Below are 51,347 nucleotides of genomic sequence, written 5' to 3' on the forward strand. Positions count from 1 at the left end.
AAAAATGAATTTTATATGAAAAAAAGAGATAAATAAGCTATTAAGTGTTTGAAATAAGAATGGCCTTATGAATAAAGGCCATAATGAACTGCATTTAAAGTATTATTTTGCGTGATTGGCTTTGACAATCTGGTCAAACACACCGCCATTGTCAAAATGCTGTTTCTGAACTTTGGTCCAGCCACCAAACTCTTTATCAATGGTTACCAGCTTCAATGGTTTGAATACATTGTTGTGCTGCTTCAGGACATTCGCATTACGTGGACGGTAAAAGTTTTTCGCCGCCACAGTTTGCCCAGCAGGTGAATAGAGGTAATTTAAATAGGCTCTAGCGAGGTTTTCATTACCATCTTTTTTGGCATTTTTTTCTACAATCGCCACCGGTGGTTCGGCCAGAATAGACAGAGAAGGGGTAATAATCTCAAATTTACCCGGTTGTTCACGGACAGCTAAATGCGCTTCGTTTTCCCAGGCCAGTAATACATCCCCAATTCCACGTTCAGCAAAAGTCGTTGTGGCACCGCGTGCTCCAGAATCCAGTACTTTGGTCTGTTTATAGATTTGACGAACAAAGTCTTGTGCTTTGGCATCATTGCCACCTTTTTGATGGTTGGCCCACGCCCAGGCAGCCAGATAATTCCAGCGTGCACCACCTGAAGTTTTTGGGTTCGGGGTAATAATGTCTACGCCCGGTTTAACCAGATCTCCCCAGTCTTTGATCCCTTTTGGATTGCCTTTATGTACAAGGAAAACGATAGTTGAAGTATAGGGTGTCGAATTCTGCGGGAATTTCTTTTGCCAGTCTTTAGGCAGCAAACCTCGTTCTGCAATTTCATCAATATCTGCTGCCAGTGCCAATGTCACAACATCGGCATCCAGTCCGTCAATCACGGCACGTGCCTGTTTGCCTGAACCACCATGTGACTGTTTATAGTTAATATCCTGACCGGTGGTTTTTTTCCAGTATGCGCTGAATTCCTTATTGAAATTATCATATAATTCACGAGTCGGGTCATATGAAACGTTTAGGAAATCTTTTGCAGAGACACTAAAAGCGCTTGCTGATACCAGTGCTGCCAATACCCCAATTTTTAATTTACGAATGCTCATTTTTGCCTCAAGTTTTTTAGCTTTTGTTAGATGAGGCAAGAATAGCTTGAGTTTTTTTGCATAAAAAATAATTAAAAAAGAATTGGATGTGAGTAAAAGAGATATATAGGTGAAGCCTGGATATTACTGCCCAATTTATATTTTAGAGACCGTAAAAATATGCTGTATTTAAAAAATGCCCAACGTGTCAGTCATATAGAGGTGCTGGATCGTGGCTTTCATTATGGTGATGGTTGTTTTACTACGGCCCGGATTCGACATAACCGGATTGAATTGTATGATCGTCATTTGACACGTTTGCAAAACAGCAATCAGAGCTTAAGCCTGAATGCCAATCTCGATCTGATCACGGAAAGTTTACAGCTTCTCGGGGAATCAGAGGGTAAGCTGAACGGGACATTAAAGATTGTGCTCAGTCGTGGAGTGGGTCAGCGCGGTTATAGTTTGCCGGATCATCCAGCAGATCTCTGGCTGTTTTATTATCCTCAAGACATACAGGATTTTAAGTTTGAACAGATTCAAAGTGGCGTATTGCAGCGGGCAGTGGGATTGACCATGCCCAGTCTGGTTGGACTGAAAACCCTGAACCGCCTGGAGCAGGTTTTACTGAAACAGGAAGCAGATCAACGCGGCTGGCCTGAGGCAATAGTGACAGATGTACAAGGTGGCATTGTCGAAGGGGTGAGCAGTAATTGTTTCATTCTTATAAAGAATACATGGATTACGCCGGAACTCCGTTATAATGGCGTCTTCGGTGTCATGCGTGCAGAAATTCTACAACGTATGCAAGATCAGGGTATTGTCTGTGAACAACGATATATGGGTATGGATGAAATTTCCCATATTCGGAGTCTGTTTTTCTGCAATGCACTCAGCCCGATGAAAATTGTCACACAATTTGAGCAGCGCGCCTTGGATGGCAATGCTTGTATTGAACTTTTTAACCGTCTTCGATTAAACCAGATGTCTTAATATGTCAGCTTCCAAACCTAAAGCCAAAAAGAACAATAAGGTGAGATCTTCCTCATCTTTCAAAGGAATTGTTTTAGTACTGATTGGTATTGCTTTGATCCTGGGGTTAATCCTAAAGAGCAGTTTGTGGAAAGATTATCCTGTTGAAGGAAAAAAACAGCTGCTCGCGATTGAATCTGGTCAAACCTATTCCGGTTTCATTGATCGCCTGGCCAAAGAAGATCAGGTGAGTTTTCCGATCATCCTTAAACTGTATCAGCGCATCATGATTCATGACACCATGAAAGCGGGCGTGTATGAAGTACGTCAAGGCATGAGTATTCGTCAGGTATTGGAAATGATTTCCAATGCAGACAATGCCCAGATGAGCCGGATTCTGGTGATTGAAGGCACAACATTTAAACAGCTGGTCGATATCCTGAAAAAAAATGATCTGGTTACCAAGGAAGTGCTGCATCTGCCTACTGCGCAATTACTGAAAGAACTCAATATTACGTATTCACATCCCGAAGGGTTGTTTGCACCGGATACTTACTTCTTTGCCAAAGGTGAAACAGACCGCAAGATTCTGACCAATCTGTATCAGCGACAGATGAAAATACTGGATGAAGCGTGGGCAAAACGCGCGGCTGATCTACCGTATCAGAATAAATATGACGCGCTGATTATGGCATCAATTATTGAAAAAGAGACCAGTATTGACCGTGAGCTGGAACAGGTTTCCGGGGTGTTTATACGGCGTTTAAAAAACGGTATGCGTTTACAGACTGATCCAACGGTAATTTACGGAATGGGTGACAGCTATAACGGTAATATTACCCGCAAGGATTTACGCACACCGACGCCGTATAATACCTATACCATTTCAGGTTTGCCGCCAACACCAATTGCCTTGCCAAGCAAGAAAGCCATTGAAGCAGCCATGCATCCGGATAATTCTGAGAATCTGTACTTTGTAGCGACCGGCGATGGTGGACATAAATTCACCACCAATCTGAATGATCACAATAAAGCAGTGCAGGAATATCTGACGATTTTACGTTCGAAAAGTAAGGAATGAGTATGTTTATTAGCTTTGAAGGCACAGAAGGTGTGGGTAAAACTACGCTCATTCGTTCGATCTATGCAGATTTTATCGCGCAGGGCAAGGACGTTATTCTCACTCGCGAACCGGGCGGAACACCAATGGCCGAGCAGATTCGTTCGCTATTGCTGACAGTGAATCATGAAGAAACCATGGCGCATGATACCGAGTTGCTGTTGATGTATGCAGCGCGTGCCCAGCATCTGGCACAAGTGATTCTGCCTGCATTAGAAGCCGGAAAGATTGTGCTGTGTGACCGTTTTAGCGATGCCAGCTTTGCCTATCAATGCGCGGGTAGGGGCCTGAGTGAAACCAAGTTGCAGGTACTGAATACCCACTTTGTTGCACGTATGCCAGACATTACCTTCTGGTTAGAAGCCCCTATTGAGCTGGGAATGAACCGTGCACGTGAACGTGGGGCACTGGATCGTTTTGAACAGGAGAAAGTCACTTTCTTTGAGAAAGTGAGGGCAGGTTATGAAAGCTTGTGGCAACGTTATCCAGAACGCATCAAACGTCTGGATGCGACCCAAACCCCTGAACAGGTATTTGAGCAGGCCTTAAGTTATCTAAAATAAGCTGAGTCTTAAAATACTTTTTTTATTTGAGTTTTCTCTAGGGTGATTCGTGAAAAATCTTCTATATTAAGATGAATATAGAAGATTTTTTATAATATGAGAACGACTAAAACTGAAATAGAACAATTTTTACAACAAGAGTTTCCACAAAGCCTGGAGAAGTGCCGGATTGAGGAAATTTCTCCGCGTGGAGCTACTTTGCTGTATCAGGTGAGATCAGAGGAATTGCGTCCAGGCGGCACCGTTTCTGGTCCAACCATGATGACCTTGGCAGATTTTGCTCTTTATGTTGCGATTCTGGGTGAAATTGGATTGGTCGGTTTGGCCGTGACCACTAACTTGAATATCAATTTCTTACGTAAGCCTTCAGGTGGAACCGATATACGCGGAGAATGTAAGCTGATCAAGGTCGGTAAGGCGCTAATTGTGGGAGAAGTCTGGATTTATTCGATAGATCATGAAGAACCTGTGGCGCATGTGACCGGAACATATTCAATTCCACCAAAACGTTAAATATTTGAAAGTTAGAAGACTAGCTATAAATAAAATAGCCTAAGCTAAATTGAAGCAAATAAAAATTTAAAAATAATAGGAGATATGCTGCCGATCAGCATATCTTCCCAGATTATTTAAATATTGACCAGTGGGGTTTCTACTTCAAAATTTGGTGGGGTGAGTACAGTTTTGCGTAGTTCAGGCAGTAGCGCTGGATAATCGAGCGTGAAATGCAGACCACGAGATTCTTTGCGGTGCATGGCACAGCGTACAATCATCTCGGAAACCAGTACCAGATTACGAAGCTCGATCAGGTTTTTACTGACCTGATAATCCTGGTAGTACTCGGTGATTTCTTTTTTTAGCATTTCAATACGATGCAAGGCACGTTCCAGACGCTTCGTGGTACGTACAATCCCGACATAATTCCACATGGTTTGCCGTAACTCATCCCAGTTTTGCAGAATTACCACATCTTCATCTGGATTAGTGACCTGGGAATCATCCCAAGCTGGTACTGCAGGAAAGCTATAGGCAGGATTGAAATGAGTTTGGATATGTTCGGCCGCACTCATACCATAAACAAAGCATTCTAAAAGTGAGTTACTGGCCATACGGTTAGCACCATGTAGACCGGTATAAGAGGTTTCCCCAATTGCATAGAGTCCGGCAATATCAGTCTGACTGTTTTCATCAACTACGACACCACCGCAGGTGTAATGGGCTGCCGGAACAACTGGAATCATGTCCTTGGTAATGTCGATCCCTAGTTCAAGTAAACGGGCGTACAGGGTAGGGAAATGTTCTTTGACAAAGCTTTCATCTTTATGGGTAATGTCCAGCCAGACATGCCGAATACCAAGACGCTTGATTTCATAGTCGATGGCACGTGCCACAATATCACGCGGTGCGAGTTCGGCGCGTTCGTCAAAACGCAGCATAAAGCGTTCGCCATCAGGCAGGCGTAGATAAGCGCCTTCGCCGCGCATTGCTTCAGTAATCAGGAAAGAACGTGCTTGCGGATGATAAAGGCAGGTCGGATGAAACTGGTTAAATTCCATATTGGCGACCCGGCAGCCGGCACGATAAGCCATCGCAATACCATCACCCGTAGCAATATCCGGATTTGAAGTATATAAATAAGCTTTCATGGCACCGCCACAGGCTAGGGCGGTAAATGGGGCCAAGAAGGTATGCACTTTTTCAGTTTGTTCATCCAGGGCATATAAACCCAGAGCACGATTATTACCGTCTAACCCCAGCTTTTGTGAACAGATCAGGTCAATCGCAATATAATTTTCAAAGATTTTAATATTCTGTTTTTCTTGAGCCCGTTGTACCAGGGTAGTGGAAATCGCCCGACCCGTGGCATCGGCAGCATGAATAATTCGGCGCTGTGAATGACCACCTTCACGGGTAAGATGTAACTGTTCCTGTTCGTCGAGGGTAAATTGCACGCCGTGTTTCAGCAAAAAATCAACTGACGGTTTCCCACCTTCTACTGTCTGTTTTACCGCTTCCATTTCACACAGCTGCGCACCTGCAATCATGGTGTCATCAATATGCTGTTCAATTGAGTCCATTTCATCCAGGACTGCGGCTACCCCGCCTTGCGCATAAAAGGTACTGGCATCTGTTAGGGTAGATTTCGCTAAGACTGCAATATTAAAATGGTCTGGGAGCGATAAGGCTAAACTTAAACCGGCACCGCCGCTGCCCACAATAATGACGTCAAATTGATGGGTAAGAGATGAATGAGACATGTCCATCAGCTAATTTTAAAAAAGTTTGGTAATAACAGCGCTTTTTTGTGCAAAAGGCAAGCATTGAAGTGCTCATTTATTGATGAAAAAAATTAATCAAAGTCTTAACTTAGGGTTTTGATAATGAGATATTGTCCAGAGCGACGTTTTGAAACATTTTATTACTTAAACTTTACAGTGTTTGTGATAAAACCTATTTACATAAATTTATCAACAATTTGAGTGAATAATTTATATGAAAATTCTAGACTTAAAAAAAGGATTATTTGCAGCGACCCTCACCATGAGTGCTGCACAGTTGCAGGCGGTCACGCCGGTTGATTTTTCAAATCTGGTGGAGCAGGTTAGTCCTGCTGTAGTTAGTGTCAATGTCGTTAAGAAAATGAGCGAAGAAGAGCTCTTACAACAACAAGTTCCGGAAATTCTGCGCCGCTTTTTTGGCAATCAGGTGATTATTCCGCAGCAGCGTATGCCACAGGAAAAGACAGGCTATGGCAGTGCATTCTTTATCAGCAAGGATGGTTATCTGCTGACCAATCATCATGTGGTTGAGGATGCTTCCAAAGTCACCATTACCCTGAATGACCGTCGTGAAATTGATGCCACTGTTGTCGGTAGTGATGCACGAACTGACGTAGCTTTGCTTAAAGTTAATGGCTCGAATTTTCCAGAATTACGCACAGGAGATGTCGGACGCTTACGTGTTGGTGAGCCTGTTCTTGCCATTGGTTCGCCATTTGGCTTTGATTATTCCGCTTCTGCTGGAATTGTCAGTGCCAAAATGCGCAACATGATGGGTGAAACTGCAGTCCCTTTTATCCAGACCGATGTAGCTCTAAACCCAGGTAATTCCGGTGGCCCTCTGTTTAACCAGCGTGGTGAAGTAGTTGGTGTTAACTCACGGATCTTTAGTGGAACCGGTGGGTATATGGGTTTGTCCTTCTCGATCCCGATTGATGTGGCGATGGAAGTTGCGGATCAATTGAAGAAGAACGGCAAAGTGACGCGTTCATATCTGGGGGTGAGTTTGCAGGATATCGACCGTAATCTGGCTGAGTCTTATAACCTGCCTAAGCCTGAAGGTTCTCTGGTGACTCAGGTTGCGCCAAATTCACCGGCTGCACGTGCAGGTCTGCGTGCCAGTGATGTCATTTTAAAATACAACGGTACCCCAATTTCACGTACCAGTGAATTGTTGAACTATCTGAACCGTACTGCACCCCAGCAGCAGGTACAGCTTGAAATTTTACGTGATGATAAACGTCGTAGTCTTTCAGCGACTTTAAGTGCGGCACCAGATGATACGCCAGCAAAAGCAGGCACGCAGACTCAGCCGAACAAAGGGCCAGTAATCGGAGTTTCAATTCGTGATCTTAGTCCGGCAGAGCTGGCGCAGTTAGAAATTAAAGGTGGGGTTGTGATTCAGGATGTACGACCAGGTGGTATTGCGGCACAGGCACGAATTATGCCGAATGATGTGATCACGCAAATTAATAACCAGAAAGTACTGAATTCCAATCAGTTTGTACAAGAGGTGTCTGAACTGAAAAAGGGTAGCATCGCGCGCGTGACCTTGATCCGTCAGGGTCAGCTTGCTGTGGTTGGCATGCGTATCTCATAAAATTGCTAGATTTTCATGAAAGACCGCTTGTATAAGCGGTTTTTTATTTTTTGCAATTTACCCCAGCGATAAATTCGGTAGACTCTATAACCTTAAAATCATGGAAAGGATAACAGCGAAGTGAGCGGTATTTTTGATCTTGATTTAAAGGTTCAAGCCAAACATATTGATGGATTAGGTCATGTGAACAATGTGATCTATGTGCAATGGATGCAGGATGTCGCATCAGCTCATATTGAAAAACTGGGCTTGGGATTAAAGCAATATGTGGAACTGAAACATGCCATGGTCGCGGTTGAGCATCAGGTGCAATACCGTAAGGCGGCTTTTGAAGGCGATGAGATTATTCTGCGCACCTGGCTGAATGATCTTAATGCCCTGTATTCCTTTAGACAATACGCATTTTATCGGCTCCAGGATCAGACCCTGTTGTTTACCGGCAGTACCCAGTGGGCCTGTATTGAAATGGCCACAGGGCGCCCAAAACGCATGTCACCGACATTTACCCAGGCATATCAGCCACTTTCAGAACATATAAATCCTTTTGATTTTTCCACTTTATATCTGGATTGAAAAGATTAAGCTCTCTAGCCTGATCAGGGTATCGGTCTAGCATTGAGGAGTAAATGGAGGTGGCAGTGATCTTCTACGTGTCGTGTTGATTGAGATTTCGCTTGACTGTGGCGTACATAAGGTGAGGGATAAAGGAAAAAATATAATTCTTTTTCTAGATCACCATTCTGCTATAATCCTTCGCAATTTCTATTCGGCTTTTGTTATGTAATATTTTTAAATTACATAGCGCGTTTTTTCTCAAGGTAACCCATGGCGCAAGCTAAAAAATCTGTTGATATTAAAAACATTCGTAACTTCTCGATTATTGCGCACATTGACCATGGTAAATCGACCCTAGCGGATCGCTTTATTCAAACTTGTGGCGGCTTGCAAGATCGTGAAATGCAGGCTCAAGTCCTTGACTCAATGGAGCTTGAGCGCGAACGTGGGATTACCATTAAAGCCACTTCGGTAACCTTGTACTATACTCATCCCAACGGTCAAGAGTATCAGTTGAACTTTATTGATACACCGGGACACGTTGACTTCTCGTATGAAGTATCACGCTCGCTCGCTGCCTGTGAAGGTGCATTGCTGGTGGTAGATGCAGCGCAGGGCGTAGAAGCACAGTCGGTTGCCAACTGCTATACCGCAATTGAACAAGGTCTGGAAGTACTTCCGGTACTGAACAAGATCGACTTGCCGCAAGCTGAGCCTGAACGTGTGATTCAGGAAATTGAAGATATTATCGGAATTGAAGCCACAGAAGCGCCGACCTGTTCTGCAAAAACAGGTTTGGGTATTGAGGGTGTGCTTGAAACATTGGTCAATGTAATTCCTGCACCTGAAGGTGATCGCGAAGCGCCGTTACAAGCACTGATTGTAGATTCATGGTTTGATAACTACCTGGGCGTCGTTTCTCTGGTACGTGTCAAGCAGGGTCGTGTGCGTAAAGGCGACAAGATGTTGATTAAATCAACAGGTCAAACGCACATCATTACTTCTGTGGGGATCTTTAACCCGAAACATACTGAAACAGGTATGTTGGAAGCGGGTGAAGTTGGTTTTGTCATTGCCGGTATTAAAGATATTTTCGGTGCGCCTGTCGGTGATACGATTACCTTGGCAACCACACCTGAAGTGGCAACATTGCCAGGCTTTAAAAAGGTGAAACCGCAGGTTTATGCTGGTCTATTCCCGATTGATGCCAGCGATTTTGAACCTTTCCGTGAAGCTTTGCATAAGCTACAAATCAATGACTCGGCCTTGTTCTTTGAACCTGAAAGTTCAGATGCACTGGGTTTCGGTTTCCGTTGTGGCTTCTTGGGTATGTTGCACATGGAGATCGTACAGGAACGTCTGGAACGTGAGTACGATCTTGACCTAATTTCTTCTGCGCCAACCGTAATTTATGAAGCGGTGATGAAGAATGGCCAGACAATTTATATCGACAGCCCATCCAAAATGCCAGATGGTTCAACGGTTGAAGATTTACGTGAACCGATTGCTGAATGTCATATCCTTGTGCCGCAAGAATACCTAGGTAACGTCATGACATTGTGTGTTGAGCGCCGTGGTGTGCAAAAAGACATGAAGTTTATGGCGAATCAGGTTTCCATTACTTTCGAAATTCCAATGGCCGAAGTGGTCATGGACTTCTTTGATAAATTGAAGTCATGTTCACGTGGTTTTGCCTCACTCGACTATAACTTTGTCCGTTTTGAAAGCTCATCTTTAGTCAAAGTAGATGTCTTGATCAATGGTGAAAAAGTCGATGCCTTGGCGATGATCTGTCACCGTAACGATGCACGCCATCGTGGTATTGCATTGGTTGAAAAGATGAAAGACTTGATTCCACGTCAAATGTTTGATGTGGCGATTCAGGCGGCAATTGGGGCGCAAATCATTGCCCGTTCTACTGTAAAAGCCATGCGTAAAAACGTATTGGCGAAATGTTATGGTGGTGACGTGTCACGTAAGAAAAAACTTCTGTCTAAACAGAAAGAAGGTAAGAAGCGCATGAAACAGGTGGGTAGTGTAGAAATCCCGCAAGAAGCGTTCTTAGCCGTATTAAAAGTCGAACGCTAAAATAATAAGGATATAAGCCCATGGATTTTGATTTTAATTTGATTCTTGTGCCTGCGACTCTGTTTTTTGTCGCAGTATGGTTGCTAGACAAGTTTGTCTTGAAACAAAGGCAAACCCGGGGCAAGGGTAACGAGAATTTCATTATCACTTGGGCTTATGATTTTTGGCCGGTACTTGCCATTGTGCTAATCCTGCGTTCATTTTTATATGAGCCTTTTAATATTCCATCCGATTCGATGGTGCCGACCCTGGAAACTGGCGACTTTATTCTGGTGAACAAGTTCGACTATGGCATCAAACTGCCTATTGTGAATACCAAAATTATTGATACTGGTAGTCCAGAACGTGGTGATGTCGCGGTGTTCCGTTATCCGCCTCAACCTTCCATCAGCTATATCAAACGAATTGTCGGCTTGCCAGGTGATCATATTGTTTATGATCATGGTCAGCTGAGTATTAATGGAAAAAAAGTAGCAAAAGTTCCGGTTGAGTTTAGCCGCGAAAAAGACCGTTTAGATACACCGACAGCTATTTATCATAAAGAAACCCTGGGTGAACATACTTTTACCATGCGTGAGCTGGAAGGGGTTAATGTTGCTCGTCAGGCACCTTATATTAACTATCTGGAAAATGGTAAATATTCAGGTGAAAATGGTTTATATTGGGAAGTAACAGTGCCAGAAGGTCACTACTTCGCGATGGGGGATAATCGCGATCAGAGTGCTGACAGTCGTTTCTGGGGGCTTGTTCCGGAAGAAAACTTAACAGGTCGTGCATTCTATATCTGGATGCATAAAGAACCTGGCTTTAAATTGCCATCGTTTAGTCGAAACGGAACAATTGATTAATTGTTTCAAGCAGGAAAATAAAAAATGAGACATCAACAAGGTGCTTCTTATATTGGGGTTTTAATTGCAATCGTGGGCTTTGCATTTCTTGCAAAAGTGGCGATTGCGGTGTGGGGGCCATACTTTGATGATCGTATGGTCGATGGTGAGATTGAGGCGCTGTTAAAAAGTGCTCCTGCAAATATCACGCCGGAGAAATTTAATTCTGATCTGTCTAAGCGTTTAGAGATGAATAATATTCGTAATTTTGACATTAAACAGAATGTTATTCTCGATAATGCGCAAGCGATGGTCGTAAGAAAGAATTATGAAGTTCGTAAGAATTTCCTAATGAATATCGATTTAGTGATGAAGTTTGAGAAAGAGTTTGATCAAAGCACAGTCAAAGCTAAATGATGAACGTCTTGCCAAACGAATCGGCTATCAGTTTAAACAGGCTGATTTGCTGAAACTGGCATTGACTCATCGTTCAGTCAGTCATAAACACAACTACGAACGCCTGGAATTTCTGGGCGATTCGCTTTTAGGGATGATCATTGCGAATTATCTTTTTAATGCCTATCCAAGCGAAAATGAAGGCCGGTTGACGCGTATGCGTGCCACCTTGGTTCGTCAGGAAGCATTAGGGAAAATCGCCAATGATTTAAAGCTGAGCCAGAATTTAATTCTGAGTACCGGTGAATTGAAATCTGGTGGTCATCATCGTGAGTCTATACTGGCAGATACGGTAGAAGCTATTATTGGCGCGATCTATGTCGACTGCGGTGATCTCACCGTGCTAGAACCGATTGTGTTAAAATGGTACGAACCCTATTTAGACCATATTGAGCCGACAGACCAGCTTAAAGACCCTAAATCCCGCTTACAAGAGTATTTACAAGCACGTAAGAAACCTCTCCCGGTTTACGAGGTTGTGGATATTCAAGGTGATGCACCCAATCAGCATTTTAAAGTGGAATGCCAGATTGCGGGATTACCGACTATGCAAGGCGAAGGTGCGAGCCGGCGTTTTGCTGAACAAGCCGTTGCGGCGGATATTTTGAAACTTTTGGAGAATAAGTCTTAATGACTACTCATTCCGATCACATTGATGCTGATCACGAGTCGCAAAGCGACAGTCACGACCTGGTAAATCAATTTTTTAGCGCACAAGGCACCGAAATCCCATCGGACTATCGCAGTGGTTTTGTTGCCATTGTAGGTCGCCCGAATGTGGGTAAATCTACCTTAATGAACCATATACTGGGTCAGAAACTTTCGATTACCTCACGTAAACCACAAACTACACGTCATAAAATCGTGGGGATTGATTCACGTGAAAAATCTCAGGCGGTATTTGTCGATACGCCAGGGATGCATAAAAAAGAAGTCCGTGCCATCAATAAAATGATGAACCGCGCAGCGCACTCTGCACTGCGTGATGTTAATCTGGTGCTATTTGTAGTAGATGCCCAGAAATGGACACCAAATGATGAGCTGGTTCTGGAAAAGCTAAAAAACGCTGAAATGCCAGTGATTCTGGTGATCAACAAGCTGGACACCTTTGAAAACAAGAACGAAGCTTTGCCGCTTATTCGTGAACGCGAAAAGCTGATGAACTTTGCGGAAATCGTGCCGGTATCTGCGCTTCGTGGTGCCAATCTTGAACATTTACGTGACACGATTGCCAAGTATCTTCCATTCCAGCCACCACTGTATTCGCTGGATCAACTGACCGATCGTTCAGAGCGTTTCCTGGCATCTGAAATTATCCGTGAAAAGATCATGCGTCAGCTGGGTGAAGAGCTTCCATACGATTTGACCGTTCAGATCGAATCATTTAAAACTGAAGAACCGGTCTTGAATGAAAAAACCGGTCGTATGAAAGCCGCCTGTACCTATATTGATGCTACGATTTTTGTCGATCGTCCGAGCCAGAAAGCGATTGTGATTGGTGAGAAAGGTGTCAAACTGAAAAAAATCGGTATGGATGCGCGTCTCGATATGGAAAAAATGTTCGAACAGAAAATCATGCTGACGCTTTGGGTGAAAGTTAAAGGTGGCTGGTCTGATGATGAGCGTGCATTAAAAAGTTTAGGTTATAGTGATATCTAAGCGATAAAAATTTGTAAGACCCTTTAAGGAATGCCGTGATGATAAAAGTGTTAGCAGTCGTTACATGTATTGTATTTCTGCAAGGCTGCATTCATAAAGTAGTCACGGTTCCTGTCAAAGTGGCTTATAAAACCACAAAAGTCGCAGTCAAAGGCACTGCGGCTGTTGTGGGTGCCGTCATTCCTGATGGGGATGACGAAGAAGATGAGAAAAAATCAAAAAAGAATAAAGATTAAAGAAGTAATCTATGCGTAATGAAGTACTGCATGGATATTTAATTCATCATCGCAAATATCGCGATCGCAGCCATATCGTACATTTATTTACCCAGGAATATGGCCGTATCGACGGGATTTTAAGGCAGACACCGCCGCCGCAATATCAGCCCATTCGTTTGCAAGCCTCAGGTAAGTCAGAACTCAAAAATTTTACGAAGCTGGAAATTGTTAATCAGCCCATTTTCTTTTTCGGGGATGCATTCTTTTCAGGATTTTATCTGAATGAGATTCTGCTGCGACTGTGCCCACTTGAAGTCGAAATGCCGCAAACTTTTGCCAAATATGGCGAAACTCTAGTGGCCTTGCAGCAGCTTTCTACGCAAATTGATCCGAATACTTATCTCAAGCAGATCTTGCGTCAATTTGAACATATCTTGTTGGAAGAACTTGGCTATGGTCTGGATTTTTCAGTCGATGCCAATCAGGCGCAGATTAATCCTGAGCAACATTACTATTTTCAGCTTAATGATGGTTTCATGCCCTCTGCCAAAGTTTCACGTTCGACCATGTCTGGACAGCAGATTTTAACTATGCTGAGCCATGAAAATGGTAGGGATTTTAATCCAGAACAGTTACAATTATTGACGAAGCTTTATCGACAGGTCATCACTGCCTTACTCGGTGATCGACCACTCAAAAGTCGGCAATTGTGGATCCAAAATTCTCAATCTCAATCGTAGTTAGGAAAATATTATGGCTGCATTACTTGGTGTCAATATTGACCATGTCGCAACTTTAAGACAAGCACGTGGTACGACGTACCCAGACCCAGTCAATGCTGCATTGATCTGCGAACAGGCGGGGGCAGAGGGCATTACCCTGCATTTGCGCGAAGACCGTCGTCATATTCAGGATGATGATGTACGTCGTATGCGTCCGGTATTGACCACGCATATGAATCTGGAAATGGCGGTGACGGATGAAATGGTCACTTTTGCTAAAGAAATTCAACCGCAGCATGTCTGTTTCGTGCCTGAAAAGCGCCAGGAAGTGACTACTGAAGGTGGTCTGGATGTGGTTGGCCATTTTGAAGATGTGAAAAAAGCCACTCAAGAACTGACTGCGATTGGCTGTGATGTGTCGTTATTTATTGATGCAGACATTGCCCAGATTGATGCTGCAGTTGCTTGCGGTGCACCGACGATTGAAATCCATACTGGTGCCTATGCCGATGCAGAAACTCCAGAAGCGCAACAAGCGGAACTTGAACGCATTGTGAAAGGTGCTGAATATGCTGCATCTAAAGGTCTGGTGGTGAATGCAGGTCATGGTCTGAATCTGGAAAATGTCACTCCGATTGCTGCGATTCCGCAAATTCATGAATTAAATATTGGTCACTCAATTATTGCAGATGCAGTTTTTGTTGGTCTGGCGCAAGCTGTACAACAAATGAAGGCTGCAATTAAAGCTGCGCGTTAAGATTTCAAGAAACATATGTCAAATAATGATTACGATGAACTCATGAAGCCTGTGATTGGTTTCCTGGGTTGTGAAACTCCTAAAGCCTGGGTGGATGAAGCATTAAAAAATTTAGATATTTTGATGCAAGACCATGCCAACTGTGAAAAGAAAGCCGCCAGTACCGCGATGAACCTGATGTTCCGTTACAGTTTCTTTGTGGATTTGCAGGTCAAGCTGGCACAGCTGGTCCGTGAAGAAATGCTGCATTATGAGCAGGTACTTGAACTAATGGCAAAACGTGGTCAGCAGTGGACTGGTCTCAGTGCAGGACGTTATGCCGGTGGCTTGCGTAAAGAAATCCGTACTTATGAGCCAGAAGCACTGATTGATGTGTTGGTGATTGGTTCATTTGTAGAAGCACGCTCCTGTGAACGTTTCTATGCACTTGCACCGCATGTTGATGAAGAGCTGGGGCGTTATTACCGTTACTTGCTCAAGTCTGAATTGCGTCATTTTGAGGACTATTTGGCCTTGGCGATAGATGTGGCAAGAGAGGCGAAGCTGAAAAATCCAAAAGAGGATATTCAGGCACGGATTGAGCATATCAGAGAAGTGGAAAAGAATCTGATTTTAAGCCCTGATGATATGTTCCGCTTCCATAGTGGCGTGCCAGTGAAAGCTGCTTAAAACTTCCTTTAAAAAAATCCTCCAAATTGGGGGATTTTTTACGATTCTAGAAAACTTAATTAGATATCTTTCAAACTTTAAAATAGCCTAAGCAGTTTATATGTATCTCATAATATTTTACCGATTAAAAGCAAACACTATTTAGGAATAAGTTAATTATTAATAATCAGAAAATCGGTATTGGTTAAATATGAAGATACGCAAATCTGATTAAGAGCCGGCTTATGAATCGCGAACATTCTAGTTTTATAAAGGAGCGAGAGTGGGGTAAATGATGAAAATCTTTTATTTGAGTAAAATATTAAAGCAATAAAAAAGCCCAAGTCTTAATTGCTTGGGCTTTCTTGAATTTGGCTCTCCCACCTGGGCTCGAACCAGGGACCTGCGGATTAACAGTCCGTCGCTCTACCGACTGAGCTATGGGAGAATCTGAATGCGATTATAGAGAGATTTCAGCAGGGGTCAAGCAAAAACTGTCATATTTCTAACAAATTCAATTTATATGATTTTAATTTAAACAATCATATAAAATTCATAAAAAAAGCTTGTCAGAATAAATATCACTTGCTAGATTAAAAATATAAAGTCGTTTGACCAGATGGTCAAACAGTGTGGATTTAAACCTACTTGCCAGCACAAAAATGGCTAAACCGGAGAAAGCGAATGAATACGCTCACCATCCCTCAAATTTTCTCGCAGCTATCTTTTTATCAAGATCATTATCTCGAAATCATTCAAGATTCTACCCAATATTTTACTCCTGTTACTGGTGCTGAAATCCGTTTATGGCCCTTAGCTGCAAAACAGTTGTATTTGGGTGACTTGCTACAATTGTGGTTTGCAGAAAAATGGCTGGTTGAAAAAGAACGCCAATTCAGCTTTGAAGTATTCCTTAATGTGCCTGAAACACAACCAAAAGAGCTCTTTATTTATGCTATTTCAGGCAATTTACTAACTGGTACAAATCAGTCTAAAGTTTGGCAGGCCTCTTCTGCGCAGACCCAGAAACTGAGTGTGGCAAATGTCTCCAAACATTATTTTGAGTATTGTGCTCTGTCCCGCCCCAAACCTGCCAAAGTGCCGCAGAAAGGATGGTGGATACTGTAAATCCCTGATTAGGGAAGCTGACTCGTTTAACGTGTAATTACACAGGCGGCGGTTGCGTAAGCATAAAGCTCGCCATTTTCATCGATGATTTTTCCTTCTGAGATTCCTAGTTTTTCGCTAAGGTTAATGACCTTACCAATGGCATTTAACGGTTTATTTTGCGGGATGGGACGACACATTTTAATATTGAGATCAACAGTGCCGTATTTGGCGCCTGCTTCTAAAAGTGTATGAATTGCACAGCCTGTTACGGTATCCAGTACAGTCGCAGCAAAACCCACGTGTACATTACCCAGCGGGTCTAAATGGTGTTGATCTGCTTGTACCTCGAACGTGATCTCACCACTTTCAATTAAGGTAGGGCGCATTGGAATGGTTTGGCTCATGGTTGGCGGGGGAATTTTCCATCCATCATCGCTTGTATCATTTCAAAACCTGAAAGATTCTTAATATCCATTGCTTGTCCTTATTATTTTAATTTCTAGATTGGAGCTTAAATTCTAGGGAGGTGTAGATTGGATTCGCAATTGAAATTTGTATAAGGAAATGTACAAAGATTTTAAGTTATACCTAATACGTTAAAATGATTAAAAATAATAATACCGATGAGAAATAGCCATGAAAGCAAAATATTTATGCGATGCTACTCAATTTGAAGTAGAGCTTAAAAACCACGAAGTGGTAGCATGTCATTATTCGAGGTGTCGCCGCTAGACCTGATGAAACTTTAATGTCTGTTGATATAAAAAATATTCATTTTATTGACTAGCAGCATTTATCAGTCATCAATATTTTCGAATGGGTGGAATAATCCCAGGAAAAAATGACAGAAGCTGAAGTTATTGTTATGTTTCAGCAGCCTGATTCCTGAAAATAATACGATTGAGATAAGTAAAGAATGAATCTGTTGTATCTGGTGAAAATATTCAATATGAAGCTAAAGCTCTCTCTAAATCATTACAAACCCGCAAGTAAAAAATACGATTCCTGTCAAAGGGTCAAACTTTATTTTCGTAGAGCGATTAAAAACTCAAAAGAATAAATTGCAATTTCTAAACTAATCGAATTATTCTTCTTCAGAAGAAAATTGAAGGCGGTTGCATAAATATTTTCTATAAAATTAATAAATTTAAAGAGTTATGGCACAAAAATAGTATACATTTTTACTGATATATCTCAGATCTAGATAATCTGCCAAAAAACGAAAATTTATAAAAAAATTAAAAATCGAGTGCTAGGGTAATGAAACAGTTTTTGCATCTTTGGGTGCCTATTTTTCTCAGTAATGCCATTATTATGCTAAGTGGTTTATTCGATGTGATTTTCCTGTCACATTTTTCACCTCAGCATGTTGCTGCTATGGCTGTGTGTCTTTCAATTTATTCATTGTGTTTTGTTTCAGGGATTGGAATTCTGCAAGGCATGATGCAAGAACTGGCTGAGGCCAAGGGGAGACAGGCTTTTTCTGATATACAGCGGATTGTGAAACAAGGTATTTTGATCGTACTTATCGTGTCTGTTTTGGCGGCTTGGCTATTTACCCATGCCACACCCTTACTCAATCTTTTAAAAGCCGATGATGAACTGCAAGCCCTGATTACACCATGTTTGTTGTTAATGGCATGGATAATTCCAGGACATCTTTTATTGCGTATTTTATATATTCTGACGCAAACTTGTGGACAGGCTAAACGGGTATTTTATGCCAACATTTTATATTTGATCTTCAAGGTTTTATTAGGATATTGCTTGATTTTTGGTATTGAAGGCTACATTGCTGCTTACGGTGTGCAAGGTGCTTTCATTTCAAGCTTGATCATACAATGGTTAATGTTATTTATTTATTATTTTGTATTTCTAGAGAAAAAATTAAGAATTCAATGGTCAGGCACATTTTTACATTGGGCTACCCTAATTAAAATTCTCAGAATTGGTGTGCCTAATGGTATTGTTACGTTTGTGGATGTATTTGCAGTCAGTGCGATTGCACTGCTGATTTTACCCCTGGGTGACATTGTTATAAATTCCCATCAAATTATGCTGGGTCTGTTGGGCTTGATGTTTATGGTGCCGCTGTCAATGGGATCTGCCTTTAGTATTTTGGTATCGACGAAAATTGGTGCAGAACATATTGAATCAGCATGGCAGTTAAGCAAAAAAGCAGTGGTAGTTGTTCTGTCGATTGGATTGTGCCTTGCTAGTTTTGTCTGGATATTTCAGCGTTGGATTATTGCTTTATTTAGTGGTGACCAGCAGGTATTGGCGGTGGCATTCAGTTTGATGATGCTCGTGTGTTGGATGCATATCTTTGATGCCATTCTGGTGATTAGTGTCAATATGCTGCGCTGCTGGAAAGAAGTGGTGTTGCCCATGTTTATTTTTACCACTACAGTTCTGGTGCTTGGTTTGGGTGGCGGCTGGTATATTGCCTATCATCCTATTTCATTTATGAATATTGATTTCAATGCTTTGGGAATACATGGCTTTTGGTGGATGCTTGCTATTGCCTATACGGTTGCTGCCTGTTTATGTTTGCTATGCCTGAGCCTAAAGTATCGATATTATATTCGTCGCACATAAAAAAACCCGCGAATTTCGCGGGTTTTTCAAATCTGATGTTTCAGTCAGATTATTTGGCAGCTTTTTCAGCTTCGATTGAAGCAATTGCTTCATCTACACCTTCGATAGAATCAGCAGCTTTCTTGATACGAGCAAGCGCATCTACCAGTACTTCGTCAGCAGTAGCGTAAGAGATACGCATGAAACCGCCTAGACCGAATGCATCACCAGGAACCACTGCAACACCAGTTTCCTCCAGTAACCAAGCAGAGAATTCTGTGCAAGATTTAAGACCTTTGGCACGAATTAACGGTTTGATGTTTGCATATGCATAGAAAGCACCATCAGCAGGAAGACAAGAAATACCTTTAATGTCATTCAAGCCATTTACAACCAGGTCATGACGGCGTTTGAATGCTTCAATCATTGGCTCTAGAACGTCTTGAGGACCATTCAATGCAGCTTCAGCAGCAACTTGTGAAATAGAAGTTGGGTTAGAGGTTGATTGAGACTGGATTTTCTTCATCGCACCAATCAGTTTTGCAGGACCCGCTGCGTAGCCGATACGCCAGCCAGTCATTGCATATGCTTTAGATACACCATTCAATACGATTGTACGATCGTAAAGGTCAGGTGCAACTGTTGCGATGTTGTAGAACTCGTCCTCCCAACGGATTGGTTCGTACATGTCATCAGATGCGATAAATACTTCTGGGTATTTACGCAGTACGTCAGCCAATGCTTCAAGTTCTTCTTTGGTATAGATCATACCTGTAGGGTTAGAAGGGCTGTTTAATACCACTAGACGAGTTTTGTCAGTGATTGCAGCTTCTAATTGTTCAGGCGTGATTTTGAAGCGTTGCTCTTCACCACATTTCACAATTACAGGTACACCTTCAGCGATGATGACCATGTCCGGGTAGCTTACCCAAAATGGTGCAGGAATAATCACTTCATCGCCTTTATTTAACAAAGCCAAAGCTAAGTTAAAAAATGATTGCTTACCACCACAAGATACTAGGATCTGGTTTGCTGCATAGTCTAGGTTATTGTCACGTTTGAATTTGGCAATAATGGCTTTTTTAAGACCTGGCGTACCGTCAACAGCGGTGTATTTGGTGAAACCGTTGTTAATCGCTGCAATTGCTGCATCTTTGATGTGTTGAGGGGTATCAAAATCTGGTTCACCTGCGCCCAAACCAATCACGTTATGACCTGCAGCTTTTAATTCAGCAGCTTTGTTAGTCACAGCAAGCGTAGGGGACGGTTTGATGGCATTCACACGATCAGAGAGACGTACGTCCACGGCAGTATTCCTTCTTATAGGGATAAAAAAATAAAAAGCACATTATCTTAGCCTAAAATGGTGCAGATAGGGCAAAAGAATTTAGAAAACTTTAAGGAAAAAATGGTGTACTGACCGAACTTTATCTTGAATTTCGATATGCTCGGAGTAGGAGAGAAGAGACTTGATACATCTCGGTCATGCATGTGGATGCATGAAATATAAAATAAAAATGGCCACTTTAAAGTGGCCATTGTGCTGCACTAAGATTGTAGTTATGCCGTAAAGCGTGACAAATCCTCTTCTGGACGTGCTGTTAAAATTTCCGCGCCAGTTTTGGTCACTAGAATTGTATGTTCGTATTGTGCCGATAATGAGTGATCTTTGGTGACTACCGTCCACTTGTCACCCAGTAATTTGGTTTTCCAGTCACCGCCATTGACCATCGGTTCAATGGTAAAGGTCATACCTTCTTCAAGGATCATACCGGACTCTGGCTGGCCATAATGCAGGACTTGCGGTTCATCATGGAAAGTCGTACCAATCCCATGTCCACAATATTCACGTACTACGCCAAAACGTTCGGATTCAACATACTGCTGAATGGCATGACCGATATCACCAATGGTTGAGCCCGGTTTTACAGTTTCAATACCACGGTACATGGCTTCTTGGGCTACATTACATAGACGGTTGGCAAGGATCGTGGTTTCACCACCGACGATGTACATCATATTGGTGTCACCATGATAGCCATCTTTAATCACGGTCACATCAATATTCAGGATGTCGCCTTTTTTCAATTTTTTGCTGTCTGATGGAATGCCGTGACATACCACGTGGTTCACAGAGGTGCAAATCGAATGTTGGAAGGCAGGTCGACCCGGTGCAGCACCATAGCCTAAACATGCTGGAATGGCCTGCTGCTGATTGACAATATAGTCATGACAAATCGTATCAAGTTCCAGTGTAGTAACACCCGGAACAATATGCGGTTTGATCATATCCAAAACTTCTGCCGCCAGTCGCCCCGCTACACGCATTTTTTCAATTTCGTCAGGGGTTTTGATAAGTCGACGTGGAGCTTGATAAGTGTTGTTCATGATCTCTAAAAACTTTTGGAAATTTGTGTGTGACTATGGTATAAATAGCCGCCCATTTTATCAAATGCTTTTTCGTGAATAAATTTCACGGGCTTTGTGCGATGAGGCAAAAAAATCCGCACATATATCGACACATTACTCTGGGTGCCCTTTGGGGTGGAGAATGCGGGTATATGGAGGCCTAACCCAAACTTTAAGGTAAAGAAAATGGCAGATTACAACGTAAGCATGCGCGACCTTCTTCAAGCTGGCGCGCACTTTGGTCACCAAACTCGTTTCTGGAATCCAAAGATGCGTGAATACATCTTTGGTGCGCGTAACAAAATTCACATCATTAACCTTGAGCACACTGTTCCTGCGTTAAATGATGCTTTGAACTTTGCTAACAACTTGGCTAGCAAAAAGAACAAAGTTTTGTTCGTTGGTACTAAGCGTGCAGCTTCTGCAATTATCCGTGAACAAGCTCAACGCGCTGGTCAACCATACGTAGATCACCGCTGGTTAGGTGGTATGTTGACGAACTGGAAAACACTTCGCCAATCTATCAACCGTTTAAAAGACCTTCAAACTCAATCTCAAGACGGTACTTTCGCTAAGCTCACTAAACGTGAAGCTCTAGAGCGTACTCGTGAGATGGAAAAACTTGAGCGTGGCTTAGGCGGCGTTAAAAACATGGGTGGTTTACCTGACGCATTGTTCGTAATCGACGTTGATCACGAAGCGATTGCAATCAAAGAAGCGAAGAACCTTGGTATTCCTGTAATCGGTATCGTTGATACAAACTCTAACCCAGACAACGTAGACTACGTTATTCCGGGTAACGATGATGCGATCCGTGCAGTAACTCTTTATGCTTCTGCTATGGCTGATGCGATTATTGCTGGTAAAGAATACGCTCAATCACAAGCAAATGCACAAGCTAAAGCAGAAGAAGCTCCAGCTTCTGAGGCTTAATGCGTTTGACGCTAGCTTGTCATTCTTGCGACATGTGATGGTGGCAAAGTAAGCGTTATGTATGCAGGCGGCCCATGAGAACTCCTCTGGGCCGTTTCTGTTCTAAAAAGAATTCATTTTCTACCGAATTTAGGAGATTAACATGACTGCAGTTACAGCAAGCATGGTTAAAGAATTGCGCGATCGTACTGGTCTAGCAATGATGGAATGTAAAAAAGCTTTGACAGAAGCGGGCGGCGACGTTGAACTGGCGATCGATAACCTACGTAAATCTGGTCAAGCAAAAGCTGCTAAAAAAGCAGGTAACATTGCTGCTGATGGCGCAATCACGATTGCTCAAGAAGGCAACAAAGCACTTCTTCTAGAAGTTAACTGCCAAACTGACTTCGTTGCGAAAGACGAAAACTTTGCTGGTTTCTCTGCGAAAGTTGCTGCTGCCGCTCTTGCTGCAAACGTAACTGAGCCTGCTCAAATTGCTGAATTGAAACTAGAAGATGGTACGACTGTTGAAGAAGCGCGTATCGCTCTTGTTCAAAAAATCGGTGAAAACATCCAAGTACGTCGTGCAAAAATTGTTGAAGGCGAAAACCTTGCAGTTTATAAACACGGTCTTAAGATCGGTGTTGTTGTTTCTTACACTGGTGATGAAGCAACTGGTAAAGGCTTGGCAATGCACGTTGCTGCGTTCAACCCGGTCGCTGTAAATGCTGAAGGCGTTTCTGCTGAGCTTATCGCGAAAGAGAAAGAAATCGCTGAAGCGAAAGCACTTGAATCTGGCAAGCCAGCAAACATCGTTGAGAAGATGGTTGTAGGTTCTGTTGAGAAATACCTGAATGAAGTTGTTCTTGAGCGTCAACAGTACGTGATCGACAACGACAAGAAAGTTGCTGACGTTCTTAAAGCAACTGGTACGACTGTAACTGATTTCGTTCGTTTCGAAGTTGGTGAAGGTATTGAGAAAAAAGCAGAAATGAGCTTCGCTGACGAAGTTGCTGCTGCTCAAGCTGCTGCTGCACAATAATTTGTCTCTTGACTAATTGTTGAGTAGAAAAAAGCCCCGTTTGGGGCTTTTTTTATGCCTAAAATTTGCGGGTTTAGGTCAGCAAATGATTTCTAAAAATTTAATAAAGGTTAAGATAAAAAAATATGCGTAAATCATCATGTCACCCAAAACACATGTTGCTTTAGTTTCGATTATTACCCTTTGTGATGCGTTATATGTCTATCTTGAAGAGCATGAATAGAGTGGAAAATTCAATGGGATTGACTGCGATGCAATATGAGACCAAGTGAAAGCGTTCAGATCATAGCTTAAACCACTAGAAAAGAGCCTATCAATAAGGCTCTTCTCATAGGATAAATCGAATGTAGCATCAGATGCTCATGATTGTGCTGTTATGACGAGATTTCCATTTTGGTAGGATTTTACCTAGGTAGGCATCCATGCACCAAATTGGGCCAATGAGAAGGAATTGGAGGTCTTTAAGGAAAGAAGGCTTTTTCCCTTCAACTTTGTGCCCATAAAATTGTCCAATCCAGGCCAAGACAAACAGGGCGATAAAGAAACCGGTACCCACTGGCAGAATCCAGATGAGCCAGGCCATGACCAACGTCAACGTAGCCATGGCCACAGCCAAAACAAGATCCAGACGTGCATAGAAGATAAAAGCCAAAATCAGTAACAGGGCAGTCAGTAAGGCGCTAAAATGCGCCAGAATGCCAATAATCGAAAAATAGATCGTCGGTACGCAGACCCAGTGAATCAGTTTATTGGTTTTATTTTGGTGGCTGTCACTATATTCATCAAACCATTCAGATATTGTTTTCATTCTTCGCTCCCTTCCATGAACATGTTTTGCGTATCAGGCAATATAAATCAGAATTTGCATGCGGTCAAAAGTTAATCATGTAGGCAAATGAATTTTATCCGGTCTTAGGAACATGCCAAAATTTCTCTGAAATCGTTTAAAAATAGCGTTAAACCATACTGTTTGTATTCTCATACACTATCAAGTGCAATAAAAAAAGCCACATTGCTGTGACTTCTGTTAAATGTGTTGCAGGTCAAACCTTAAGAATTTGGACCAGCGACACGCTCAATACTGACTTTTGCAGTACCGGCACTGGTAATACCTAACTGTTTTGCAGCACCGTAAGATAAATCAACGACACGGTTACCATGGAAAGGACCGCGGTCATTAACTTTCACCACGACGCTTTTGCCGTTATTACGGTTGGTTACACGAATATAGCAGTTCAATGGCAGGCTACGATGAGCAGCAGTCATTGCGTTCATGTCAAAGGTTTCACCGCTTGCAGTTTTACGGCCGTGGAATTGACGACCATACCAAGACGCTGTACCAGTCTGACTGAATTTACGTACAGTATTTGAAGCCACTGTATTCAGTTTTTCAATCACTGAAGGCTCTTCTGCAGGAATTTCAATTTTCGCTGCGATAGTTTCACGGCGAACTTTATCGCCAGAACGCTCAGTGATTGAAAGGCTGTTCAAATTGGTGAAATTTGAATTGAAGCTTTGAGCTTCTTTATTGAGTACTCGCGTTGCAAGGCGCGAATTATCATTTTCATTGGTGAATGAAGATGATGGAACCATATCTGCCTGCGATTGCGTCAGCGTGACAATCGTGGCAATGGCCATAAAAGACTTCAAAATTGAAGAATGCATCGAATCAACTCCTAACAGCATACCTATTTGGTTGTTCATAAATGGCTGAAAAACCATGTAAACATGCCTGATATTTAACTTATGCAACTACATTTAACGAAATGGATAATATTCATGCTGACAACACCCTGTCTAGTGTTTAATTAAAATAGTTAAAAAAAGAACGCAAAATAAACAATGGTTGATTAAAAAATAATCAATATTGTAACATAATATTAAAATTGCTTAAAATATGCTCAAATTGGTCCATAAAAATGTTGACTTTCATAATTTGTATTAATTATTAGTGTTAACGGTTGGTAATTTCCGTACCTAATAACCACAATGCAGTAGCATACATACGGCTGCGATTATAGGTGGTAATCACTTGAAAATTTGGATAAGTGATGTAGTAAATCGGGCCATAATTCTCTTGTAATTGAATCACATTGACCAAATCCAGATCATCAATTTTTACAATCGGATTCATCGGGCTAATGCCTTGAGTTTTGAGTACACCATAAGGGATAGGCTGGGTGAGATCCTTGGCAATTACTACATCTGGATTTGAACCGGTATAACGTGCCGGAAAGGCAATCGGCTGATTACGTTGCCAGCCATGCTGTGCCAGATAGTTGGCAATCGAACCTATCGCATCTACTGCTGAATTACGCAGGTCAATATGACCATTACCATCGTAGTCCACACCAAACTTTGGAATATTGCTAGGCATAAACTGTGGATAACCGACAGCGCCGGCATATGAGCCCACTATAGAAGAAGTTGCCACCCCATCTTTATAAGACCAGGCAATCAGGGCAGCCAGTTCATCCTGAAAATACTGGGCACGGCGCTCATAACCAAAACCTAAGGTTGCCAGAGCATCACGAGTGATAAAAGAACCCTTGTTGCTACCAAAACCGGTTTCCACGCCTAAAATGCCTAGAATGATTGATTGCGGCACACCAAACTGCTGTTCAGCACGGTTAAGCGTATCCGCATATTGCTGTTTAAAACGTACGCCACGCTGAATGGTAGATTCAGACAGAAAATTGGTCTTATACGAATACCACGGCTTACTTTCACCTGGGCGATTCATGATGTTGATGATATTGGGCAGGTTACGCGTCCCGCTCATGGCTGAATCGACTTGCTGGGCACTCAGTCCATAGCTTTGCATGGCATTTTGCTTAAAACTTGCGTAAGAAGGATGATACTGGAAATCGTTGGCCAGGCTAAAACTGCTAAGACCAAATGCAGTGAATATGATTGAAAGCTGTTTCAACTTTTTATAAAAATCCGATTTCAACATCTTGCTACGATTTCCAGTTTTTTTAGATGGGTTGCTGGCGATGTCATTTGAATCATGCCATGAAAAAGATTGATAAATTTTTTCAATCTTAGGGCTTAAAGTGCCAGATTAAAGATAACATTCGGATGATTAAGAGACCTAGCCGCTTATACAAAAATAGCGAAAGTTTGGCTATTTTTGCGGCAGTATGGCTTGCGCGGCAGCTTATCTGTAACAATCTATTTCACTGATCATAAAAAAGCCTGACAAAAGTCAGGCTGGTTTCTCAAGATTTACAGAAAATCAGAGATTAGACTATCCAAAACTATTCTGTATAGAACAAAGTGTCGTGATATTCGGCCATGGCGCGCAGCTCATCTTTATTCAAATTCAGAATGATTTTATCTGCTGCCATATTAATGGCTTTGATCACTGCAGATGCGCCAATATCTGCAGCCTTACGTTTGATCATGCCAAGATCCAGGGTTTTATTAAAGTCGACCATAAAATGTCGTACTGTCGCTTCACCAAATTGCTTGTAAAGATTGCTAAATGCCTGTTTGTCGATACTCTGACCGGCTTTGAGTTCCGCATAATGATGTTTCAAATTCGTCACCAGATTGGCATCGAGCGACTCACCGACACGTAAATGTCCATCAGGATCTTTAAACAGGCTGCGCTCAGAGAAGGTAATGGATTCTCTAACCACCTCATTCGGCGCTTTACTCAAAAGCTGCTTCAGTAACACTGCAACAGTCGACTTGATATAACCTGCCAGTTTTTCCGCAGTATCGCGTTTATCGCTGGCAGGAAAGCGACGCACCAGCTCGGTGAGAATCGCATCAATAATTTCATCATTGATCATTAATGCAGTTTTATCACGCAAGGGGTAAAGCGGTTCACTGGAATTTTTGTTTTGTTGTGCAGTCTGAATTGTATTTAAAAGCTCTGCAGAAGGAATAAACCCAAAAAATGGCATTGTTAAACCTCAATGTTTTTATTGTCGCGCTAAACGAATAGGGCGAGGCATCCATGTTAAATCTGATACACGGCAAGGGTTGATATCCAATCCACCCCGGCGTGTATAGGTCGCGTAAACCATCAGCTTTTCAGGTTTTAGCTGTTGCCAGATATCGGCAAACATTTGTTCCACACATTGTTCGTGGAAACCATTATGCTGACGGTAGGAAATAATATAAGCTAAAATGCTCTTATAACAAGGTTTTTTACCCTGATAACGTATAAAAACTGTTCCCCAGTCCGGCTGGCCAGTAACTGGGCAGTTACTTCTAAGTAAATGTGAATACAGCTGGATTTCGCCTTCTGCTGCATCATCCGAATCCAAAGCCAATAAACTGGCATCTGGATAATTTTTCAGGCGCTCAGGTGTAAGCTCATCAATACAGATGCCTTCAGGTTTACTAATCTCTAACTCATCGACCTGAAACAGTTGCAGTTTGACTTCAGCCTCGGCCGCAACAGATAAATCTTTTTCTACGATCGCGATAAAGGCATCTTTAGATGCAAATTTGGCAAAATTCAGGCTATTAAAATACAGCTTCAAGGATTTGGATTCGATCAGATTCGGCGAGGACGCTGGCAAGCTGATCCGTCCAATAGCGACTTGCGGCACACCCGCTGGATTTAACCAGGAAATTTCAAATACATGCCACCAGTCAGTACCTTGCTGAATCGCTTCAATATGTGCGTATTGTTCACGGGCAGGCGCGCGCGAAATTGGAAACAGAACATCAGGCTGATATTCAGTAGGATAATTGGTATCTTTACCAAGGAGAGATTGTTCTACACTCATTATTCACGCATTCCTGAACCACGGGAGAGTAAATGATAGGCCACTGCATACAGCACGGCACAACATAAGGTAATCACTGTCAGTGAAACGCTGACATTGACATCGCTATGTCCTAAAATGCCATAGCGGAAGGCATTGACCATGTATACGACAGGATTAATCAAGGATAAATTTTGCCAGAATGGACTTAAGCTCGATATGGCATAAAACACACCGCCCAAATAAGTTAGTGGTGTTAATACAAAAGTGGGGATGATCGAGATATCATCGAAAGATTTAGCATAAACAGCATTGATAAACCCACCCAAAGAAAACAGCAGGGACGTAATCAAGACGGTATATATAGTCACAAACCAGTTGGTGATATATAAGTCAGCAAAAAATAAGCTCACTGCACTGACAATGATTGCAACCAGTATCCCACGAATCACACCGCCCAGCACATGACCCCATAAAATGGCATGCATCGGTACGGGACTCATGATCAGTTCTTCAATGCTTTTCTGGAATTTTGAGCTGAAGAAGCTGGAAGAGACGTTGGCATAGCTGTTGGTGATCACGGCCATCATAATCAGACCGGGCACAATGAACTCCATATAACTATAGCCGCCCATTTCTCCAATGCGTGAGCCGACCAGATTACCGAAGATCACGAAGTACAAGCTCATGGTGATTGCAGGTGGCAACAGGGTCTGCGGCCAGATGCGCATAAAGCGACGGACTTCTTTATAGACGATGGTATATAAAGCGACGCTGAGTTGATTAATGTTCATTGCGCAGCTCCATCCAGATTTTTCTCGACCATTTTCACAAAAAGTTCTTCCAGACGGTTGGATTTATTGCGCATGCTGCGCACCTGAATATTCTGTGATTCCAGCAACTGGAACAGATCATTCATGGTGTGTGCCTTATCCATGGTGATTTCTAAAGTCATCGGATCGATCAGGTTAAAACGCACGCCGATAATATCCAGATGCAGCGGTTCAATCGGTTCGGCCAGATCGAAAATAAACGATTCTTCATTGAGCTGACTCAGGAAGTTTTTCATGGTGGTATCTTCTTTAATCACACCGCGGTCAATAATTGCAATGCGGCGACACAACATTTCTGCTTCTTCCAGATAATGCGTGGTCAGAATGATGGAAGTACCTTGTTCATTCATCTCGTTCAAAAATTCCCACATCGAACGACGCAACTCGATATCAACACCTGCAGTCGGTTCATCGAGAATCAGCAGTTTCGGTTCGTGCATCATGGCGCGCGCAATCATCAGGCGGCGTTTCATCCCGCCCGATAACAGGCGGGCCTGAGTGGAACGCTTTTCCCATAAACCCAGTTTGGTCAGATAAATCTCCGCCCGTTGCTGTGCAATTTTTTTTGGAATGCCATAATAGCCTGCCTGAGTCACTAAAATATCGAAGGTCTTTTCAAACTGGGCAAAGTTGAATTCCTGAGGGACCACACCTAGGCATTGTTTGGCCTGTGAAGGGTGGGTATCCAGGTTGTAACCAAAAATCTCGACGGTACCGGATGTTTTTTTTGTTAATGAGCTGATAATACCAATGGTGGTCGATTTTCCTGCGCCATTGGGACCCAAGAGTGCATAAAACTCACCTTCTGGTACATTTAAGTTAATTCCTTTCAATGCCTGAAAGCCATTGCGATAGGTCTTCGACAAATCCCTTAAGATCAGTGCATCAGTCATGAATATCTCAAATGGTGAAAAGTTGAGATATTGTGAGTGATCTAGCAAAATAAGCCAAGTGATTCACATGCAATTCTGTGTTGCTATTTTGGAACATTGTATAAAGCTTAAGCATAAAAATGATGAAGTTAGAGATAGTTGCTTTACCTTATGCTTTTTTTTGTTATGATGTGCGCGATCCAAAAAAGATGCGCTCATAGCTCAACTGGATAGAGTACAGGTCTCCGAAGCCTGTGGCGTGGGTTCGAGTCCCGCTGAGCGCACCACTACTTCTTATAAAATCAATATCTTATTTATACTTTGGCGTAATTTTGGCGTAATCCATATTTTTAAGGGTAATTCTTTGTTCACTAAATTCCTAAAATTAATTTGTGGAAAAACTTTCATTTTTTCTTTACGTCACCAAAAAACCAAAGATTCACCTGTGTTAAACAACCAAGAACTAAACAATAAAGACAATTCTGATCAATTAAATGATAAGTGCCTATGTAACGCCAAGGATGGAGAATTTAGGCCATTCTCAATACAGTTGAATAAAGATGATGAGCTAAAGGAAGAAATAAAAGAAAAAATTAGTGAGCTAAAGTCAGTTTATAGGCTGAGCATAGAAACACGAAATTTTGAGATCACAAACTTAATTCACAGGAATAATTTTTTTATGTTATTCCAGGGTGTTTTATTGGCTGCTGTATTTAGCAATCAAGCAAGCAAACCCTATGTTGAGTTTTGTATTTGTTTTATGGGCATCCTCATATCTTGGCATCAAATAAAAGTTGCTGCTGGAGCTAAATATTGGCAGGAATGGTGGGAGATGCGAACAAGTGATATTGAGCGTCAATTAAAGCAAACAATGCAGCAAACTACAGGAAATAAAGGTGGCTTTATCTCCTTATTTGATTTTGAGGATATTAAATCCAAGGAGCTTTATGAATTTAAAGTAAAAAAATCTACCATAAAAAGCAAGTCAGCTAACAGGTTGTTTGCACCATTAGATAAATGTGTAAAAAAACTCATTATCTCAAAGTACTCGGTTAGTCGTGTTCCAATATCATCAGGGATAATTTTACTAATTACATGGTTAGTCTTATTTCTTGGCACGCTTGGGCTAGCAGAATCCGTAATGAAGACTAGTTCAAAATATGAGTTTTGCAATCTTGAATGTAATGGTAAGAGCGACATACCTGCAATGCTAAAAGAAGGTTTAACAGACTTTAAGTTAGTAAATGGCCACTACTTTACAGACAATGAAGATCCACCAACTCAACTAATATTTAATCAATATAATCAAGAAAAACCCCGCTAAATTTTGCGGGGTCTACCTACTGCTTTTTTCAAATCTTCTGGTCTACTCTCTAACCAGTCAGATAATTTTTTTAAATTCCATCTTCGACCTTTCACGGTTTCGGTAATGTACTTTGGTTTTGGAAATCCCTTTAAGCAAATAATCGATGCTTTAAAGTATCCCTTTTCATAACTTAAAAATTCTGCCGCCTGATCATCTGTCAACCAAATGTCTGAAGGTGGCAGGGCAACAATAAAGTTACCCATGTTCGCCATTGCTGTCATTGATTCACCTCCAATCTTTTACCTGTTTCTGTACAGCTTTCCGCTTCTTCCATCAAGTGAAGATCCGAATCCAAAGCTTCACACCAAACAGCGCCATTTAAAGTAAATTGATGCCAGCCTCTTTTCTTGCCGATATAAGTCAAGATTTGTGGCTCGTGCTTCCATTTGTATTTATCGCCAATAATCAAATTCACGACACCTCTCCCAACGACTTCACCACACCACTCGGCAACCCAAACACATCTTTAAAAGCCTTATCAAATTCACCGCTTTGGATGAACTGATCAATGTTGTTTGTAGGTTGTTCATGCCTTGCGATATAGCTTGAAAGCATGTGGTAATACAGGTCAGCATTGCTATTAATCTCAAGAATCACACCAGTGCCATTGTTTAAGCGCTGTCTTAAGGTTGCTTCCAGCTTGCGAACAAAATCACTGTGCAAGTGATGTGACTCACTCGCAATGCTGTATAAAGATCCGGTCTGACCTGCATCCAAAACCAAATTAAAAGGCTTCTCTTTATATAGCTGATCAATGATGTAGTTGGCCACAGCAATGTTTGTTTGTTGAATTTCAGTCATTGGCTTGGCCCTCATATTTATTTAAAGCGTCAGCACATGCTTCTTCCGGTGTACAACCTTGCCCCTGCAATAGAACTTTACGGTTGGGGTCTTGCTCACGTGCATTGCTGCAAATCCAAACCATCCAGTCTGTATAGCGTGTATATGCCAATTCAAAGTAGCAGTAATGGTTGGTTTGAAGCATTTCCGCATGGATGGCCATAACTTTTTCTAGGTTTGATTGATCAGTCATTAGTTGGCTCCATTTCAATATCTTCATCGGTAAATTCACGAGATCCTGGAGTCGCAAACTTTTCGGTTGCTCCATATTCTTCCTGCAGATAAGCATTAAAGAATTCAGATTTATCCATCACGCGAAAGCCTTCAGGTAGAGCATCTTGAGCTTGCTTAAAGATAGACTCTAATGTTGTTCGAGTAGGGTATTGGCCCAAAGGAAGCGACATGGTTACAACTGCTTGCTGCCCAGACTCTTCTTCAACCGCATAAACCTTCATTTCAATTTTAATTGGTGCATTCATTTTCATTTGGCTGGCTCCTGTGCTTTAACTGCCGCTTCAATAATCTTCCAACCATCAAGTCTTTCTAATCGGCGAGAATCCATTCCACTTGCTTCGACCTGCTGTTCAACCATTCGTTCAATTGCAACAACGGTCTTGGTATCATCTTTGATTAAAACAAACCCTTCCGGCACCGCTTGGGCTTTGGCTTCAAGCCACATATGCCAACCACATAAAGTTTCACGATCTTCATAATTACCATCTTCATCAAGATCAAACTGGCAGCCACGAGCGCCTAATTTATTGTCGAAGGCAATCTCAAAAGCTTTCTTTTCTTGAACATCCATCACGCCACCTTCTTTAATTTTCATGCTGCCACCTTCTGTGGATCCAACTCAGCAATGATCTGGTCAATTTTTTGATTGAACTTAATCACTGACTGCTCAATACCTGCAATATCCAAATCCTCTGCATTCACCCGAATAACCACTAACTGCAAATGCTCAGGCAGGCGAGGGTCATAGCTCACAAAGTCACACCACTTGCGACGAGTACAAGCCAATTGCCAAGTAATCTGTGGCACATATTCAGTAGGCACCTCTTTAGTCAAAATGGTATTCAAATGAGTCTGGGAACTCGGACACTTCACTTCCAACTGCCCATCTTGATCAACCAGACCATCAGGACTTGCACCGCTCATTTTGATAGTCGGATGATCAATCAGGCCTGTGCCAATTACAAAATTACCGGTTTCATTTTCATAGGCAGCAATTGCATAAGGTTCCTGATCAATACCCCATTGCATCAGACTATTGGTTTTGGTTTCCTCCTGAACGCCAGTAAGGCGCTCAGTCAGAATAGTTAGGGTTAGAGCATTGTGCGCTTTGCCTTTAATTGGCTTTGCATCCACATCCTTGATGCGGCTGGCAGTCACTTTGCCGCATCGATCTGCATGCCAATCTTCACTACGCTGGAGAATGGTCATAGGTTTCTCCTTGGCGTGCTAAGGCTTGGTCTGCGAGTTCAGCAACCGCTTTTAAATTGATTGAATGAGTGGTCCAGAAGTAATTCTTGCAGTTGCCTTTCGGTAGAGCTACATAGGCTGCTTGCAATCGACTTGATCCGAACTGAGCTTCATTCTGAAAGCTAGGTAAATGCTCATTTTCAAACTCTTGGTATCCCTGTGGAATCACATTGTCAGTCTGGCCTTGCACGGTTTTAATTGTGCCGCTTTCTTGAATGCGCTCTGCTTCATCCTGATCGTAAATACCCACAAAACCAAAAGCCAAACGCGCACATTGAATTAAAGCCTTGTGGCGCAAAAAGCGTTTAGGGTGTGACTGCCAAGGACCCGCATAACCATTGGCACCCATTGGCTCACGATAAACTTCATCCAGGTATTCACGAACAACGGTAGGGCGGTCACGATCCTTGCGATAAATGATGCAATCCACCCAGGTAGGACAATCCACTTTTGCCTTGTTAGGGCGAACAGATTCAGGTGAAAACGTAAATTCAATACCATTTAAATTTGGATTGCTGTTAATAATTCGGGACCAACCATCCACACCGACCACCGGGATTATTCCCTTGTTTTTGTCTGGGAACGCATAGATTTCCTTGGTCCATGGATTCAACTTGTATTGACTCGCCACAATCATTAATGCGCCCATTTGTGCATCTGAAATTTCCTTATCGGATTTAAATGCAGTCTGGATCAGTGTTTGCTTTAATTCTTGCGGATCAACATTGTGTAACCCTAAAACTTCAGCAAGTTGAATAATTTGAGCAGCTACTAGGCCTTGGTGTTGTACTGGTGCATTCATATTCTTATTCCTTAAAATTTGATTGAAACGTGAGGCACTAAGCCTTTATTGATTGCATTCAGAATGGCTTTACCCTGATCAACACTCACACCAAGATCGGTCAAACCTTTAAGCGCTTCACTACAGATTTGCTTTTTGTGAGCCACATCAGCTTCACGCGCTTCAGCTGCTTTACGTTCAGCCTCAGCTTTAGCAACCTGTTCAGCTTCAATACGCTTACGTTCATTTTCAGCAGCCTGCATAGCACGCAATTCAGCAGCTTCTTTTTCAGCCTTTAATCGAGCTTCACGCTGTTCTGCTTCACGCTTTTCACGTTGAACACGTTCAGCTTCAAAACGTGCTTTTTCCTCCGCTTCGCGAGTAGCTTTTTCAGCAGCTTCGCGGGCAATTTGAGCATCACGCTCTTGTTGCTGGCGAAGCATTTCAGCTTGACGCAGGCGCTCCAATTCAGCCTGTTCAGCTTCGTATTTTTCGCGTGTCACCAACGCTTTTCGCAACACTTCCAATGTTTCAAATTTGGCGAGTTTGGCTTGTTCTTCGTACTCCTCATACTGAGGACCAATGCTCAAGTTTTCTAAAAACTCGATATCACCTTTTAACTTCAATGCCGCAGCATCAGTTGTAGGCGCATGGTTTTTAATGAACTGGATGGCTTCCTCATGCTTCGCCAGACGATCCTTCTCAGCCTGCTCAAAATCAGTCAGCGGCTTACGGATATCATCCTGTAGCAACTCCATGTTGTCGCGCCAAAACTTACGATCAGCATCAATAAGAGCAGCCTGTTGTTTAATACCAGAAACAAGCTCTTTACCATGGTTATCGACAGTGGTTTTGATCCGGGCAAGGCTGTAAGCGAAGGATTTAAGTGATTCACGATCCTTTTTAACACTCATATCAAAAACAACAGAACGCGCGTTTTCAGAAACTCGGCCAAATAAAGCTTTGGTGCCGCCTTCAACCTTGAAGGCTTCGATAATTTCAGGCTGCTCGATGGCAACAATTTCTAGCTTTGCATTCATCTCAAACCACCTCTTCAAATAGTTGTTCCGCGTACTCATTCACAAGACGCTGTAATTCTTTAATCTGCTCATCATTCAGCGTAAATGTCTGACCTTCCTCAGCTTCAAAATTCCAAACATTCAGTAAAGTCACAGGCGTATCTTTCACGACTAACCAAGAATCAATATCCACTGGCTCTGCATATCGCATATCCCCATTCGAGCTACGCATTTCAGTCATCGTGTGAGGCAATACAGGCATTGAACAATCAGCCGTTGCCCACAGGTTTTCACCAATCTGGCGATACAAACCAAAGGTCAGCACGTTATCTTCAATCGAAATATCCAGATCAACCTTGAAGCTAGGCAGGTCTGAAAAATACAAATCACGGGTGAAATCTTCATTCACTTTGCAGCTGGTCACTTTGGTGCTATGACCATCACGACATAGGAATAAAGACTGATTGCCGATGTGGTGGATAGGGCGCATTGCCGCACCACATCCACAGAATTGAGCGTAAGTGTTCATGCTGGCACCTCGTTAGATTTATGCGCGTCATACAGCTTGATTGCGTGAACAATGGCAAAACATGCCCAGATATAGCGATAGGTATGATCGTTAAAATCCCACTCCCACCAGCAATCCACATCTAAGCCACCAGCATACTCAGAATCCCAATCTCTTAATTTTTGAATAAACTCATGCTGATCATCTTCAGCACAATCGATTAGGTCTTGAATAGCCTCTTTTGATTCTTCAGCATCGGACTGATCTTTGTCGTAGTCGCCAGAATCTATACCCGCAAGATGATCTTGAAGATGCTCGGTTAAAATCTGTTTAGCTTTATCAGCGGAGAATTCCTTAACGCCACCGCGAGAATCCACAGCCTCTAATTTTTCTTCCCAATAACCCGGGTTAATGCCATAGCCATCTTTGTCACGGAAAAAGTCAAACATGTCTGCAAGGCGGGTAAACACAAAGCTACCCATATCACCGGTAAACATTAAATAGCCCGGACGAGTGGTGATGTGATAATGCATTCCACAACAACCCGGTCTTTTAATTGTTAGATCCCGAAATAAACCTTGATCTAGATTCACTGTCAGCTGATGGTGGGCCACATCTTTCAGGAATTGCTCTAAAGTTGGATGTTTCACTTCACACCCCCGACAATCGCAGCATTAATCTTTTCAATCTCATAACGATCAACGTATGCATTGATGGTCTTGTCAAAATGCACCACGTTCAGAATGTCTAGGAATTCGACTGAGGCATCATCAAGTGCATACTCAACATAAATGCTGTATTCGTCGGCTTTGACAGTAGCGACACAGGTTTCATGGCAAGTACGTTTAAGCACTTCATATTTTTGAGCGGTGATAACCACTTGAGGATTATCATCAGCGACTTTGGCAGGCTGGAAAGCGTAAGCTACTGCTATCCCCGCGCTGATTGATGCTGCAATGAATGCAGACTTGAGAATATTGGATTTAGTTGTCATACTTATCTCACTCACATTCAGGGTGGGTCATGCCTCAGGTTGTTGCTGCAACGCTGGGGCTTTTTGTTGTTTCGATGAAATTAATATAACTTAAGTTATAAAGAAGTGTCAATAACGTAGAGAATATTATTTATAATATTTGTTATAACGGTTGTAATAAAAAAGGCGCTGCATGAGCGCCTTGATAATTTATGGTATTTACATTGCTCCGCCTTTCCAGCAGATGCGACCCTCAATTTCTATTTTTTCTTTAATTTCGTCTAGTGATAGTATGATGTCTGGATATTGAACCTTGTCTGGATTATCCGATCTGATTACCCAGTGCGTCACCATATTAATAAGGCGCTTCACATAATATTGCTCATCAATACACAAGAAATAAACCTTATTTGATTTTGGCGTGTTGTCGTGCGGATTAACCAAAAGCACCTGACCATCTTCAATAGAAGGGTACATACTTTCGCCTTTCGCATAGATTACACGCAGATCGTCTGGGTTGGGCAAGCCTTGCTCTCTGATCCACTGTCGGCTAAACACAAGACCACCCTTAACCTCCACGCTGTCTATGATAGAGCCGCCACCACATGAGCCATAAATATCAAATTGAGGAACAAGGATATATTCATCAACGCTTGGCTTTTCACCTGGATTTTCACCACCGACCACCACAAAGTCATTAAGGCTTCCAGACTGTTTCTTTATGTACTCTTTCCCATAGATCAGGTAATCCACAGAAGTATTTAAAGCCTTAGCCACCTGGGCAATATATTTTGAGTTATCAGTTTCATTATTCTCAATTTTAGAAATAGCGGCTTGCGACACTTCAGCCTTTCTAGCTAATGCCGTTTGCGATAACCCTAATCTAGTGCGCGCCTCTCTGACACGATCACCACAAGTCAAGCCAACCATAAGAATACTCATAACAAATAATTACCTTTGTAATAATCTAGCGCAAATCAAAATAACATGGATTATTGACTTGTCAAAACAAAAGTTATAAATTATAACCTAAGTTATAAGGAAGGTCGTTCTATGAATTGGGAATCGATTATTAATCAACTGTTGGAAAAGATGACCCAAAAGGAATTAGCGGCTTTGGCTGGCTGTTCTCAGCCGTTTATTTCTTTGCTGTCATCTGGTCAGCGAAAGAATGTGGATTATGAAACAGGGCAGAAACTTATTTCTCTTTGCGTAATTCATGAAGTTGAAACCACCAGAAACGAGAAAGCCCCAGCTACCGCAAATAGCTAGGGCTTTTGTGTCTAAATCCTAGGAGATTCAAACATGAATATGTTAGCACAATTTTCTACAAATCAAGCCAGTATGTCAAGTCGAGATTTGCTTGATCTAATTAATCAGGTTCGATCCGATTTGGGTGAGCCATTACTTCGCTTAAATAGTTTTAACTTAAAAATTGAGGATGAGCTTGATGGAGAGAACTACACAAAAAATGTAGTTCAAAATTTCAACAATACAGAGTCAGTTGTTTTTGAATTAACAATCGACCAGTGCATGCTGATCGGTATGCGCGAATCGAAAGCGGTTCGTAAAAATGTATTGGCAATCCTAAAACAAAAGCAACTCCCTCAATCTTTTTCCGAAGCCCTTCAACTAGCAGCCGATCAGGCGCGTCAATTAGAACTCGCAGCACCTAAGGTTCAATACTTCGACCGTGTTGCCGACACTAAAAATATTTTAAATGCCTCTCAGGTGGGTAAAAAGGTCGGCATGTCGGCCGTAAAACTCAATCAATACCTTGCTGATATGGGTGTATATGACCGTCGTATCGCTGGACGTACCTTTGCTCAATGGTTTATCGACAAGGGTTATGGCGAAGTCAAACAGACAGAACAGGGCTACCCACAATCCAAATTCACCAATAAGGGTGAACAGTGGGTAATTGAGCAGCTTGTGAGTGAAGGGGTGGTGGCATGAACAGAGCAGCACTGCTTGAAACCGAATTACAGCGCCGGATCGATAATTTTCAAAAGGCTGTAGTGGCATTCACTCTGAACGAAACACTTGAAAACGCACATCGTTTGGCGATTGCCAAAATTGATTTATCCAACTTCATGATTGGGGAAAAGATATGAGTAAATTTGTGCCAAACTTTTCTCAGATTCCAAACGCATTTATTGATGAGATCATGGTTAAGCTACCAGACTCATCTGTGAAGATGTACCTACTGATTGTTCGCAAAACAAGAGGTTGGAGCAAGGAAGTTGATTCAATATCAATATCCCAATTTATGAAGTTTACTGGGAAATCCAGACCAACCGTTGTTGAGTCTATTAAGTATCTGGTTGAGGCTGGAATTGTTTTAGAGCATGAAGCAACACACTACGGAAAAACATACTCAATTAATGATGAAATCTACGATGGGTTCTTTCTTTTATTGCCTAGTAAAAAAATCTTACTAGTAAAAATTTTTAACCACTCTAGTAAAAAAACTTTACTGCCACTAGTAAAAATTTTTAACACACAAAAGAAACTATCAAAAGAAACTAATCAAAAGAAAAAGGGTGCACCTAAAAAACAGGTTGGTTTCTCAGAAGACTTTGAAAAATTCTGGGAATCATATCCTCGCTGTAAACGTAAATCAGACAAGTCGGGAACATTTAAAACCTTTGAGAAATACAAATCAGTAGTCACTACTGAAACATTAATCAAAATTCTGAATGCTCAAAAACAAGATCAGTCTTGGATTAAACAAGATGGTGAATTCATTCCAGCACCAACTGTCTGGCTAAACCAGAAAAATTGGGAGAATGATTACTGGACAACTCAGGCACCAGTATTTAATCAACCTGTCGATACCCAAAGCCTTCAACCTGACATGGGGGATTGGTAATGATCGATATTCATAACAACTCCATCGAGCAATGTGTACTTGCTGCACTGATGACCGTTCAAAACTCACTTGAAACCGTGATGAACGATCTGGATGAAAATTGCTTCTTCGCAAACCGTCATCAGGAGATCTACAAGGCCATTACCGACCTTGCCAGTGAGAACAAACCGTACGATGTAGTTTTTGTTGAACAGAAACTGAATGAGAAAAACTCACTGGTTGGCGTAACTCCTGCTGAATACCTGATGACACTGATGGCAGATGCACCATCGAGTTTCTACAATCTGGAATCTTATGTTGCTGAACTCAACAAGCTGAAAGCGCATCGTGAAGTGGAAAAGATGGGCCGAAGCATTCAGGAAGTGGCAAGAGACTTAACCGTACCTGATGTGCATAACGCTGCTGAAAATATCCTGAACAAGGCGACCACCAATGAGAAATTGGAGAAGTCTAGTTTTACGTTTGCTGAAGCATTAAAACGCTCTGGTGAGCAACTCATTCAGAAAGCAGAGGCCAAGGCTAACAAGCAATACACAGGGGTTAAGTTCAACCTGCCTCATCTGGACAACGTAGTGGGTACCATTCAGCGCGGACACTTTTGTGTGATTGGTGGTAGACCTGGATCAGGAAAGTCCACTCTGGCGCAAATGGTGGCGATTCAGACTGCTATGCAGTTCAAGGAAGCGGTACTGGTTGTATCTGCCGAGATGGATGTAGAGACATTCACGAATCGTTGTATCTCAGCACTCACTCAGATTCCATACGACAACATCCACAATGCTGACCTGTACGACGGGATGATTCAGGAATTTGCGGGCGCTCAGAATCGTTTTAGCAAGCTGCCAATTCATGTTGAAGATAAGCAAAAGCCGACTATTGCAGAGATTCACTCTTACGCACGTAAGGCCAAGCGCAACTACAAGAAATTGGGCTGCATCATTGTCGATTACCTGCAACTGGTACGTGATCCGACGAAGAAAGACCGCTATCAGGAAGTGAGTTCAATCAGTCGTGATTTAAAGGCCATGGCAAAAGAGTTTGATTGTCCGGTTATCGCACTGGCACAGCTCAACCGTGAATCCGAAAAAGGTAAACGTCCAAAGGCATCTGACTTGAAAGAGTCTGGCCAGATCGAGCAAGACGCGGATCAGATTTTATTAGCCCATCCAATTGTGAACAGTGATGACGAAATGCCGAGCGGTATTACGGAAATCATTATCGCTAAAAACCGTCATGGCAAAAAAGGCGTAGTTCGAGTGATGGATCGTTTGGATATTTGTCGCTTTGCATCGGTACGAGTAGAGGAAAGCGCAGGGGGTGGGGTGTGAGTGATTACCTAGAAATGAATCTTGAGCAGCTTCAAAAAGAACATGCCGAGCTACTTGCCTTCAATGAAAAGCTAGACCGCGAGCGTAATGGATATCGCAAAGATGCCCGTAAGTACGCCAAGAAAGTCCAGATGATTGCAAGTCTATTTGTTGTGCCGGGTGATGACCATGAATTAACGCTCAAGGCCATTAAGACGATTGTGGAACGGGTGGGTGAAGCATAAGAAAAGAAGCAGACCGTACATACATTAATTTAATGATCATGCGCACTTTGGCCACCACCAGAGGCCGCGTTTCGATCCAGCAAATTCACGACTCCATTGAGCCAAAAATGGGTATCTCAATTCGCAGTGTTCAGCGATACATGAACCGGTTGGAGTTTTGGGGATTGGTCAAATGTGATGGAGCACATCCGAAAGGGTTCTCTCTCACACTTCAGGCAGAAGAATTTATCAAAGATATGGCGCAAGGAGCAGCAGCATGAACTTAATCGAGAAATTAGGGCTAGAGAAGTGTAAGCAGATTGTGGATGGGGCGCCGGAAACTGCGACCGATTTTAGCGGTGGTAAATATTACGAGGAATGGTCGCATACAGGCTGGGTTGTTTCAGATGGTCGTCAGTGGGTTGATTGTAAGAAACCAAATGGTGAATTGATTAGCATTGAAGACCTCCGCACAGCTCTAGCCGACCATGACCGCATTGATGCATGCAGTGATATCAAGAACCCCATTAGCCCAAATACGAAGGTGATTGAGAGATGAGTGAGATTAAGCAGGTTTGGGGAATTATTAAGGACTACAAGTGCGCTGATTTGAAGATGGTGCAAGACCCAGCTTTAGCGGTATTTCAACACCAACAAGCCATCATCGACGAGCACACCGAAGTCATCAAGATTCAAGACGCTGATTTGCGAAAGTATGAGAAGCAGATTGAGAGTTTGAAAGCCCAGCTCAACAACATGGAGGCTTGTTATATCGAGAAGAAGAAGGAGTGCGAGGAGTTGCAGGGGAAGGTGAGTGAAGCTCTGGAGGAAATTCAAAGAGCGTTAAATTGCTGCGAGTCGACTGAAACCGCTTGTGTGTTGGGTGAGTTGGTGAAGGTCCTGCGAGGTGAGTCATGAAACTAACTAAGCAGCAACGTGCAGAACTAAAAATGAAGTTTGGTGGTCATTGTGCTTATTGCGGTGATCAACTGGGTAATAAGTGGCACGCTGATCATATTGAGGCGGTAAAGCGCGATTTCGATATGAAAAAGTGTGAGAAAACAGGCTACATGATTCCTGTGTCTAATGGGGTTTTGTTTAGACCTCAGAACGACACTTTGGAAAATATGAATCCATCTTGTGTGCCATGCAACATAAATAAATCTTCAATGTCTTTGGAGTCTTGGCGTAGATCAATTGCACATTATCGAGATGTTCAATTGCTTCGTGATAGCACTCATGCACGCCATTTGCATCGCTTTGGCTTAATTGAGATCAAGCCTGATCCGGTGGTGTTCTTTTTTGAAAAGTGGGGTGCCAATGCGTAGAGCTGCAAAGATTGATGCAAATCAGACTGAAATTGTTAAAGCGTTACGTCAGGTTGGGGCAAGTGTTCAATCGCTTGCTTCAACTGGCAAAGGTTGTCCAGATCTACTGGTAGGCATTCGGGGATTAAATTTCTTGATTGAAGTGAAGGATGGGGCAAAACCTAAATCAGATAGAAAACTTACACCAGACCAGGTGGTATGGCATCAGACATGGCGTGGTCGGGTTTATGTGGTTGAGAGTGTAGAGCAAGCATTAGAAGTAATTAAGGTTTAGGGGAATAGGGATGATTAGACTGGTGTTTATTGTGGGAATGGTTCAGTTGGTAGTTTCCTGCCTTTTTACAAATGATCAGACGGTTACCAGAAACACAGCATTCTTGTGGTCTTACGGCTGCATTGCAATTGATCTGGTTGTCTTGGCTTTAGCTTTAAGAATGAAAAAGATTTAAGAGGGAATAGGGATGAATGCGATGGTAGCTGAAAAGATGACAAACATTGAATGGTTGGGGCAGCAGTTAAGAGCCAAAACAGCAAATTATGAAGCAGATACACCACCAACAAATGAAATCCCTGTCAATTGGGAGGATCGTTGTGGCGCAATTGCTTTAATGCCAAATGATGAAACCAAGGCTTATGCGTCAATTTTGGTATGGGGTGATTATCGAGATAATACGGATAATTATTCCGTGGTCACAAAATACATCTCAGATTACTTATGGCGTATGGTGCAAGAGGAAATGGATAAGCAGCGTGAAAGTTTTGATATGCCGCAATTCTGCAAACACATTGCACGTATGGAACTGTTTTATTCATTGCGTCCAAAGTTGCGTGAATACCATACATTGAAAGGCCGCTTAGTATTTTCAGGAATTGATTATATTGAACCAAATACTTATTCAAAACGCTATGCATGGCTAGGTAATGCAGTTGAACTTTTGCTCAAAGAGTTGAATGATGAGGTAGAGCATTATGCAGGCCAGTACCGGAAAAATTTAAGAAAATTGAGTGTTTGACATCCTATATGGATGTAAGGTATTCTTTTTCTATACTGGTCGTATTACGGTTCAACCGAGACCAAGTGTTATCTGATAAAATGTTGACTGCTAGGAAAGACTAGTAAAGGCTCATCGAAAGGTGGGCTTTTTTGTTGATTGATATTTATGTGAAATGTAATATTTTGCCAGTGGTTAAAAAACAAACCCATGTAGAATGGCCCATAGATTCTATGCTGTAGAGTCTTTCCTATTCAGCCTCCTTTCCCCAAAGGGGGTATTTTTTTGCCTGGAGAAAAGTATGCTCCAATTTATATTCTGCTTATTCGGCCTACACGGTGTAACTGAGATCAGTGATAACCAGAAAGAGTGCTGTGATTGCTTGAAAGAGGTTGGGTGATTATCCCTTGGTCTAAAGAAGCAAATAATTATATTTAGTTAGATAAATTATTTGCTAAGATACAGGTGTATAAAAACAATGAAAGAGATTGTTGACCTGATATGAGCCTGCTTAATTTGGGAGAGTTAAGCAGGTTTTTTTTATTTGTAATTCGCCGGACGTATTACGGCACATAAGGCCCTGCTCAATTCTGGAGATTTGAGTGGGGCTTTTCTTTTCTTATTGGTGGTGAATATGCGATTAGGTCGAATGAGTTTGGGGATGGTTTTGGCATCCATGGGGATGATGGTGGTTAGTGATGGGATGCATCGAGCTACCGATAGTTTGGGTGCATTATCGCGGGCTATGCGTTTGACTCAGCCAGCAAAACACAAATCAAAGCCAAATCGTGTGAGTCAGGCAAAGCGACGCAAGTATAAGCGTCAAGGTCGTGGATAGTGTGGCAATTTTTACTTGGTTTTATCGTGGCATGGGTCATTTGCAGTTGGTATACGCATATCTACGTGGCAAATGAATGTGAGCGGCTGGGTGGCTTCTTTGTTGGCTCAAAAACTTATAAATGTATTGAAGTGAAGAAACTTGACGAAGAAGAGCAAGACTGGTGAACCTATGACAGACAAAGTACAAGCTAAACAAGACTTAGAATTTTGCAGTACTGAGCTGTCTAAGTATCAGAATCTCAGTAGATCAGGATTGACACGAAATGAGCTACTGGCAATTGACGGCATCATGATTAAGCTGAAAGAGCGTATTAAGAATTTGCGTGTTGCGCTGTATGCGTGATGCAAAGCGATTAGCAGTAATTAGAAAGCTGCCATGCATTCGATGCGGTAACCCACATAGCCAGGCTGCTCATTCAAATTCAGCAAAGCATGGTAAGGGTAGATCGATTAAAGCCAGTGATGAGTTCACAGTGCCGCTATGTCATTCCTGCCATTTCCAGTTCGATACATTCCAATTGGGTAATCGGGCAGAGAGTGAAGCAATGTTTGAGAAGTGGTTGGTGAAAGTGAATCGGATGTTGGTGATGGAAGATAAAGAGATTTTTTAACTGAGCCAAATGGCTCTTTTTTATGTGAGAAGAAAATGAATATTAAAAAATTATTAAGTGCAATTCATAGTGATCTCTCTCTTGATTCGGCAGAAGAAATTAAATCTAACATTGAGTTAATTGCTAGAGTTCAAGAGATGTCTGGCGGGGAGCGCGAAACCATTGAGGCAGCATTCACTCACGGCCCCTTGTACGACGGTGATGTGCCGAGTAAATCATCAAGAGATATTTTGGTAAAAGATGGTTTTATTGCGAAGGTTGTTGTTAAAGGTGAAGACGGGTTTAACGCATGCACCTATAAGGGTCGATGGGCTTATAGAATTTTAAAGGCCATGGATGACGATACTAAGTGATCAAGGATATTGCTGCACGTAATACAAGGAGCAGGAAATGCAAAAAGCCGTGTTTCCTATCCAGAGTCATGCCGACATCACTAAAGCCATTAACTACATGCATACCAATTACACTCAGGCGATTAATGATGGTAAGCCTTTAAGGGTGGTGATTGATCGGAAGCAGGATGACAGGTCCACTGCACAGAATCGCTTGTATTGGATGTGGCTTGGCCAGATAGAGAAAAAGACTGGTCAGGATAAAGATTCACTTCATTACGAGTTTAAGAAGCGCTTTCTGATTTATATCTACCGTCGTGATGATCAGGAGTTTGCTGAGACCTGTAATGCGATTGCAATGCTCAAACAGAACGAGTGTGAAGAATACAGAGTGATTGCAGAGCAAGTGATAAGACTTTGCAGTACAACCAAATTAAGCGTTAAGCAGATGACCGAGTATTTGAATTATGTGCATGACTTTGCTGTGGTGAAGTTGGGTGTACATTTAACTGTACCGGATGATTTGAAGTGGTGTTATCAAGATGAAGCGTCCTTATCCCCCTATTCAAGATAATCAGAACACAGATGTTGAAGATGATGAATTTATTGAAACTGGTGGTCTACTTCACTTCGAGCCTGCCAATAATGATTTATGGCCATGGATTAGAGAAACCTTTCTTGAATCATGGGGGGAACTCCACAATCCAGACCATGAGCACCTATTAAGCTTTCAACCTCCTGAGATTTCATTCCTTTGGGCCTATACCAAGTGTGAAGCAAAAGACCGTCGTGTATTGGGTCAGACTGAACGCGTGATGATTAATGTGGGTGGGTGGCGTAAAGACCGGCAAGAACTTCAATTGATTGACTGGTTTGGTGATGTGCCTAAATACATCATTACACTAGATGCTCGTGTGTGCCAGGTGATGAGTGATGTGGATTTCTGCGCATTGGTAGAGCATGAGCTTTATCACATTGGGCATAAGAAAGATCGGCATGGTGAGTTTGAATATACATCCATGGGTGAACCTAGATTATTCTTACGTGGTCACGACGTTGAAGAATTCCATGGTGTTGTCCAGCGTTACGGTGCATCACTAGATGTCCAAAAAATGGTAGAGCTTGCAAATGATGGTCCAACTATATCTCGGGCTAATATTGCTCATGCATGCGGTACGTGTTTATTGAAGTTGGCTTAATTTTTTTGCCTATTTTGTTAGACGTAGTTAGACAAAGAGGTGGTTATGGCAGCCCTAAAAGAGCCTGTAAAAATATTTATAGTTCAAGCTCTTGCATGCCGTGACACCCCTCAAGAAGTTGCGGAGCAGGTCTTGCAAGAGTTTGGGGTAAAGATTGATAGAAAGCAGTGCCAATCTTACGACCCCACAAAGGCAGCAGGTAAGAACCTTTCGAAGAAATTCATCGAGCTGTTCCATAAAACCCGAGCTGATTTCGATGCTGGTTTAATTGATATTCCAATTGCTCAAAAGTATTACCGCTTGAAGCAGTATCAAAAGCATCTTGAAAAAAATGCCAGAAATACTGTGATGTCACTAAGCATTATGAAGCAGGCAGCGCAGGATCTGGGTGGTCAATTTACCAATCGTCAGGAAATCACTGGTAAAGACGGTAAGCCAATAGAAACCATCAATCAGAATGTACCTACGGATAGCTACCTGAAAGCAAGGGAGCAGGTCTTAGATGAATACTGACCCAGCACGTGAACTAGCGATACAGCTTGAAGCTCAAGAAGATCTATATTTCTTTTCGCGTTTTATGTTTAAGGAACGGCGTAAGTACAAATGGCTACATAACTGGCACCACCGTGTGGTATGTGATGCACTAATGAAGGTGTATCGAGGTGAAACCAAAAGGCTGATAATCAACATTCCACCACGGTATTCCAAAACAGAGCTGGCAGTAATTAATTTCATGGCCTGGTGTTTTGGTAAAGCGCCAGACAGTGAATTTATTCATGTTAGTTATTCAGCCACACTTGCAGCCAATAATGCTTTCCAAACGCGAAACTTGGTACAGGAAGAAGCATACAAACGTGTATTTCCCGATTTTGAATTGCGTGATGATAGTAAGGCTAAGGATGACTGGCGCACTGCAAAAGGCGGTGTCTGCTATTCACAAGGAACCGGCGGTACGATTACCGGTTTTGGTGCTGGTAAATTTCGAGATTCATTTGGCGGGGCAATCATTATTGATGACCCGCATAAAGCCAGTGAGGCCCGCTCTGATACGATTCGTAAGGGTGTAATCGAGTGGTTCCAAAATACACTTGAATCTCGTACCAACTCACCAGATACACCCATCATTGTCATCATGCAGCGTTTGCATGAGGAAGATTTGGCAGGCTGGCTGCTTGACGGCGGTAATGGTGAAGAATGGGAGCATTTAGAGCTTTCAGCCATTCAGCCTGATGGATCAGCACTATGGCCAGCTAAACACAGCATTGAAACGCTTGAACGAATGGAGTTGGCAGCGCCGTATGTTTTTGCAGGGCAATATCGTCAGAGACCATCACCACCAGCAGGTGGTTTTTTTAAACCTGACAATATTGAAATTGTGGATGCGCTACCTGCCGATATTACCCACCAAGTACGTGCTTGGGACTTAGCTTCTTCTGAAAATGAAGGTGATTACACTGCAGGCGTAAAGGAAGCTAAAAGCCAAGATGGTTATATCTATATCGTTGATGTGCAGCATGCACAGCTAGGTCCTGACGGCGTTGAAAAGCGCATTAAGCAAACTGCCGAGATGGATGGTAAATCAGTTGCCATTCGACTACCTCAGGATCCAGGTCAGGCGGGTAAAGCTCAAGCGAAGAACTTTATTACCAAGTTATCTGGTTTCAATGTAAAGGCAGAGACAGTATCGGGTGACAAGATTACCCGGGCTCAGCCTTTTGCAGCCCAAGTCAACGTGGGGAATGTGAAAATGCTTCGTGGTGACTGGAATAAAGCATTCATTGAGGAATTACGAAACTTTCCGAATGGCAAACATGATGATCAGGTGGATGCTGGTAGCGATGCCTTTAACGAGCTGAATGAAGCTAGAACTCCAAAAAAACCTGCAGGTGCAGGATCTCGAACTTATTAAGGTGTTTACATGGCAAAGTCTAAAAAGGATAAAGCGTCAAAAAAGGCTTTGTCTTACGGCAATTTATACACTCAAGAAGCGGTCACTCAGTTTCTGGTGAACTTTGGCAAACAGCCTGATACGGATGAAGTACTACGCAAAGCAGGTATTACGCGTCATAGATTACGTGTACTGCTTGATGATGATGAGATTGCACAAGTAGTTGAAACACGAATTGATGCATTGCTAGCTACGCCGTTGCGTGTTGAACCTAATGATACTGAGGAAGCACAAAAGCTTAATCTGATCTTGAAAGAATGGTTTCATGAAATTGCTACCGGTGCCATGAATGCGCTGTTCTTTGGTTATTCAGTACAGGAGGCTGTCTATGAGTTAAAACCAGAAGGCTATGTGGGTATTCAGTGGATCGGTGAAAAACCTATGCAGTGGTTTGAACCTAAAAATGATGGCCGCTTAATTTACCGACCAGAAGGCATTGGTACCGAGCATGAAGTGGATCAGGTATTCAAATTCTTTTTAACACGCCGTAAGGCGACATATGAACAGCCATACGGTAAAGCCCTGTTGGCGACCCTGTACTGGCTATTCTTTTTCAAACAAAATGGTTTTAAGTTCTGGGCTAAATTTCTGGAACGTTTTGGAACGCCGATCTTATTGGGGAAGTGTAAAGACACTGAAACCGAGGACATGAGCAGAGCATTGTTAAATGCACATGCTCAAAGTGTATTGTCGATTGATGCTGAAGATGATGTTCAGATTCTTTCAACATCGGGTACCAGTGGCACAGCAGGCGCAGCATTCGAATCGTTCAATAATCAGCTGATTCGCCAGATCCAGAAAGTTGTATTAGGGCAGACGCTTACCAGTGGTACAGATGGAAAGGGGAGTTACAGCCTTGGCCAAGTGCATGAAAATGTACGAATGGATAAGCTTAAATCTGATATTAGGCTTGTCACACCAACTTTACAGGCTGTGGTCAATGCTCTATGCGCTTTAAACGGTTGGGGGGATTATGAAGTGATGCTTGGTGAGAAACCAAAACCACTGAATAAGGACCAAGCAGAGCGTGATGTCCATTTAAAGAATGCGGGTGCAAATCTGTCTAAAGAATATTTTGTTCGCGAGTATGGTCTACAGGAAGGGGATTTGAATGAGCAGGTTCCTACCAGCTTCAATCAATTCACCGCATTACCGCGTCAGGCATTCAACTTCAAGGCAACAGCAAACAAGCTCTCACCAGAACAACAGGAAGTTGAAGAACTGACTGATGGTCAGGATGAATTTCAGTTACTGAAACCAGATCAGGTCAAGGAATTAATATTCAAGTCTGATAGCCCTGAAAGTCTGGCTTATAACCTGATGCAATTAATACCTGGTGCAACTCAGACCCAGTTCAAAGCTAATCTGGATCAGGCTTTATATGCTGCAGATGTGTTGGGGTATGTGACGGCGCAAGGTGAGAAGTGATGAGTGAAAAATGCGAATCATGCCGCCGTGGTTTTGATGGTCGGAATGGAAGTGGGTACAGCCCATGTGGATGCAAGAAAACAGTCAAGGTCGCTATTTTGGGTGCTGAATCTAAACAAAGCAAAGTTAGAGCCTTGATAGATGCGCTATTAGCTCAACCTCCACGAAAGCCATGAGGTTTATATGCAACTAGTCACGTTTCTTGAGGCGCTTCAGTACGCTCACAGCAAAAAGATAGTTCTACCCGATGAGTTCTATTCGATGGACTTAAAGACCCGACAGATGGCGACTACGGTTAGCTTTCTATCGAGTCTTGAGCAGATTGAAACAGTCATTAAGGCGGTGAATAAATCCATTGCTGACGGCGGTACCTTTAAGGATTTTCAGAAGCTGATTGAAGAATCTGAAATCATTCTGCCAAAGCACTACCTGGATAATGTATTTCGTACCAATATTCAAAGTGCTTACGGTCATGGTCGGTGGCAACAACAGCAAAGGAACAAAGCTAAACGATCATATCTGATGTACTCGGCGATCAATGATAGTCGAGTGCGTCCGAGTCATTTAGCTTTGAACCGGATTGTTCGTCACATTGATGATCCATTCTGGCTAACACATTACCCGCCGTTGGGCTTTCGTTGTCGCTGTACCGTGATTGCCTTAACCGAGAAGCAGGCATTGAAATACGGCATTACGCCTGATGATCAGTTGCCAGAAATTGCCGAGGCTTTGGATTGGAGTTCTCACCCTTTACAGTTCGGCGAGCTTGAATCACTGGTAGATAAAAAGATTAGTGCTTCAAGTCTGGATAAAGAATATCTCCTCGAGCAGAAAGAGGTCATTAAGGCTGAATGGACGGCGAGTAAAAAGCTGACCAGTCTGTTTGCTCCGATGGATGATAAGGCTCGGGACTTATTCGATACGGTGGCCAATACGGTAATTCCACTAGATCCAAGTATTCGCCCAAGTGCGATTCGCACCTTCTTGGATTATGTGCAAGGAAATGATGCAGCACTGACTGGCTATTTAAACTCTGCTACAAGCTCTCTGGCTGATGATGTACTCAAGCGCTGGCTGAGTGCAGACATGGCATCAATTCAAGCTGTGGCAAGCAATACGGCTTCAACCGTAGTGGGTGCTGCAACGCTTCAGCAGGTAGCCGCTTATCAGGTAGGGCAGACAGTCCAGTTGAATGCGCCGTTATTGATGGCTGAAAGTGCTGGTGACATCGTGATCAAGATTGAGAATGCTAAAGGGCTCGG

General features: G+C 42.5%; 66 protein-coding genes, 2 tRNA genes and 1 pseudogene. 43 read left to right on the top strand and 26 right to left on the bottom strand.

Features of this window, described 5'->3' with window-relative positions:
- Window positions 1-102: 102 nt before the first annotated feature.
- Window positions 103-1,110: a sulfate ABC transporter substrate-binding protein gene (locus VXP95_RS06345; protein ID WP_064102783.1), complete on the bottom strand. Its 1,008-nt coding sequence runs from the start codon at window positions 1,108-1,110 to the stop codon at window positions 103-105.
- A gap of 159 nt (window positions 1,111-1,269) precedes the next feature.
- On the opposite strand from VXP95_RS06345, the gene pabC reads away from it, so the two are divergent.
- The 4 genes from pabC to VXP95_RS06365 all read left to right on the top strand — a co-directional run bounded on the left by pabC (window position 1,270) and on the right by VXP95_RS06365 (window position 4,257).
- Complete coding sequence (gene pabC, locus VXP95_RS06350; RefSeq protein ID WP_416680835.1) at window positions 1,270-2,082, top strand: aminodeoxychorismate lyase; 813 nt, start codon at window positions 1,270-1,272, stop codon at window positions 2,080-2,082.
- A 1-nt stretch (window position 2,083) separates the two neighbouring features.
- Window positions 2,084-3,142, top strand: coding sequence for an endolytic transglycosylase MltG (mltG, locus tag VXP95_RS06355; protein WP_064102781.1), 1,059 nt, complete (start codon window positions 2,084-2,086; stop codon window positions 3,140-3,142).
- Window positions 3,143-3,144: 2 nt separating this feature from the next.
- Window positions 3,145-3,744 (top strand): dTMP kinase, encoded by a 600-nt coding sequence (gene tmk / locus VXP95_RS06360; protein WP_416680836.1) that lies wholly within the window; start codon window positions 3,145-3,147, stop codon window positions 3,742-3,744.
- A gap of 96 nt (window positions 3,745-3,840) precedes the next feature.
- The gene (locus VXP95_RS06365; protein WP_416680837.1) at window positions 3,841-4,257 is read left to right on the top strand and encodes a PaaI family thioesterase; all 417 of its coding nucleotides are present in this window, start codon (window positions 3,841-3,843) and stop codon (window positions 4,255-4,257) included.
- Between the two features lie 116 nt (window positions 4,258-4,373).
- Here the strand turns inward: VXP95_RS06365 and nadB are convergent, their stop codons facing one another.
- Window positions 4,374-6,002: an L-aspartate oxidase gene (gene nadB, locus VXP95_RS06370; RefSeq protein WP_416680838.1), complete on the bottom strand. Its 1,629-nt coding sequence runs from the start codon at window positions 6,000-6,002 to the stop codon at window positions 4,374-4,376.
- Window positions 6,003-6,237: 235 nt separating this feature from the next.
- Here nadB and VXP95_RS06375 point away from each other — a divergent pair, with 235 nt between their 5' ends.
- The 11 genes from VXP95_RS06375 (at window position 6,238) to VXP95_RS06425 (ending at window position 15,574) form a co-directional block, all read left to right on the top strand.
- Window positions 6,238-7,623 carry a Do family serine endopeptidase gene (locus VXP95_RS06375; RefSeq protein WP_416680839.1) on the top strand — a complete coding sequence of 462 codons (1,386 nt, stop codon included), beginning with the start codon at window positions 6,238-6,240 and terminating at the stop codon, window positions 7,621-7,623.
- Window positions 7,624-7,743: 120 nt separating this feature from the next.
- Window positions 7,744-8,196, top strand: coding sequence for an acyl-CoA thioesterase (locus tag VXP95_RS06380; protein ID WP_416680840.1), 453 nt, complete (start codon window positions 7,744-7,746; stop codon window positions 8,194-8,196).
- A 252-nt stretch (window positions 8,197-8,448) separates the two neighbouring features.
- Window positions 8,449-10,266, top strand: coding sequence for a translation elongation factor 4 (gene lepA, locus VXP95_RS06385; RefSeq protein ID WP_004279065.1), 1,818 nt, complete (start codon window positions 8,449-8,451; stop codon window positions 10,264-10,266).
- Between the two features lie 20 nt (window positions 10,267-10,286).
- Window positions 10,287-11,114 carry a signal peptidase I gene (gene lepB / locus VXP95_RS06390; protein WP_064096208.1) on the top strand — a complete coding sequence of 276 codons (828 nt, stop codon included), beginning with the start codon at window positions 10,287-10,289 and terminating at the stop codon, window positions 11,112-11,114.
- Window positions 11,115-11,138: 24 nt separating this feature from the next.
- A complete protein-coding gene (locus VXP95_RS06395) occupies window positions 11,139-11,510 on the top strand; it encodes a DUF4845 domain-containing protein (protein ID WP_416711694.1) in 372 nt (123 codons plus the stop codon).
- The gene (gene rnc, locus VXP95_RS06400; RefSeq protein WP_416711695.1) at window positions 11,482-12,180 is read left to right on the top strand and encodes a ribonuclease III; all 699 of its coding nucleotides are present in this window, start codon (window positions 11,482-11,484) and stop codon (window positions 12,178-12,180) included. The genes VXP95_RS06395 and rnc overlap by 29 nt, the downstream gene beginning before the upstream one ends.
- A complete protein-coding gene (era, locus tag VXP95_RS06405; protein WP_064096206.1) occupies window positions 12,180-13,208 on the top strand; it encodes a GTPase Era in 1,029 nt (342 codons plus the stop codon). Before rnc ends, era begins: the two co-directional genes overlap by 1 nt.
- Window positions 13,209-13,246: 38 nt before the next feature.
- Window positions 13,247-13,444, top strand: coding sequence for an NF038104 family lipoprotein (locus tag VXP95_RS06410; protein ID WP_064102772.1), 198 nt, complete (start codon window positions 13,247-13,249; stop codon window positions 13,442-13,444).
- Window positions 13,445-13,455: 11 nt separating this feature from the next.
- Window positions 13,456-14,166, top strand: a complete 711-nt coding sequence (gene recO, locus VXP95_RS06415; RefSeq protein WP_064102771.1) for a DNA repair protein RecO — start codon at window positions 13,456-13,458, stop codon at window positions 14,164-14,166.
- Window positions 14,167-14,179: 13 nt separating this feature from the next.
- On the top strand, window positions 14,180-14,905 hold the full coding sequence (pdxJ, locus tag VXP95_RS06420; protein WP_416705817.1) for a pyridoxine 5'-phosphate synthase: 726 nt from the start codon (window positions 14,180-14,182) through the stop codon (window positions 14,903-14,905).
- A gap of 15 nt (window positions 14,906-14,920) precedes the next feature.
- Complete coding sequence (locus VXP95_RS06425) at window positions 14,921-15,574, top strand: tRNA-(ms[2]io[6]A)-hydroxylase (RefSeq protein WP_416711696.1); 654 nt, start codon at window positions 14,921-14,923, stop codon at window positions 15,572-15,574.
- Between the two features lie 351 nt (window positions 15,575-15,925).
- Here the strand turns inward: VXP95_RS06425 and VXP95_RS06430 are convergent.
- Window positions 15,926-16,001, bottom strand: a tRNA-Asn gene (locus VXP95_RS06430).
- A gap of 236 nt (window positions 16,002-16,237) precedes the next feature.
- Here VXP95_RS06430 and VXP95_RS06435 point away from each other — a divergent pair.
- The gene (locus VXP95_RS06435; protein WP_416711697.1) at window positions 16,238-16,681 is read left to right on the top strand and encodes a hypothetical protein; all 444 of its coding nucleotides are present in this window, start codon (window positions 16,238-16,240) and stop codon (window positions 16,679-16,681) included.
- Window positions 16,682-16,707: 26 nt separating this feature from the next.
- Here VXP95_RS06435 and VXP95_RS06440 read toward each other — a convergent pair.
- A pseudogene (locus VXP95_RS06440) lies at window positions 16,708-17,138 on the bottom strand (PaaI family thioesterase).
- A 785-nt stretch (window positions 17,139-17,923) separates the two neighbouring features.
- On the opposite strand from VXP95_RS06440, the gene VXP95_RS06445 reads away from it, so the two are divergent.
- Window positions 17,924-19,261 carry an MATE family efflux transporter gene (locus VXP95_RS06445; RefSeq protein ID WP_416711698.1) on the top strand — a complete coding sequence of 446 codons (1,338 nt, stop codon included), beginning with the start codon at window positions 17,924-17,926 and terminating at the stop codon, window positions 19,259-19,261.
- A 49-nt stretch (window positions 19,262-19,310) separates the two neighbouring features.
- Here the strand turns inward: VXP95_RS06445 and VXP95_RS06450 are convergent, their stop codons facing one another.
- A complete protein-coding gene (locus VXP95_RS06450) occupies window positions 19,311-20,546 on the bottom strand; it encodes a pyridoxal phosphate-dependent aminotransferase (protein WP_064096198.1) in 1,236 nt (411 codons plus the stop codon).
- 254 nt (window positions 20,547-20,800) lie between these two features.
- Window positions 20,801-21,628 carry a type I methionyl aminopeptidase gene (map, locus tag VXP95_RS06455; protein ID WP_416680849.1) on the bottom strand — a complete coding sequence of 276 codons (828 nt, stop codon included), beginning with the start codon at window positions 21,626-21,628 and terminating at the stop codon, window positions 20,801-20,803.
- A gap of 207 nt (window positions 21,629-21,835) precedes the next feature.
- Here map and rpsB point away from each other — a divergent pair, with 207 nt between their 5' ends.
- Complete coding sequence (gene rpsB, locus VXP95_RS06460) at window positions 21,836-22,582, top strand: 30S ribosomal protein S2 (protein WP_064096196.1); 747 nt, start codon at window positions 21,836-21,838, stop codon at window positions 22,580-22,582.
- A gap of 142 nt (window positions 22,583-22,724) precedes the next feature.
- Window positions 22,725-23,603, top strand: a complete 879-nt coding sequence (gene tsf, locus VXP95_RS06465) for a translation elongation factor Ts (RefSeq protein ID WP_416680851.1) — start codon at window positions 22,725-22,727, stop codon at window positions 23,601-23,603.
- A gap of 352 nt (window positions 23,604-23,955) precedes the next feature.
- Here tsf and VXP95_RS06470 read toward each other — a convergent pair whose 3' ends face one another.
- The 7 genes from VXP95_RS06470 to VXP95_RS06500 all read right to left on the bottom strand — a co-directional run bounded on the left by VXP95_RS06470 (window position 23,956) and on the right by VXP95_RS06500 (window position 30,056).
- Window positions 23,956-24,411, bottom strand: a complete 456-nt coding sequence (locus VXP95_RS06470; protein WP_416711699.1) for a DUF962 domain-containing protein — start codon at window positions 24,409-24,411, stop codon at window positions 23,956-23,958.
- Window positions 24,412-24,653: 242 nt separating this feature from the next.
- Complete coding sequence (locus VXP95_RS06475) at window positions 24,654-25,268, bottom strand: septal ring lytic transglycosylase RlpA family protein (RefSeq protein WP_064096470.1); 615 nt, start codon at window positions 25,266-25,268, stop codon at window positions 24,654-24,656.
- 289 nt (window positions 25,269-25,557) lie between these two features.
- On the bottom strand, window positions 25,558-26,559 hold the full coding sequence (gene mltB / locus VXP95_RS06480; protein WP_416680852.1) for a lytic murein transglycosylase B: 1,002 nt from the start codon (window positions 26,557-26,559) through the stop codon (window positions 25,558-25,560).
- A gap of 304 nt (window positions 26,560-26,863) precedes the next feature.
- Window positions 26,864-27,517, bottom strand: coding sequence for a hypothetical protein (locus VXP95_RS06485; protein ID WP_064096192.1), 654 nt, complete (start codon window positions 27,515-27,517; stop codon window positions 26,864-26,866).
- A gap of 18 nt (window positions 27,518-27,535) precedes the next feature.
- On the bottom strand, window positions 27,536-28,351 hold the full coding sequence (queF, locus tag VXP95_RS06490) for an NADPH-dependent 7-cyano-7-deazaguanine reductase QueF (protein WP_416711700.1): 816 nt from the start codon (window positions 28,349-28,351) through the stop codon (window positions 27,536-27,538).
- Window positions 28,351-29,124, bottom strand: coding sequence for an ABC transporter permease (locus VXP95_RS06495; protein WP_064096190.1), 774 nt, complete (start codon window positions 29,122-29,124; stop codon window positions 28,351-28,353). The genes queF and VXP95_RS06495 overlap by 1 nt, the downstream gene beginning before the upstream one ends.
- Complete coding sequence (locus VXP95_RS06500; RefSeq protein WP_416680854.1) at window positions 29,121-30,056, bottom strand: ABC transporter ATP-binding protein; 936 nt, start codon at window positions 30,054-30,056, stop codon at window positions 29,121-29,123. The genes VXP95_RS06495 and VXP95_RS06500 overlap by 4 nt, the downstream gene beginning before the upstream one ends.
- Window positions 30,057-30,246: 190 nt before the next feature.
- On the opposite strand from VXP95_RS06500, the gene VXP95_RS06505 reads away from it, so the two are divergent.
- Window positions 30,247-30,322 (top strand) — tRNA-Arg (locus tag VXP95_RS06505).
- A complete protein-coding gene (locus VXP95_RS06510; RefSeq protein ID WP_416711701.1) occupies window positions 30,295-31,359 on the top strand; it encodes a hypothetical protein in 1,065 nt (354 codons plus the stop codon). Before VXP95_RS06505 ends, VXP95_RS06510 begins: the two co-directional genes overlap by 28 nt.
- Here the strand turns inward: VXP95_RS06510 and VXP95_RS06515 are convergent.
- The 13 genes from VXP95_RS06515 to VXP95_RS06575 form a co-directional block, all read right to left on the bottom strand.
- Window positions 31,356-31,622, bottom strand: coding sequence for a hypothetical protein (locus tag VXP95_RS06515; protein ID WP_416711702.1), 267 nt, complete (start codon window positions 31,620-31,622; stop codon window positions 31,356-31,358). The two genes, VXP95_RS06510 and VXP95_RS06515, sit on opposite strands and share 4 nt — an antisense overlap.
- A complete protein-coding gene (locus VXP95_RS06520) occupies window positions 31,619-31,816 on the bottom strand; it encodes a hypothetical protein (protein ID WP_416711703.1) in 198 nt (65 codons plus the stop codon). The genes VXP95_RS06515 and VXP95_RS06520 overlap by 4 nt, the downstream gene beginning before the upstream one ends.
- Complete coding sequence (locus VXP95_RS06525) at window positions 31,813-32,202, bottom strand: hypothetical protein (protein WP_416711704.1); 390 nt, start codon at window positions 32,200-32,202, stop codon at window positions 31,813-31,815. Before VXP95_RS06525 ends, VXP95_RS06520 begins: the two co-directional genes overlap by 4 nt.
- Window positions 32,195-32,434 carry a hypothetical protein gene (locus tag VXP95_RS06530; protein WP_416711705.1) on the bottom strand — a complete coding sequence of 80 codons (240 nt, stop codon included), beginning with the start codon at window positions 32,432-32,434 and terminating at the stop codon, window positions 32,195-32,197. The genes VXP95_RS06525 and VXP95_RS06530 overlap by 8 nt, the downstream gene beginning before the upstream one ends.
- Window positions 32,427-32,726: a hypothetical protein gene (locus tag VXP95_RS06535; RefSeq protein WP_416711706.1), complete on the bottom strand. Its 300-nt coding sequence runs from the start codon at window positions 32,724-32,726 to the stop codon at window positions 32,427-32,429. The genes VXP95_RS06530 and VXP95_RS06535 overlap by 8 nt, the downstream gene beginning before the upstream one ends.
- Complete coding sequence (locus VXP95_RS06540; RefSeq protein WP_416711707.1) at window positions 32,723-33,070, bottom strand: hypothetical protein; 348 nt, start codon at window positions 33,068-33,070, stop codon at window positions 32,723-32,725. The genes VXP95_RS06535 and VXP95_RS06540 overlap by 4 nt, the downstream gene beginning before the upstream one ends.
- Window positions 33,067-33,684, bottom strand: a complete 618-nt coding sequence (locus VXP95_RS06545) for a lambda exonuclease family protein (RefSeq protein ID WP_416711708.1) — start codon at window positions 33,682-33,684, stop codon at window positions 33,067-33,069. Before VXP95_RS06545 ends, VXP95_RS06540 begins: the two co-directional genes overlap by 4 nt.
- Window positions 33,665-34,525, bottom strand: coding sequence for a phage recombination protein Bet (gene bet / locus VXP95_RS06550; protein WP_416711709.1), 861 nt, complete (start codon window positions 34,523-34,525; stop codon window positions 33,665-33,667). Before bet ends, VXP95_RS06545 begins: the two co-directional genes overlap by 20 nt.
- A gap of 11 nt (window positions 34,526-34,536) precedes the next feature.
- On the bottom strand, window positions 34,537-35,544 hold the full coding sequence (locus VXP95_RS06555) for a hypothetical protein (protein WP_416711710.1): 1,008 nt from the start codon (window positions 35,542-35,544) through the stop codon (window positions 34,537-34,539).
- A 1-nt stretch (window position 35,545) separates the two neighbouring features.
- On the bottom strand, window positions 35,546-36,052 hold the full coding sequence (locus VXP95_RS06560) for a hypothetical protein (RefSeq protein WP_416711711.1): 507 nt from the start codon (window positions 36,050-36,052) through the stop codon (window positions 35,546-35,548).
- Window positions 36,049-36,564, bottom strand: coding sequence for a hypothetical protein (locus tag VXP95_RS06565; RefSeq protein ID WP_416711712.1), 516 nt, complete (start codon window positions 36,562-36,564; stop codon window positions 36,049-36,051). Before VXP95_RS06565 ends, VXP95_RS06560 begins: the two co-directional genes overlap by 4 nt.
- Window positions 36,565-36,677: 113 nt before the next feature.
- Window positions 36,678-37,025: a hypothetical protein gene (locus VXP95_RS06570; protein WP_416711713.1), complete on the bottom strand. Its 348-nt coding sequence runs from the start codon at window positions 37,023-37,025 to the stop codon at window positions 36,678-36,680.
- A gap of 198 nt (window positions 37,026-37,223) precedes the next feature.
- Window positions 37,224-37,934 carry an XRE family transcriptional regulator gene (locus tag VXP95_RS06575; protein ID WP_416711714.1) on the bottom strand — a complete coding sequence of 237 codons (711 nt, stop codon included), beginning with the start codon at window positions 37,932-37,934 and terminating at the stop codon, window positions 37,224-37,226.
- A 123-nt stretch (window positions 37,935-38,057) separates the two neighbouring features.
- On the opposite strand from VXP95_RS06575, the gene VXP95_RS06580 reads away from it, so the two are divergent.
- The 22 genes from VXP95_RS06580 to VXP95_RS06685 all read left to right on the top strand — a co-directional run.
- On the top strand, window positions 38,058-38,276 hold the full coding sequence (locus VXP95_RS06580) for a helix-turn-helix domain-containing protein (RefSeq protein WP_191112822.1): 219 nt from the start codon (window positions 38,058-38,060) through the stop codon (window positions 38,274-38,276).
- 33 nt (window positions 38,277-38,309) lie between these two features.
- Complete coding sequence (locus tag VXP95_RS06585) at window positions 38,310-38,960, top strand: phage antirepressor KilAC domain-containing protein (protein WP_416711715.1); 651 nt, start codon at window positions 38,310-38,312, stop codon at window positions 38,958-38,960.
- Window positions 38,957-39,118, top strand: coding sequence for a hypothetical protein (locus VXP95_RS06590; protein ID WP_239270192.1), 162 nt, complete (start codon window positions 38,957-38,959; stop codon window positions 39,116-39,118). Before VXP95_RS06585 ends, VXP95_RS06590 begins: the two co-directional genes overlap by 4 nt.
- The gene (locus VXP95_RS06595) at window positions 39,115-39,876 is read left to right on the top strand and encodes a replication protein (RefSeq protein WP_416711716.1); all 762 of its coding nucleotides are present in this window, start codon (window positions 39,115-39,117) and stop codon (window positions 39,874-39,876) included. Before VXP95_RS06590 ends, VXP95_RS06595 begins: the two co-directional genes overlap by 4 nt.
- Window positions 39,876-41,204: a replicative DNA helicase gene (locus VXP95_RS06600; protein WP_416711717.1), complete on the top strand. Its 1,329-nt coding sequence runs from the start codon at window positions 39,876-39,878 to the stop codon at window positions 41,202-41,204. Before VXP95_RS06595 ends, VXP95_RS06600 begins: the two co-directional genes overlap by 1 nt.
- Window positions 41,201-41,428 carry a hypothetical protein gene (locus tag VXP95_RS06605; RefSeq protein WP_416711718.1) on the top strand — a complete coding sequence of 76 codons (228 nt, stop codon included), beginning with the start codon at window positions 41,201-41,203 and terminating at the stop codon, window positions 41,426-41,428. Before VXP95_RS06600 ends, VXP95_RS06605 begins: the two co-directional genes overlap by 4 nt.
- A gap of 256 nt (window positions 41,429-41,684) precedes the next feature.
- On the top strand, window positions 41,685-41,966 hold the full coding sequence (locus tag VXP95_RS06610; RefSeq protein WP_416711719.1) for a hypothetical protein: 282 nt from the start codon (window positions 41,685-41,687) through the stop codon (window positions 41,964-41,966).
- A complete protein-coding gene (locus VXP95_RS06615) occupies window positions 41,963-42,325 on the top strand; it encodes a hypothetical protein (protein ID WP_416711720.1) in 363 nt (120 codons plus the stop codon). Before VXP95_RS06610 ends, VXP95_RS06615 begins: the two co-directional genes overlap by 4 nt.
- Entirely contained in the window at window positions 42,322-42,735 is a 414-nt protein-coding gene (locus VXP95_RS06620; RefSeq protein ID WP_416711721.1) for an HNH endonuclease, read from the top strand. The genes VXP95_RS06615 and VXP95_RS06620 overlap by 4 nt, the downstream gene beginning before the upstream one ends.
- Complete coding sequence (locus tag VXP95_RS06625) at window positions 42,728-43,009, top strand: hypothetical protein (protein ID WP_416711722.1); 282 nt, start codon at window positions 42,728-42,730, stop codon at window positions 43,007-43,009. Before VXP95_RS06620 ends, VXP95_RS06625 begins: the two co-directional genes overlap by 8 nt.
- Before the next feature lie 187 nt (window positions 43,010-43,196).
- Entirely contained in the window at window positions 43,197-43,748 is a 552-nt protein-coding gene (locus tag VXP95_RS06630) for a hypothetical protein (protein ID WP_174894562.1), read from the top strand.
- A 613-nt stretch (window positions 43,749-44,361) separates the two neighbouring features.
- Entirely contained in the window at window positions 44,362-44,565 is a 204-nt protein-coding gene (locus VXP95_RS06635) for a hypothetical protein (RefSeq protein WP_416711723.1), read from the top strand.
- Window positions 44,565-44,732, top strand: coding sequence for a hypothetical protein (locus VXP95_RS06640; RefSeq protein WP_171266029.1), 168 nt, complete (start codon window positions 44,565-44,567; stop codon window positions 44,730-44,732). The genes VXP95_RS06635 and VXP95_RS06640 overlap by 1 nt, the downstream gene beginning before the upstream one ends.
- Before the next feature lie 4 nt (window positions 44,733-44,736).
- A complete protein-coding gene (locus VXP95_RS06645; RefSeq protein ID WP_171502625.1) occupies window positions 44,737-44,910 on the top strand; it encodes a hypothetical protein in 174 nt (57 codons plus the stop codon).
- Complete coding sequence (locus VXP95_RS06650) at window positions 44,903-45,178, top strand: hypothetical protein (protein WP_416711724.1); 276 nt, start codon at window positions 44,903-44,905, stop codon at window positions 45,176-45,178. The genes VXP95_RS06645 and VXP95_RS06650 overlap by 8 nt, the downstream gene beginning before the upstream one ends.
- Before the next feature lie 35 nt (window positions 45,179-45,213).
- Window positions 45,214-45,531 carry a hypothetical protein gene (locus VXP95_RS06655; RefSeq protein WP_416711725.1) on the top strand — a complete coding sequence of 106 codons (318 nt, stop codon included), beginning with the start codon at window positions 45,214-45,216 and terminating at the stop codon, window positions 45,529-45,531.
- Between the two features lie 37 nt (window positions 45,532-45,568).
- Entirely contained in the window at window positions 45,569-46,084 is a 516-nt protein-coding gene (locus tag VXP95_RS06660) for a recombination protein NinB (protein WP_416711726.1), read from the top strand.
- Window positions 46,053-46,709: a putative metallopeptidase gene (locus tag VXP95_RS06665; RefSeq protein ID WP_416711727.1), complete on the top strand. Its 657-nt coding sequence runs from the start codon at window positions 46,053-46,055 to the stop codon at window positions 46,707-46,709. Before VXP95_RS06660 ends, VXP95_RS06665 begins: the two co-directional genes overlap by 32 nt.
- A gap of 45 nt (window positions 46,710-46,754) precedes the next feature.
- Window positions 46,755-47,222: a DUF2280 domain-containing protein gene (locus tag VXP95_RS06670; RefSeq protein WP_416711728.1), complete on the top strand. Its 468-nt coding sequence runs from the start codon at window positions 46,755-46,757 to the stop codon at window positions 47,220-47,222.
- Window positions 47,212-48,618, top strand: a complete 1,407-nt coding sequence (gene terL / locus VXP95_RS06675; RefSeq protein ID WP_416711729.1) for a phage terminase large subunit — start codon at window positions 47,212-47,214, stop codon at window positions 48,616-48,618. Before VXP95_RS06670 ends, terL begins: the two co-directional genes overlap by 11 nt.
- Before the next feature lie 9 nt (window positions 48,619-48,627).
- Window positions 48,628-50,085: a phage portal protein family protein gene (locus tag VXP95_RS06680; RefSeq protein WP_416711730.1), complete on the top strand. Its 1,458-nt coding sequence runs from the start codon at window positions 48,628-48,630 to the stop codon at window positions 50,083-50,085.
- A gap of 183 nt (window positions 50,086-50,268) precedes the next feature.
- The coding region (locus tag VXP95_RS06685; RefSeq protein WP_416711731.1) for a phage minor head protein at window positions 50,269-51,347 on the top strand (1,079 nt) is incomplete at its 3' end.

The sequence above is a fragment of the Acinetobacter sp. 226 genome, from assembly GCF_048147925.1.
In the GTDB taxonomy this organism is placed as follows: domain Bacteria; phylum Pseudomonadota; class Gammaproteobacteria; order Pseudomonadales; family Moraxellaceae; genus Acinetobacter; species Acinetobacter pecorum.

What these genes read in the sequence shown, in the direction of transcription:
- mltG (WP_064102781.1), top strand. Translation starts at nt 2,084, where the DNA reads ATGTCAGCTTCCAAACCTAAAGCCAAAAAGAACAATAAGGTGAGATCT.
- rpsB (WP_064096196.1), top strand. Translation starts at nt 21,836, where the DNA reads ATGGCAGATTACAACGTAAGCATGCGCGACCTTCTTCAAGCTGGCGCG.
- VXP95_RS06595 (WP_416711716.1), top strand. Translation starts at nt 39,115, where the DNA reads ATGAGTAAATTTGTGCCAAACTTTTCTCAGATTCCAAACGCATTTATT.
- VXP95_RS06680 (WP_416711730.1), top strand. Translation starts at nt 48,628, where the DNA reads ATGGCAAAGTCTAAAAAGGATAAAGCGTCAAAAAAGGCTTTGTCTTAC.
- VXP95_RS06545 (WP_416711708.1), bottom strand. Translation starts at nt 33,684, where the DNA reads ATGACCATTCTCCAGCGTAGTGAAGATTGGCATGCAGATCGATGCGGC.
- VXP95_RS06650 (WP_416711724.1), top strand. Translation starts at nt 44,903, where the DNA reads ATGCGTGATGCAAAGCGATTAGCAGTAATTAGAAAGCTGCCATGCATT.
- pabC (WP_416680835.1), top strand. Translation starts at nt 1,270, where the DNA reads ATGCTGTATTTAAAAAATGCCCAACGTGTCAGTCATATAGAGGTGCTG.
- VXP95_RS06645 (WP_171502625.1), top strand. Translation starts at nt 44,737, where the DNA reads ATGACAGACAAAGTACAAGCTAAACAAGACTTAGAATTTTGCAGTACT.
- map (WP_416680849.1), bottom strand. Translation starts at nt 21,628, where the DNA reads ATGAACAACACTTATCAAGCTCCACGTCGACTTATCAAAACCCCTGAC.
- VXP95_RS06600 (WP_416711717.1), top strand. Translation starts at nt 39,876, where the DNA reads ATGATCGATATTCATAACAACTCCATCGAGCAATGTGTACTTGCTGCA.
- VXP95_RS06555 (WP_416711710.1), bottom strand. Translation starts at nt 35,544, where the DNA reads ATGAATGCAAAGCTAGAAATTGTTGCCATCGAGCAGCCTGAAATTATC.
- VXP95_RS06515 (WP_416711702.1), bottom strand. Translation starts at nt 31,622, where the DNA reads ATGACAGCAATGGCGAACATGGGTAACTTTATTGTTGCCCTGCCACCT.
- VXP95_RS06375 (WP_416680839.1), top strand. Translation starts at nt 6,238, where the DNA reads ATGAAAATTCTAGACTTAAAAAAAGGATTATTTGCAGCGACCCTCACC.
- VXP95_RS06660 (WP_416711726.1), top strand. Translation starts at nt 45,569, where the DNA reads ATGCAAAAAGCCGTGTTTCCTATCCAGAGTCATGCCGACATCACTAAA.
- era (WP_064096206.1), top strand. Translation starts at nt 12,180, where the DNA reads ATGACTACTCATTCCGATCACATTGATGCTGATCACGAGTCGCAAAGC.
- VXP95_RS06655 (WP_416711725.1), top strand. Translation starts at nt 45,214, where the DNA reads ATGAATATTAAAAAATTATTAAGTGCAATTCATAGTGATCTCTCTCTT.
- VXP95_RS06500 (WP_416680854.1), bottom strand. Translation starts at nt 30,056, where the DNA reads ATGACTGATGCACTGATCTTAAGGGATTTGTCGAAGACCTATCGCAAT.
- lepA (WP_004279065.1), top strand. Translation starts at nt 8,449, where the DNA reads ATGGCGCAAGCTAAAAAATCTGTTGATATTAAAAACATTCGTAACTTC.
- VXP95_RS06565 (WP_416711712.1), bottom strand. Translation starts at nt 36,564, where the DNA reads ATGCATTATCACATCACCACTCGTCCGGGCTATTTAATGTTTACCGGT.
- VXP95_RS06535 (WP_416711706.1), bottom strand. Translation starts at nt 32,726, where the DNA reads ATGAAAATGAATGCACCAATTAAAATTGAAATGAAGGTTTATGCGGTT.
- VXP95_RS06570 (WP_416711713.1), bottom strand. Translation starts at nt 37,025, where the DNA reads ATGACAACTAAATCCAATATTCTCAAGTCTGCATTCATTGCAGCATCA.
- VXP95_RS06540 (WP_416711707.1), bottom strand. Translation starts at nt 33,070, where the DNA reads ATGAAAATTAAAGAAGGTGGCGTGATGGATGTTCAAGAAAAGAAAGCT.
- tmk (WP_416680836.1), top strand. Translation starts at nt 3,145, where the DNA reads ATGTTTATTAGCTTTGAAGGCACAGAAGGTGTGGGTAAAACTACGCTC.
- VXP95_RS06410 (WP_064102772.1), top strand. Translation starts at nt 13,247, where the DNA reads ATGATAAAAGTGTTAGCAGTCGTTACATGTATTGTATTTCTGCAAGGC.
- VXP95_RS06630 (WP_174894562.1), top strand. Translation starts at nt 43,197, where the DNA reads ATGAATGCGATGGTAGCTGAAAAGATGACAAACATTGAATGGTTGGGG.
- VXP95_RS06445 (WP_416711698.1), top strand. Translation starts at nt 17,924, where the DNA reads ATGAAACAGTTTTTGCATCTTTGGGTGCCTATTTTTCTCAGTAATGCC.
- VXP95_RS06580 (WP_191112822.1), top strand. Translation starts at nt 38,058, where the DNA reads ATGAATTGGGAATCGATTATTAATCAACTGTTGGAAAAGATGACCCAA.
- VXP95_RS06635 (WP_416711723.1), top strand. Translation starts at nt 44,362, where the DNA reads ATGCGATTAGGTCGAATGAGTTTGGGGATGGTTTTGGCATCCATGGGG.
- VXP95_RS06525 (WP_416711704.1), bottom strand. Translation starts at nt 32,202, where the DNA reads ATGACTGAAATTCAACAAACAAACATTGCTGTGGCCAACTACATCATT.
- pdxJ (WP_416705817.1), top strand. Translation starts at nt 14,180, where the DNA reads ATGGCTGCATTACTTGGTGTCAATATTGACCATGTCGCAACTTTAAGA.
- VXP95_RS06615 (WP_416711720.1), top strand. Translation starts at nt 41,963, where the DNA reads ATGAGTGAGATTAAGCAGGTTTGGGGAATTATTAAGGACTACAAGTGC.
- VXP95_RS06395 (WP_416711694.1), top strand. Translation starts at nt 11,139, where the DNA reads ATGAGACATCAACAAGGTGCTTCTTATATTGGGGTTTTAATTGCAATC.
- VXP95_RS06560 (WP_416711711.1), bottom strand. Translation starts at nt 36,052, where the DNA reads ATGAACACTTACGCTCAATTCTGTGGATGTGGTGCGGCAATGCGCCCT.
- VXP95_RS06425 (WP_416711696.1), top strand. Translation starts at nt 14,921, where the DNA reads ATGTCAAATAATGATTACGATGAACTCATGAAGCCTGTGATTGGTTTC.
- VXP95_RS06470 (WP_416711699.1), bottom strand. Translation starts at nt 24,411, where the DNA reads ATGAAAACAATATCTGAATGGTTTGATGAATATAGTGACAGCCACCAA.
- VXP95_RS06485 (WP_064096192.1), bottom strand. Translation starts at nt 27,517, where the DNA reads ATGCCATTTTTTGGGTTTATTCCTTCTGCAGAGCTTTTAAATACAATT.
- recO (WP_064102771.1), top strand. Translation starts at nt 13,456, where the DNA reads ATGCGTAATGAAGTACTGCATGGATATTTAATTCATCATCGCAAATAT.
- VXP95_RS06345 (WP_064102783.1), bottom strand. Translation starts at nt 1,110, where the DNA reads ATGAGCATTCGTAAATTAAAAATTGGGGTATTGGCAGCACTGGTATCA.
- VXP95_RS06435 (WP_416711697.1), top strand. Translation starts at nt 16,238, where the DNA reads ATGAATACGCTCACCATCCCTCAAATTTTCTCGCAGCTATCTTTTTAT.
- mltB (WP_416680852.1), bottom strand. Translation starts at nt 26,559, where the DNA reads ATGTTGAAATCGGATTTTTATAAAAAGTTGAAACAGCTTTCAATCATA.
- bet (WP_416711709.1), bottom strand. Translation starts at nt 34,525, where the DNA reads ATGAATGCACCAGTACAACACCAAGGCCTAGTAGCTGCTCAAATTATT.
- VXP95_RS06670 (WP_416711728.1), top strand. Translation starts at nt 46,755, where the DNA reads ATGGCAGCCCTAAAAGAGCCTGTAAAAATATTTATAGTTCAAGCTCTT.
- VXP95_RS06620 (WP_416711721.1), top strand. Translation starts at nt 42,322, where the DNA reads ATGAAACTAACTAAGCAGCAACGTGCAGAACTAAAAATGAAGTTTGGT.
- VXP95_RS06495 (WP_064096190.1), bottom strand. Translation starts at nt 29,124, where the DNA reads ATGAACATTAATCAACTCAGCGTCGCTTTATATACCATCGTCTATAAA.
- VXP95_RS06590 (WP_239270192.1), top strand. Translation starts at nt 38,957, where the DNA reads ATGAACAGAGCAGCACTGCTTGAAACCGAATTACAGCGCCGGATCGAT.
- VXP95_RS06575 (WP_416711714.1), bottom strand. Translation starts at nt 37,934, where the DNA reads ATGGTTGGCTTGACTTGTGGTGATCGTGTCAGAGAGGCGCGCACTAGA.
- lepB (WP_064096208.1), top strand. Translation starts at nt 10,287, where the DNA reads ATGGATTTTGATTTTAATTTGATTCTTGTGCCTGCGACTCTGTTTTTT.
- nadB (WP_416680838.1), bottom strand. Translation starts at nt 6,002, where the DNA reads ATGTCTCATTCATCTCTTACCCATCAATTTGACGTCATTATTGTGGGC.
- VXP95_RS06530 (WP_416711705.1), bottom strand. Translation starts at nt 32,434, where the DNA reads ATGACTGATCAATCAAACCTAGAAAAAGTTATGGCCATCCATGCGGAA.
- queF (WP_416711700.1), bottom strand. Translation starts at nt 28,351, where the DNA reads ATGAGTGTAGAACAATCTCTCCTTGGTAAAGATACCAATTATCCTACT.
- terL (WP_416711729.1), top strand. Translation starts at nt 47,212, where the DNA reads ATGAATACTGACCCAGCACGTGAACTAGCGATACAGCTTGAAGCTCAA.
- VXP95_RS06625 (WP_416711722.1), top strand. Translation starts at nt 42,728, where the DNA reads ATGCGTAGAGCTGCAAAGATTGATGCAAATCAGACTGAAATTGTTAAA.
- VXP95_RS06610 (WP_416711719.1), top strand. Translation starts at nt 41,685, where the DNA reads ATGAACTTAATCGAGAAATTAGGGCTAGAGAAGTGTAAGCAGATTGTG.
- VXP95_RS06585 (WP_416711715.1), top strand. Translation starts at nt 38,310, where the DNA reads ATGAATATGTTAGCACAATTTTCTACAAATCAAGCCAGTATGTCAAGT.
- VXP95_RS06365 (WP_416680837.1), top strand. Translation starts at nt 3,841, where the DNA reads ATGAGAACGACTAAAACTGAAATAGAACAATTTTTACAACAAGAGTTT.
- tsf (WP_416680851.1), top strand. Translation starts at nt 22,725, where the DNA reads ATGACTGCAGTTACAGCAAGCATGGTTAAAGAATTGCGCGATCGTACT.
- VXP95_RS06665 (WP_416711727.1), top strand. Translation starts at nt 46,053, where the DNA reads ATGAAGCGTCCTTATCCCCCTATTCAAGATAATCAGAACACAGATGTT.
- VXP95_RS06475 (WP_064096470.1), bottom strand. Translation starts at nt 25,268, where the DNA reads ATGCATTCTTCAATTTTGAAGTCTTTTATGGCCATTGCCACGATTGTC.